Source organism: Streptomyces sp. NPDC003327 (genome assembly GCF_053589515.1).
In genome coordinates this window covers 1-57,096 of record NZ_JBSFSA010000014.1, presented here as the reverse complement: position 1 = coordinate 57,096, position 57,096 = coordinate 1, and the positions used below count along the sequence as shown (strand labels likewise).

Below are 57,096 nucleotides of genomic sequence, written 5' to 3'. Positions count from 1 at the left end.
GTTGATCGAGGTGTAGCCGGTGACGACGAGGAGGGCGAGGAGGGAGAGCCCGAGCGCCGGCCAGAAGGAGCCCGCGTGCCCCAGCATCGTCATGATCGGCACCGTGAGGACGGTGGAGCCGACCGCGAAGGCGATGAGGAGGGGGCGGCGGCCGATCCGGTCGGAGAGCCGCCCGGCGAGCGGCTGCAGGCAGGCGAAGACGATGAGGGCGCAGAAGGAGACCAGGGTGGCGGTCTGCTTGGGGAGCCCGGCGGAGTTCGAGAGGTACTTGGTGAGGTAGGTGGTGTACGTGTAGTACGCCACGGTCCCGCCCATGGTGAGCGCGACGACGAGGAACGCCTCCCGCCGGTGCGCCCACAGGGCCCGGAGGGTGCCCTGCTCGCCGGGTTCGACGCCCGCGTCGGCGCTCTCCTCGTACACCTCCGTCTCCAGCATGGTGCGGCGCAGGTAGAAGACGACGGCCGCGCCGAGGGCCCCGATGACGAAGGGGACGCGCCAGCCCCAGCTGTGCAGGGCCTCGGCGGACATCGTCCGCTGGAGGACGATCAGCAGGCCGAGGCCGAGGATCTGGCCGGCGGTCATCGACACGTACTGGAAGCTGGAGGCGAAGCCACGGTGCTCGGGGGCCGAGGCCTCGGTGAGGTACGTGGCGCTGGCCGCGTACTCGCCGCCGACGGAGAGGCCCTGGAGCAGCCGGGCGACCAGGAGGACGGCGGCGCCGCCGTATCCGGCGACGGCGTAGGTGGGGGCGACGGCGATGAGCAGCGCCGAGGCGGACATGAGCGTGACGGTGAGGGTGAGGGCGGCCTTGCGGCCCCTGCGGTCGCCGACCCGGCCGAGGAGCCAGCCGCCGACGGGCCGCATGAAGAAGCCGACGGCGAAGATGCCGGCGGTGTTCATGAGCTTGGCGGTGTCATTGCCCTCGGGGAAGAAGGCGCCCGCGAAGTAGGTGGCGAAGCTCGCGTACACGAACCAGTCGAACCACTCGACCATGTTGCCTGCCGAGCCGACCCAGATCTTCTTCCACTGATCTCGTCCCATGGCCCCGAACCGTGCCGGAGCCGACCGGTCCGCAACAAGGGTGCCTCGCGCAACGATCGGGAGTACTTGCGTTCCTATCGTTCACGCGAGCAGGGTTTCGGCGACGAACTCCCTTACGTGCGCGAGGACTTGGGACCTTCCCGTGCCGGGGATCCCGACGGCGACGTGCACGCTGAAGCCGTCCAGGAGGGCGCGCATCCGGGTGGCGAACCGGTCGGGGTCGACCGCCCGGAACTCCCCCCGCGAGACGCCCTCGGCGAGGATCGCGACGAGGTCCCGGTGCCAGGCGCCCTCGATGGCGGCCTGCCGGGCGCGGGCGTCCTCGTCCGCGTTCTGCGAGCGGTTCCAGACCTCCAGCCAGAGCGTCCAGTGCGGGTCCCGCGGCCCGTCGGGCACGTACACGTCGACGTACCCGTCGAGCCGCTCGCGGGCGGTCCCGGGACGGGAGAGCAGCGCGCTCCGCTCGGCCCCGAGCCGGCCCTCGCTCCACTCCAGGGTCTGCAGCAGCAGCTCGTCCTTGGTGCGGAAGTAGTACAGCAGGTGCCCGCTGCTCATCCCGACCTGCCGCCCCAGCCCGGCCATGGTGAGCCCTTCGAGCCCCCGCTCGGCGACGGTGTCCATGGCCGCGGCGAAGACCTCCTCGCGCGGCGGCGCGGCCTGGTTGCGACGGCGGGGGTGGGGGCTCGGGCTGCTGCTCTGACTCACTCGTACGTTCTACACCGATCGCGTCCGGCGGGAGAGCGGGGGCGGCCGGTCAGACCGCCGGCTGCTGTTGGGTGATGCAGTGGATGCCGCCGCCGCCCGCGAAGATCGTGCGGGCGTCCACGAGGACCACCTCGCGTTCCGGGAAGAGGCGGCGGAAGATCTCCGCGGCGAGCTCGTCGTGCGGGTCGTCGAAGGCGCAGAGCACCACGCCGTCGTTGCACAGGTAGTGGTTGATGTACGAGTAGTCGACCCAGTCGCCCTCCTCGTCCTTGAGGACCGTGGGGGCCGGGACCTCGACGACCTCCAGGGGGCGGCCCTGGGCGTCGGTCTGGGCGCGGAGGAGGTTGACGTACATCCGGGAGCGCTCGTAGTCCGGGTGGCGCGGGTCCTGCTGGCTGTGCACGAGGACCGTGCCGGGGCGGGCGAAGGCGGCGACGATGTCGACGTGGCCCTGGGTGCCGTACAGGCCGTAGTCGCCGGTGAGGCCGTGCGGGAGCCAGATCGCCTTGGTCGTGCCCAGCTTGGCGTGGATCTCCTGCTCGACCTGCTCGCGGGTCCACTCGGGGTTGCGGCCCGGGCCGAGCTGGACGGTGTCGGTGAGCAGGACGGTGCCCTCGCCGTCGACGTGGATCGCACCGCCCTCGTTCACCAGAGGGGAGGTGAGGACGGGGACGCCGGCCACGTCGGCGACGTGGCGGGCGACCTTGGAGTCGTGCTCCCAGCGGGCCCAGTCCTGGGCGCCCCAGCCGTTGAACACCCAGTCGACCGCGGCGAGTTCGGTGCCGTTCGTGACGAAGGTGGGGCCGATGTCCCGCATCCAGGCGTCGTCCAGTTCGCGCTCGACGAGGTCGACGCCGTCACCGAGCGCGGCGCGCGCGCCCTCCGCGTCGCCCGGCGCGACGACCATCGTGACCGGCTCGAAGCGGCGTACGGCGCGGGCGACGGAGGCCCAGGCGGTGCGCGCCTCGGCGAGCTCCTCCTCGTTGGTGAAGGTGGGGTTGGGGCTGGGCCAGGCCATCCAGGTCCGCTCGTGCGGGGTCCACTCGGCGGGCATGCGGTACGTCATGGGTACGGGTCCTAGGGGAGATCAGAGGAAGTAGAGGCGGTTGAGCGAGACGGACTCGGCCGCCTCCGAGCGGATCGGCGAGCCGTCCAGGGACACGAGGCCGGTGCGGCCGTCGACCTGGACGTCCCCGACGCGGCTGTTGAGCCGCAGGTCGGCGGGGCCGATGCCGCGGGTGCCGCGGACGGCGACGCGGCGGCGCCGGGTCGGCATCCGGTCGGCGCCGAGGTCGACGGCGGCCTGGGCGACGAAGGCGACGGAGATGTCGGCGGGGGTGGCGCCGTGGGCACCGAACTGGGGGCCGAGGACGAGCGGTTCGCACGTGTCCGTGGCGGCGTTCGGATCGCCCACGACCCCGTACGCGGGGAAGCCCGACTTGAGGACGAGCTGCGGCTTGGCACCGAAGAACTCGGGGCGCCACAGCACGATGTCGGCGAGCTTGCCGACCTCGATCGAGCCGATCTCGTGCGCGAGGCCGTGGGCGATCGCCGGGTTGATGGTGAGCTTGGCCATGTAGCGCAGGACGCGCGCGTTGTCGTCGTGCGCGCCGTCGCCCTCCAGGGGGCCCAGCTCGGCCTTCATCTTCCCGGCCATGGCGAAGGTCCGGCGTACGGTCTCGCCGGCCCTTCCCATCCCCTGCGCGTCCGACGACGTGATGCCGATCGCGCCGAGGTCGTGCAGGACGTCCTCGGCGCCCATCGTCCCGGCCCTGATCCGGTCGCGCGCCATGGCGGCGTCGCCCGGGAGGTCGGTCTTGAGGTCGTGGACGGAGACGATCATGCCGTAGTGCTCGGCGACCGCGTCGCGCCCGAAGGGGAGCGTCGGGTTGGTCGAGGAGCCGATGACGTTCGGCACGCCCGCCATCTTGAGGACGTTCGGCACGTGTCCGCCGCCGCAGCCCTCGATGTGGAAGGCGTGGATGGTCCGCCCCTCCAGGACGGCGAGGGTGTCCTCGACCGACAGGCACTCGTTGAGGCCGTCGCTGTGCAGGGCGACCTGTACGTCGTGCTCCTCGGCCACCCGCAGCGCCGTGTCGAGCGCCCGGGTGTGGGCGCCCATGTCCTCGTGGACCTTGAAGCCGGACGCGCCGCCCTCGGCGAGCGCCTCGACGAGCGGCGCGGGGTCCGAGGAGGAGCCGCGGCCGAGGAAGCCGATGTTGACCGGCCAGGCGTCGAAGGCGTTGAACGCGTGCCGCAGGGCCCACGGCGAGTTCACGCCGACGCCCCACACCGGGCCGAACTCCTGGCCGATGACGGTGGTGACGCCGCTCGCGAGCGAGGCCTCCATGATCCGCGGGGAGAGGAGGTGGACGTGGGTGTCGACGGCTCCGGCGGTGGCGATGAGGCCCTCGCCGGAGACGATCGAGGTGCCGGTGCCGACGACGACGTCGACCCCGTCGAGGGTGTCGGGGTTCCCGGCCCGCCCGATGGCGTGGATCCGGCCCTCGCGGATGCCGACGGAGACCTTGCGGATGCCCTGCACGGCGTCGATCACGAGGACGTTGCTGATGACGACGTCGCAGGTCTCGCGGACGGCGGCGGCCTTGAGGTGGAGGCCGTCGCGGGCGGTCTTGCCGAAGCCGGCCAGGAACTCGTCGCCGGGCTTCTGGGAGTCGGACTCCACCCGGACGACGAGGCCGGAGTCGCCCAGGACGACGCGGTCTCCGGCGCGGGGGCCGTGCACCGATGCGTACTCGTACGGGTCCATCACGCCTCAACTCCCAGGTATCCGCAGGCGGCCGCGCGCCGCAGGGCCTCTTCCTTCGCGCCGGGCGCGTCCAGCGGGCCGTCGACGAGGCCCGCGAAGCCGATGGCGACGCGCGCGCCGCCGATGGGAACGAGTCCCACCTCGGCCTCGCCGCCCGGGTCGAAGCGGAAGGAGGCGCCGGCCGGGATGGCCAGGCGCATGCCGTAGGCGGCGGCCCGGTCGAAGTCGAGGCGCGGGTTGGCCTCGAAGAAGTGGAAGTGCGAGGTGACGCTGACGGGGACGGTCGCCGTGTTCCGTACGGGCAGGGTCAGCGCCGGCTCGGTCGCGGGGTGTCCGGGGCCGGGCAGCAGCGCGCCCGGCGCCACGGCGCCCGGTCCGTCCCCCTCCGCCTCGGGGGAGGAGGCCCGGCCGATCGGATCGGAGACGACCGCGAGGCGGGAGCCGTCCTCGAAGACGGCCTCGACGTGGACCTCGGTGACGATGTCGGCGACGCCCGGCAGGACGTCGTCCGGGCCGAGGACCGAGCGGGCCGCCTGGATGGCCTCGGCGAGTCGCTTGCCGTCGCGGGCCGCCTCGCAGACGGTGTCCGCGACGAGGGCGGTCGCCTCGGGGACATTGAGCCGCAGCCCGCGGGCCCGGCGGGCACGGGCGAGCTCGGCGGCGCCGAAGAGCAGCAGCCGGTCGCGTTCCGTGGGGGTCAGTCGCACGTCCGAAACACCTCCTGTTTGAGCGACACTCTAAATGCTGAAGCCGCAGCTTCCAAGCATTGACGCGACCAACCGATGTGGGTCACATTGAGCGTCACTCTAAACGCGCCGCCCCCCGCTCGGCACTCCCGCTCCCCCGCCCCCGCTCCCCTCCCCAGGAGTCGCCCATGTCGTCGATGTCGATAGAACAGCGCGGAGTCGACACCATCCCCGAGGCCGAACGCACCAGCGGCCCCCGCGACCTCGTCGCGATCCTGCTCGGTTCCAACCTCTGCCTGGGCGTGATCGTCTTCGGCTGGCTCCCCGTCTCCTTCGGGCTGGGCCTCTGGGCCTCGCTGACCTCGGTCGTCACCGGCACCCTCGTCGGCGTCGCCGTCACCGCCCCGCTCGCGCTCGTCTCCCTGCGCACCGCCACCAACCTCTCCACCTCCTCCGGCGCCTTCTTCGGCGTCCGCGGCAGGCTCGTCGGCTCGGTCGTCGGGCTCCTGCTCTCGCTCGGCTACACGGCGCTGACGCTGTGGATCGGCGGCGACGTCGTCGTCGGCGCCCTCGCGCGCCTGGCCGGACTGCCCACCGGCGACGCCGCGCACGCGGTCGTCTACGCCCTGCTCGCCGCCGGCACGGTGGTCGCCGCCGTGTACGGCTACCGGCTGCTGCTGCGGCTCAGCAAGGTCCTCGCCGTCGGCATGACCCTGCTGCTCGCGCTCGGACTCGTCGCGTACGCCGGGGACTTCACCACCGCCCCGGTGCCGGACACCCCGTACCTGCTCGGCTCCTTCTGGCCGACCTGGGTGCTCTCCGCCGTCGCCGCCGGGCTCAGCGGGCCCGTCGCGTTCATCACCCTGCTCGGCGACTACACGCGCTACGTCTCCCCCGGGCGCCACAGCCCGAGGTCCGTCCTGCGGGCCACCTGCCTCGGCCTCGTCGTGGGCCTGCTGGTCCCCCAGCTCTTCGGTACGTTCACGGCGCTCGCCGCGCGCGGCGGCCTCGACTACGCGGGCCCCCTCGTCGACGCGTCGCCCGTCTGGTACCTCGTACCGCTGCTGCTCGCGGCCACGGCGGGCTCCGTCGGCAACGCGGGCCTGATGCTCTACTCGATGGGTCTGGACCTGGACGCGATCCTGCCCCGGGCCACCCGGGCGCGGGCCACCCTCGTGGTCGCGGCGGTGGCGACGGGCTTCGTCTTCCTCGGCCACTTCGCCTCGGACGCGCAGTCCGCGATGACGTCGTTCGTCCTGCTCCTGACGGCGATCGGCACCCCCTGGGCGGTGATCACCCTGATCGGTCACGCGCGGTGCGGCGGGACGTACGACCCGGAGGCGCTCCAGGTCTACAACCGCCGGGCGCGGGGCGGGATCTACTGGTACGCGGCGGGCTGGCACGCGCGCGCCACGGCCTCCTGGGCGATCGGTGCGGCGGTCGGCCTGGCCGCCGTCTCGACCCCGCTCTACGAGGGGCCGCTGCTCGCCCTGACCGGCGGGATCGACTGCTCCTTCGTCCTGTCGGGCGTGGTCGGCGGGGCGCTGTACGCGATCCTCACGCCGGCCGGCGCGCACGCCGAGGCGCCCGGGACGGAGACCGTCCCGGGCGCCCTGGCGGACTGACCGGCGGACCGGGCCCGCCGCGCCGGCGGCCCGGCACGGGCCCGGCCGCCGGCCAGCGGGTCACTTGCCCAGCTCGTGCATCCAGCCGTGGACGTCCTCGGCCTTGCCCGTCTGGATGGCGAGGAGCGCCTCGCGCAGCCGCATCGAGACCTCGCCCGGCTGCCCGCCCGAGTGCCGCCACTCGCCGCGCGCGGACTTCACGGTGCCGACCGGCGTGATCACGGCGGCGGTGCCGCAGGCGAAGACCTCGGTGAGGGTGCCGGCCTCGGTGTCGGCCTGCCACTGGTCGATGGAGACGCGGGCCTCCTCCACCTCGTAACCGAGGTCCTTGGCGAGGGTGAGGAGGGAGTCGCGCGTGATGCCCTCCAGGATCGAGCCGCTGAGGCTGGGGGTGACGATGCGGTTCCCGTACACGAAGTACAGGTTCATGCCGCCGAGCTCCTCGACCCACTTGTGCTCGACCGCGTCGAGGTAGCAGACCTGGTCGCAGCCCTGCTCCGCCGCCTCCGCCTGCGCGAGCAGCGAGGCGGCGTAGTTGCCGCCGGTCTTGGCGTCGCCCATGCCGCCGGGGACGGCGCGGACGCGGTCCTCCGAGGCCCAGATGGAGACGGGCTTCACGCCGCCGGGGAAGTACGGTCCGGCCGGGGAGGCGATGACGACGAAGAGGTACTCGTTCGCCGGGCGGACGCCGAGGCCGACCTCGGTCGCGATCATGAACGGGCGCAGGTAGAGCGAGGCCTCGCCGCCGTGCTCCGGGACCCACGCCTTGTCCTGCTGGACGAGCAGGTCGCAGGCCTCGATGAACGTCTCGACCGGAAGCTCGGGCATGGCGAGGCGGCGCGCGGAGGCCTGGAAGCGGCGGGCGTTGGCGTCGGGACGGAAGCTGGCGACCGAGCCGTCGGGGCGGCGGTAGGCCTTGAGGCCCTCGAAGATCTCCTGCGCGTAGTGCAGGACGTTGGTGGCCGGGTCGAGGGCGAGCGGGCCGTACGGGACGAGCTGGCCGTCGTGCCAGCCCCGGCCCTCGGTCCAGCGGACCGTCACCATGTGATCGGTGAAGTGGCGGCCGAATCCCGGGTTGGCCAGGACGGCCTCGCGCTCCGCGTCGGACAGCGGGCTGGAGGAGGGCTTGAGCTCGATCGTCGTCATGAGTGCGTGTCCTTCACCGTTTGTGTGGGTCGGACCGCGCTCACGCCGCTAGGGATCGGTTCTAGGACGTCCGAGCTTTCCCGCATGCCGCGGCCCCACGTTCGATTATCGCGCGTGGGGACCGGTGCACGAAACGGGTGAACGCGGTCCGGGGTTCGATGGTGGCACCCCGCGACCGCACAGGAAACAGCCGCCGGGTGCGTGTACGACCCGGCGGCTGCTGCGTGATGTCAGGAGGCGCGGGTCAGCTCGCTACTCGCGCGGCGAGCGCGTCGCCGATCTCGTCCGTCGTGCGGACGGAGTCGCCGCGCTCCGTGAGGTCGGCGGCGACCGCCTCCTCGACGCGGGCGGCCTGCGCCTCGTAGCCGAGGTGGCGCAGCAGGAGGGCGACGGAGAGGACGGTGGCCGTGGGGTCGGCCTTGCCCTGGCCCGCGATGTCCGGCGCGGAGCCGTGGACCGGCTCGAACATGGACGGGAACTCGCCGCTCGGGTTGATGTTGCCCGAGGCGGCGACGCCGATGCCGCCGGAGACGGCCGCGGCGAGGTCGGTGATGATGTCGCCGAAGAGGTTGTCGGTGACGATCACGTCGAACCGGGCCGGGTCGGTGACCAGGAAGATCGTCGCGGCGTCGACGTGCAGGTAGTCGGTGGTGACCTCGGGGTACTCCTGGGCGACCTTCTGGAAGGTGTTCGTCCAGAGGTGACCGGCGAAGGTCAGCACGTTGTTCTTGTGGACCAGCGTCAGCTTCTTGCGCGGGCGGGCCTGGGCGCGGGCGAAGGCGTCCCGGACCACGCGCTCCACACCGAAGGCGGTGTTGACGGAGACCTCGGTGGCGACCTCGTGCGGGGTGCCCTTGCGGATGGTGCCGCCGTTGCCCGTGTACGGGCCCTCGGTGCCCTCGCGGACCACGACGAAGTCGATCTCGGGCTGGCCGGCGAGCGGGGTCGCGACGCCGGGGAGCAGCTTCGAGGGACGCAGGTTCACGTGGTGGTCGAAGGCGAAGCGGAGCTTCAGCAGGAAGCCCCGCTCCAGGACGCCGGAGGGGACCGACGGGTCGCCGATCGCGCCGAGCAGGATGGCGTCGTGCTTCTTGAGGGAGTCGAGGTCGGCGTCGGTGAGGGTCTCACCGGTGGCGTGGTAGCGCGTGGCGCCGAAGTCGTACTCCTCGGTCTCCAGCTTCACGTCCTGCGGAAGCACGGCGGAGAGGACCTTGAGGCCCTGGGCCACGACCTCCTGGCCGATGCCGTCGCCGGGGATGACTGCGAGATTGATGCTGTGAGACATGTCGGCACCCTACTCTTCGTCCCATCGTCTGACACGTTACGTCCATCATGTGGACGAACGGCCAACCGGAACGGGTGAACCGGCGGTCGGCCCGAGGGCCGGCCGGAAAGCCCGGCGGCCCGCGGCTCAGTGACCGGTCGAGCCGCCGTTGTCGCGGCGGTCGAGGGCGCGCTGGAGGGCGGCGGCGGCGTTCTTGCGGGCCTCGTCGCTCGGGCGGTTGGCGGAGTGGCGGACGCGGCGGGCGGTCTGAGCGGCCATGAGGGATCGACTCCTTGAGATCAGTGGTGATCCGGGCGTGCGGAGATCAGTGGTGATCGAAGGCGCCGGAAGGGGCGGGGAGCGCCGCCGCAGGGGTTGCCTGCACGGGGCGTCGCGCTCTCGTCCGCCCTCGCTTGATGAAGCGAGACGTTCGGCTCCTACAAAGCTAGGCCAGCGACTCGCATCTGTCTCCACAATTACTCGGACTTCCTACTATCTGAGACGGAGAGAGCCCCGAGTCCCGTCACACCGGGCCCTCGCACCCGGCCGCCAGACCAGGCGTCACACCAGGTCGCCGTCCCGCCAGTCGAAGACCAGCGGGTCGGCGACGCCGGGCAGCGGCCGCCCGCCCGCGGGCCACAGGAAGAGGGACCCCTCCTCCTCGGGCAGGGGCACGGTCCCGCCGGGCCCGAGCGCCGCGAGCCGCCCCTCCCAGAGCCGCCAGCCGCGCGCCCGGTAGAGCGCGGCGCCCTCGTCGGACGCGGAGAGGGCGCCGAAGCGGTGGGTGCGGTCGATCACGCGCTCCAGCTCGGCCATGACGGCCCCGCCGAGCCCCCGGCGCCGTACGTCGGCGCGGACGGCGACTCCTTCGACGTACCCGACCCGGTGCGAGCGTCCGGCGTGGAGCACCCGGCGCTGCACGACGGCCCCGTGGGCGGCGATCCCCCGCGCGTCCTCGATCCAGGCGTGCACCCCGCCGAGGCCGTGGTCCCAGTCCTCGTCCGAGAAGTCCCCGTCGAAGGCGGCGTCGAGCAGCGCGCGGAGGGCACGGAGCCGGTCGTCGCCGAGGGCGTGGGTGGGCGCGGTCCTCACGGTCATGACCCCAGACTGCCACGACCACCTAACCGCTCACCCACCATTGACAGGTGAGAGCCGCCCTGGTCGCATCAACCTCTAACCATTATCCCACATTTAAGGGGTTAGACCATGTCCGTGCTGCCCACCCGCCACCGCACCGTCACCGTCCGCGGCCACGAGCTGTTCTACCGCGAGGCGGGGCCGGCCGACGCGCCCGTGCTGCTCCTGCTCCACGGCTTCCCCACCAGCTCGCACATGTTCCGCGACCTGATCCCGCTCCTCGCCCACCGCTACCGGCTGATCGCCCCCGACCACCTCGGCTTCGGCCTCAGCGCGGCGCCCCCGGCGACGGACTTCCCCTACACCTTCGCGGAGCTCGCCGACCTGACATCCGCGTTCACGGAGGCCCTCGGCCTCGACCGGTTCGCGCTCTACGTTCAGGACTACGGCTCCCCCATCGGCCTGCGGCTCGCCCTCGCCCACCCGGAACGGATCACCGCGATCGTCACCCAGAACGGCAACGCCTACGAGGAGGGCCTCGGCGCCGACGCCTGGGCCCCGGTCCTCGCCCTGATCGAGGAGCGCACACCGGAGACCGAGGCCCCGGTCCGCGCCATCCGCTCGCTCGACGGCATCCGGTGGCAGTACGAGACGGGTGTCCCCGACCGGTACCGCGAGCTGCTCAGCCCGGACGCCTGGCACCACGACGCGGCCCTGATGGCCCGCGACGGCCAGGACGGGATCCAGCTCGACCTGATCGCCGACTACGGCTCCAACTTCGCGCTCTACCCGGCCTTCCAGCGGTACTTCCGTACCTCCCGGGTCCCGCTCCTCGCCGTCTGGGGCGAGGGCGACGAGGTCTTCGTCCCGGCCGGCGCGGAGGCCTTCCGCCGCGACCTCCCGGACGCCGAGGTCCACCTCCTTCCAACCGGCCACTTCGCCCTGGAGACGCACGCCCCCCGGATCGCCGCGCTGATCGACGACTTCCTCGCCCGGCGCGTCGGAGTATGAGAACCGCCCCCGTCCTGGTTTGGGGGTCCAGGAGGGGGGCGGTGATCAGGGGCCGCTCGCGCGGCGGGGGGGGGTCAGCCCATGTGCGGGTAGCCGTACTCGGTCGGCGGGACCAGCGTCTCCTTGATGGCGCGGGTCAGCGTCCAGCGCATCAGGTTCTGCGGCGCGCCGGCCTTGTCGTTCGTGCCCGAGGCGCGACCGCCGCCGAAGGGCTGCTGGCCGACGACGGCGCCGGTCGACTTGTCGTTGATGTAGAAGTTGCCCGCGGCGAAGCGGAGCTTCTCCATCGTGTGCGCGGCGGCGGCGCGGTCGTTCGAGATGACCGCGCCGGTGAGGGCGTAGTCCGAGACCGACTCCATCTGGGTCAGCATCTCGTCGTACTTCTCGTCCTCGTACACGTACACCGCGAGGATCGGGCCGAAGTACTCGGCCTTGAAGACCTCGTTCTCCGGGTCGGTGCACTCGATGACGGTCGGGCGGACGAACCAGCCCTCCGAGTCGTCGTAGGTGCCGCCTGCGACGATCGTGCAGCTCGGGTCGGCGGCCGCACGGTCGATCGCCGCCTTGTTCTTGGCGAACGAGCGGTCGTCGATGACGGCGCCGATGAAGTTCGAGAGGTCGGTGACGTCACCCATGCGGATGCCGTCGACCTCGGCCGCGAACTCCTCCTTGAAGCCGTCGTTCCAGATGGAGGCCGGGATGTACGCCCGCGAGGACGCGGAGCACTTCTGGCCCTGGAACTCGAAGGAGCCGCGGGTCAGCGCGGTCTTCAGGACGGCGCGGTCGGCGCTCGGGTGGGCGACGACGAAGTCCTTGCCACCGGTCTCGCCGACGATCCGCGGGTAGGAGCGGTACGTCTCGATGTTGGTGCCGACCGTCTTCCACAGGTGCTGGAAGGTCTTGGTGGAGCCGGTGAAGTGGATGCCGGCGAGGTCGCGGTGGTTCAGGGCCACCTCGGAGACGGCGATGCCGTCGCCGGTCACCAGGTTGATGACGCCCTTCGGCAGGCCGGCCTCCTCCAGGAGCTCCATGAGGAGCACGGCGGAGTGGGTCTGCGTGGGGGACGGCTTCCAGACCACCACGTTGCCCATGAGGGCGGGGGCGGTGGGAAGGTTGCCCGCGATGGCCGTGAAGTTGAACGGCGTGATCGCGTAGACGAAGCCCTCCAGCGGGCGGTGGTCCAGGCGGTTCCAGACGCCCGGGGAGTTCGCCGGCGGCTGCTCGGCCAGGATCTGGCGGGCGTACGCCACGTTGAAGCGCCAGAAGTCGACGAGCTCGCACGGGGTGTCGATCTCGGCCTGCTGGGCGGTCTTCGACTGGCCGAGCATGGTGGAGGCGGCCAGCGTCTCGCGCCAGGGGCCGGCGAGCAGCTCGGCGGCGCGCAGGATGATCGCGGCGCGGTCGTCGAAGGACATCGCGCGCCACGCCGGGGCGGCGGCCAGGGCGGCGTCGATGGCGTCCTGGGCGTCCTGCTGGGTGGCACCGCGGAAGGTGCCGATGACGGACTTGTGGTTGTGCGGCTGGACGACCTTGAACTCGTCGCCGCCGCCCATGCGCTTCACGCCGCCGATGGTCATCGGCAGCTCGCGCGGGTTGTCGGCCAGCTCCTTGAGCTTGGCCTCCAGGCGCGCGCGCTCGGGCGAGCCGGGGGCGTAGCCGTGCACCGGCTCGTTGACGGGAGTGGGGACCTGGGTCACAGCGTCCATGAGTCTCGTAACTCCTTCGGAGGGGTGGGGGCTCAGCCGTTGGTGAGGATGGAGCGGACGAAGAAGAGCAGGTTGGCCGGCTTCTCCGCGAGGCGGCGCATGAAGTAGCCGTACCAGTCGGTGCCGTACGCGGTGTAGACGCGCATCCGGTGCCCCTCGGCGGCGAGGCGGTTCTGCTCCTCGCCGCGGATGCCGTACAGCATCTGGAACTCGTACTCGTCCAGCTTGCGCCCGGCGCGGCGCGCCAGCTCCTGGCCGATGGAGATCAGGCGCGGGTCGTGCGAGCCGATCATGGGGTAGCCCTTGCCGTCCATGAGGATCTTCATGATCCGGACGTAGGCCTTGTCGATCTCGGCCTTGTCCTGGAGGGCGACGGAGGCGGGCTCCTTGTAGGCGCCCTTCACGATCCGGACGCGGGAGCCGTTCGCGGCGAGGCGGCGGGCGTCGTCCTCGGTGCGGAAGAGGTACGCCTGGATGACGCAGCCGGTCTGCGGGAAGTCCTTCCGGAGCTCCTCGTGGATGGCGAACATCGAGTCGAGGGTGGTGTGGTCCTCGGCGTCCAGGGTGACGGTGGTGCCGATCTCGGCGGCGGCGACGACGACCGGGCGCACGTTGGAGAGGGCCAGCTCGTGGCCGTCCTCCAGGGACTGGCCGAACATCGACAGCTTGACGGACATCTCGGCGCGCTCGCCGAGGCCGAGCTCCTTGAGACGGCCGATCAGCTCCAGGTAGGCGTCCCGGGCGGCGTAGGACTGCTCGACGGTGGTGATGTCCTCACCGACGACGTCGAGGGTGACCTCCAGGCCGCGCTCGCTGAGCTCCCGGACGATCGGGACGACGTCGTCGACCGTCTCCCCGGCGATGAAGCGGGCGACGACCTGCTTGGTCCCGGGGGCTGCCGAAACGAGACGGCGCATCTTGTCGCTGCGCGACGCGGCCAGGATCACGGGACCCAGCACGGGGCACCTCCAGAGGGGCAAGGGTAGAACGGGGCCATAACCGGATCAAGGGAACGAACCGGGAACAGCACGGAGAACCACCGTGAAACCTATGGATCGGTCCGATCGTCCGCCATCTACAGCTGTCACGCATCCGTGGCCCCGCCCTCAGACATCTGTCTGAAGGAGCGGCCGCCGGGTGCGAGAATGAGGCCGTGAAGGGCGATTACCAGGACCTGGTGGACGAGATCTCGGGGCTGCTCGGCGCCCCCGCGACCCTGGAGAACCGCGACTTCGGCCTGATCGCCTTCGGTGCCCACGACAGCGACGACGACAGCGCCATGGACCCGGTCAGGACCCGCTCGATCCTGACCAGGAAGTCCACGCCCGCGGTCCGCGCCTGGTTCGAGGGCTTCGGCATCACCCGGGCGACCGGCCCGGTCCGCATCCCGGCCGCCCCGGACGCGGGCGTGTTCCGGGACCGCATCTGCCTTCCCGTACGCCACCGGGGCGTCGTCCTCGGGTACGTCTGGCTGCTCGACGCCGAGCCGGGTCCCTCGCACACGCGACTGACCGCCGCCATGGAGGTCGCCGCCCGGATCGGGGACCTGCTCGCCGACGAGGAGCGCGCCGGGGCCGACCTCTCCCGCGAACTGCGGGCCGCCCTGACGGCGGAGCGCGGCTGGCAGTACGACATGGCCCTCGCCGCCCTGCGGACCGCGCTCGGCCCGGACGCGGAGGGGCTCCACGCCCTGGTGTGCCTGGCCCCGTGGGGCGAGGAGGACAGCCCCTCGCCGCGTACGGTCCCCGGCGCGGCCGCCCTGTGCACCCTGCCCTGGCGCCCCCCGGCCGGCCCGCGCCCCTCGCTCGCGCCCGCGGCCGCCGGGGGGTCCGACACCGGCCCGGTGCCCGCCGCGCAGCGCGCGCTCGCCGTGCTCGTACGGCTCCGCTCGGCCGACAACCTCTCCCCCGCGACCACCGCGGCGACCCGGCTGCGCGGCTCGGCCGGTGCGGCGGGTCCGGCGGGTCCGGCAGGTGCGGGTCCGGCAGGTCCCACTGCTCACGCCGGCCCCGCCGGTCCCCCGGCGGTCGCCGGGATCGCCGCGCCCCGGCGCGGGCTCGCCGACCTGGACGTCTCCTGGCGGGAGGCCACCTCGGGGGCGCGCGCCGCGCACGCCCAGCCCGCGCTCGGCCCGCTCGCCGAATGGGCCGCCCTCGGGCCGTACCGCCTGCTCACCACCCTGCCCCCGGCCGAACCCGACCCCGCCGTCCGCCCGCTGCTCACCCCCGCCCACGCGGAACTGGCCCGCACGGCCGAGGTGTTCCTCGACCACGCGGGCCAGGCGGGCCGCACGGCGGCGGCGCTCGGCATCCACCGGCAGACGCTCTACTACCGCCTCTCCCGCGTCGAGCAGCTCACCGGCCTCGACCTGGACGCGGGCGAGGACCGGCTGCTCCTCCACATGGCGCTCAAGGCGGCCCGGCTGTGAGCGTCCCGGCCGGAAGCCCCGTCAGTCGCGGTGCTCCATCAGGACCTTGAGCCCCTCGGTGAGGTCGTCGGCGGTCGGTGCGGTGTCCGGGTCGACCATCCACTGGATCATCACCCCGGCCACCAGCGCCTGACAGAGCAGCCCGGCCACCCGCGCCTTCTCCGGGTCGGCCTCCGGGTCGATGCCGAGGAAGCCCTCGGCCATGCCGAGCCGGCCCTCGCGCTGCGGCTCCTTGATGGCGTCGCGCAGTTTCTCGTCGTCGTCGAGCCGGGTGACGATCTCGGTCTGGAGCCTCCAGACGGGCCGGCTGGCCCCGGCCTGCGCGATCACCTGCTCCCAGACGGCGTGGAACCGGGCGTACGGATCGGCCGGCAGCTCCCGCTTCTCCTCGCCCGTACCGGCCGGACCGACCCGCTCGCCCCACTCCTCGGTGAGAGCGAGGAAGGCCTGCTGGAGCAGGGCGTCCTTGGAGCCGTAGTGATAGCCGATGGAGGCGAGGTTGGTGCCCGACGCGGCGACGATGTCACGGGCCGTGGTCCGCCCGTACCCCTTCTCCAGGAGACAGCGCTTGGCGCCGTCGAGCAGGTCTTCCTTGTGTCCCATGACAGCACTGTACCCGGCCGCTAGACAATCGTGTAAGACGATCGTATAGCGGCCGGGTACGGGAACGGCGTGCGTCAGATCAGGTTGACGGAACGGGCCGAGGTGGCGCCGATCTCCTGCGCGATCTCCGCGAGCACGGGGGCCGGCAGCGTGTCGTCGACGGTGAGCACGACGAGCGCCTCACCGCCCTCCTCCGCGCGCGAGACCTGCATGCCCGCGATGTTCAGACCCGCCTCGCCGAGGATCCGGCCGACCGTGCCGACGACACCCGGACGGTCCTCGTAGCGGAGCACGACCATGTGGTCGGCGAGCGCCAGGTCCACGTCGTAGTCGCCGACCGCGACGATCTTCTGGAGGTGCTTGGGCCCGGCGAGCGTGCCGGAGACCGCGACCTCCTCGCCGCTGCCGAGGGTGCCGCGCACGGTCACCATGTTGCGGTGGTCGGGCGACTCGGAGCTCGTCGTCAGCCGGACCTCGACACCGCGCTCCTGCGCGAACAGCGGGGCGTTGACGTACGACACGGTCTCGTCGACCACGTCCTCGAACACGCCCTTGAGCGCGGAGAGTTCGAGCACCTTCACGTCGTGCTGGGTGATCTCGCCGTACACCTCGACGTCGAGGCGCGCCGCGACCTCGCCCGCCAGCGCGGTGAAGATCCGGCCGAGCTTCTCGGCGAGCGGCAGACCCGGCTTCACGTCCTCGGCGATGACACCGCCCTGGACGTTGACCGCGTCCGGGACCAGCTCGCCGGCGAGCGCGAGGCGCACCGACTTGGCGACGGCGATGCCGGCCTTCTCCTGGGCCTCGTCCGTGGACGCGCCGAGGTGCGGGGTGCAGACGACCTGGTCGAGCTCGAAGAGCGGAGAGTCCGTGCAGGGCTCCTTCGCGTACACGTCGAGGCCCGCGCCGGCGACCCGGCCCTCCTTGAGCGCCGAGTACAGCGCCTCCTCGTCCACGATCCCGCCGCGCGCGGCGTTGACGATCCGGACGGTCGGCTTGACCTTGTGCAGCGCCTCGTCGCCGATGAGACCGAGGGTCTCCGGGGTCTTCGGCAGGTGGACGGTGATGAAGTCGGCGACCTCGAGCAGCTCGTCGAGGGTCAGCAGCTTCACGCCCATCTGGGCGGCGCGGGCCGGCTGCACGTAGGGGTCGTACGCGACGATCTTCATGCCGAAGGCGGACATGCGCTGGGCGACCAGCACGCCGATGCGGCCGAGGCCGACGACGCCGAGGGTCTTCTCGCTCAGCTCGACGCCCGTGTACTTGGAGCGCTTCCACTCGCCGTTCTTCAGCGCGGTGTTGGCCTGCGGGATGTTGCGCGCGGTGGCGACGAGCAGACCGCACGCGAGCTCGGCGGCGGTGACGATGTTCGAGGTCGGCGCGTTGACGACCATCACGCCGGCCTTGGTGGCGGCGGAGACGTCGACGTTGTCCAGACCGACGCCCGCGCGGGCGACGACGCGCAGCTTGTTCGCGGCGGCGATGGCCTCGGCGTCGACCTTGGTCGCGGAGCGGACCAGGATCGCGTCCACGTCGGCGATGGCGGGAATCAGCTCGGCGCGGTCGGCGCCGTTGCAGTGCCGGATCTCGAAGTCCGGGCCCAGGGCGTCGACGGTGGCGGGCGAAAGCTCTTCAGCGATGAGTACGACAGGTTTCGAGCTCACGTGAGTCCTCACAGGTCCAGTGCGGACGGCCGTCCCGACGGCCGCAGGCGGTGGAGGGGCTTGCCGCGTGAAAGCGCACGACGCTGTGGGCCTGACGCGTATGTTGTTGAGCAGTGTAGTGGTGCGTCGGCGCCGTTCGTACGCCTCGATGGAAGGATCACCCGTCCGTGGTTGGACGGGGTGTCCAACGCTGCGGGGAGGGGCCGGACACCCTGTCCGGCCCCTCCCCCGAAGGCTTACGCCTCCTCGTCGTTCACCCAGCTCATGAGCTTGCGCAGCTCCTTGCCGGTGGTCTCCAGGAGGTGCTTCTCGTCCTGGGTCTTGTACTCGTTGTACTTCTTCAGACCGCCGTGGTACTCGTCCATCCAGTTCTTGGCGAAGGTGCCGTCCTGGATGTCGGTGAGGACCTTCTTCATCTCGGCCTTGGTGGCGTCGGTGATGATGCGCGGGCCGGTGATGTAGTCGCCCCACTCGGCCGTCTCGGAGACGGACCAGCGCATCTTCTCCAGGCCGCCCTCGTACATGAGGTCGACGATGAGCTTCAGCTCGTGCAGGCACTCGAAGTAGGCGATCTCCGGCTGGTAGCCGGCCTCGACCAGGGTCTCGAAGCCCGCCTTGACGAGCGCGGACGCGCCACCGCAGAGGACGGCCTGCTCGCCGAAGAGGTCGGTCTCCGTCTCCTCGGTGAACGTCGTCTTGATGACGCCGGCGCGGGTGCCGCCGATGGCCTTGGCGTAGGAGAGCGCCAGGGCGAAGGCGTTGCCGGTCGCGTCCTGCTCGACGGCGGCGATCGCGGGGACGCCGCGGCCCTCCTCGTACTGGCGGCGGACCAGGTGGCCCGGGCCCTTCGGGGCGACCAGGGCGACGTCGACGCCGGCCGGGGGCTTGATGAAGCCGAAGCGGACGTTGAAGCCGTGGGCGAAGAACAGCGCGTCGCCGTCCTTCAGGTTCGGGGCGATGGACGCCTCGTAGACCTGGGCCTGGATCGGGTCCGGGATCAGGATCATGATGACGTCGGCCTCGGCGGCGGCCTCGGCCGGGGTGACCACGCGCAGGCCCTGCTCCTCGGCCTTGGCCTTGGACTTGGAGCCCTCGTGCAGACCGACGCGGACGTCGACACCCGAGTCACGGAGCGACAGCGCGTGGGCGTGGCCCTGGCTGCCGTAACCGATCACCGCGACCTTGCGGCCCTGGATGATGGACAGGTCGGCGTCGTCGTCGTAGAACAGCTCGGCCACTGGGATTCTCCTTGTTGGCGGTGTTGCTGGTTGTGCGTCCCCACCGTACGGCGGGAGAGGCGAGAGGGGTCTAGCGGTCTCGTCAGGCGGAACGGCCGGGCGCCGGCGTCGGGCGCCGCGGCCGGGCGCCCGGGTCAGGCGCTGCGGTCGAGGGCCCGCAGGGACCGGTCCGTGATGGACCGGGCGCCACGCCCTATGGCGATCGTGCCGGACTGCACGAGTTCCTTGATGCCGAACTGCTCCAGCATCTTCAGCATGGCGTCGAGCTTGTCACTCGAACCGGTGGCCTCGATGGTGACGGCCTCGGGGGAGACGTCGACGGTCTTGGCGCGGAACAGCTGGACGATCTCGACGATCTGGGAGCGGGTCTCGTTGTCGGCGCGGACCTTCACCAGGACGAGCTCGCGCTGGATCGCGGCGCTGGGCTCGAGTTCGACGATCTTCAGGACGTTGACCAGCTTGTTGAGCTGCTTGGTCACCTGCTCCAGCGGCAGGTCCTCGACATTGACCACGATGGTGATGCGGGAGATGTCGGGGTGCTCGGTGACACCGACCGCGAGCGAGTCGATGTTGAAGCCGCGGCGGGAGAACAGGGCCGCGATCCGGGCGAGGATGCCGGGCGTGTTCTCGACGAGGACGGAGAGCGTGTGCTTGGTGGACATGTCTGGGTCTCTTCCTGTGGTCGCTCTGCGCTTCAGTCGTCTTCGCCGTCGCCGAAGTCGGGGCGGACGCCCCGCGCGGCCATGACCTCGTCGTTGGAGGTGCCGGCGGCGACCATCGGCCAGACCTGGGCGTCCTCGTGGACGATGAAGTCGACGACGACCGGACGGTCGTTGATGGCGTTGGCCTCGGCGATGACCTTGTCGAGGTCGGCCGGGTCCTCGCAGCGCAGGGCGACACAGCCCATGGCCTCGGAGAGCTTCACGAAGTCGGGGACGCGGGTGCCCTTGGCGTCCGGGTTGACGTCGTCCGGGCCGGAGTGCAGGACGGTGTTGGAGTACCGCTGGTTGTAGAAGAGCGTCTGCCACTGGCGGACCATGCCGAGGGCGCCGTTGTTGATGATGGCGACCTTGATCGGGATGTTGTTCAGGGCGCAGGTGGTGAGCTCCTGATTGGTCATCTGGAAGCAGCCGTCGCCGTCGATCGCCCAGACCGGGCGGTCCGGCATTCCGGCCTTGGCGCCCATCGCGGCCGGGACCGCGTAGCCCATCGTTCCGGCGCCGCCGGAGTTCAGCCAGGTGGCGGGCTGCTCGTAGTCGATGAAGTGGGCGGCCCACATCTGGTGCTGGCCGACGCCCGCGGCGAAGATCGTGCCCTCGGGGGCGAGCTGGCCGATGCGCTGGATGACCTGCTGCGGCGACAGGCTGCCGTCCTCCGGCAGGTCGTAGCCGAGCGGGTAGGTCTCGCGCCAGCGGTTGAGGTCGGCCCACCAGGTGGAGTAGTCGCCCCTGTTGCCCTCGCTGTACTCGGCCTGGACGGCCTGGACCAGGTCGGCGATGACCTCGCGGGCGTCGCCGACGATCGGGACGTCGGCGGCGCGGTTCTTGCCGATCTCGGCCGGGTCGATGTCCGCGTGGACGATCTTGGCGTACGGGGCGAAGCTGTCGAGCTTGCCGGTGACGCGGTCGTCGAAGCGGGCGCCGAGGGCGACGATCAGGTCGGCCTTCTGGAGCGCGGTGACGGCGGTGACGGCACCGTGCATGCCGGGCATGCCGACGTGCAGCGGGTGGCTGTCGGGGAAGGCGCCCAGCGCCATGAGCGTGGTGGTGACCGGGGCGCCGGTCAGCTCGGCGAGGACCTTCAGCTCGGCGGTGGCACCGGACTTGATCACGCCGCCGCCGACGTACAGGACGGGCCGCTTGGCGGCGGTGATCAGCTTCGCGGCCTCGCGGATCTGCTTGGCGTGCGGCTTGGTCACCGGGCGGTAGCCGGGCAGGTCGGTCTGCGGCGGCCAGCTGAAGGTGGTCTTCGCCTGGAGGGCGTCCTTGGCGATGTCGACCAGGACCGGGCCGGGGCGGCCGGTGGAGGCGATGTGGAAGGCCTCGGCGATGGTCCGGGGGATGTCCTCGGCCTTGGTCACCAGGAAGTTGTGCTTGGTGATCGGCATCGTGATGCCGCAGATGTCCGCCTCCTGGAAGGCGTCCGTGCCGATCGCCTTGGAGGCGACCTGACCGGTGATCGCGACCAGGGGGACGGAGTCCATGTGGGCGTCGGCGATCGGGGTGACCAGGTTGGTCGCGCCGGGGCCGGAGGTCGCCATGCAGACGCCGACCTTGCCGGTCGCCTGGGCGTAGCCGGTGGCCGCGTGACCGGCGCCCTGCTCGTGGCGGACCAGGATGTGGCGCACCCGCCGCGAGTCCATCATCGGGTCGTAGGCGGGGAGGATCGCGCCGCCGGGGATGCCGAAGACGGTGTCGGCGCCCACTTCCTCGAGAGAACGGATGAGGGACTGCGCACCCGTGACGTGCTCGACGGTGGTGGCGGACGGTCCGCCGCTGCGGGGCCGCGGCTGCGGATGGTGCCCGGTGGCCTGCTCGGTCATCAGCATCTCTTCTCGAAGCAGAGGGTTTTCGCGAGGGTTTGGTACGACTCGGGGGCGAGTCGGTGCAACAAAAAACCCCTCGTGCCGGGAGGCAAGCGAGGGGAGCGCGTCGGGTGCGTTTCAGGCGGGCCTTCTCTGGGGGCCTGCCTCAGCCGACGCGCTTTCCAAGTACGAGAATTCGGGTGCGCATGACTCCGACCCTCCCCCTCGCACCTCACCACTGTCAAGTGGGTGGGACGGGCGTCTCACTATTTGAGCGGATCGGAGGACGGTTTTCCGACAGGTACGGGGACCGCGCCGGGCAGCGGGTACTCGTCGCGCACCAGCGCGCGGCGCAGCCGGTACTCGTCGAGCGGGCCCGCGAAGGCCATGCCCTGGGCGTGGGTGCAGCCCATGGCGCGCAGGGCGAGGACCTGCTCCGGCACGTCGACGCCCTCGGCGACGGTCCGGAGTCCGAGGTCGCGGGCGATCCGGAGCACTCCGCCGGTGATCTTGCGGAGCCGGGCCGACTCGACCACGCCCTCGACGAGCTCCCTGTCCAGCTTCAGTATGTCGACGGGAAGGCGGCGCAGCGCGTTGATCGCGACGTGTCCGGTGCCGAATCCGTCGAGCGCGATCCGCACGCCGAGGCGGCGCAGGGTGACGAGCCGCTGTTCGAGTGCGTCGAGGGGCGTCCCAGTCTCGGTGTCGCCCAGCTCGATGATCAGCGAGCCGGACGGCAGTCCGTGCCGGGTGAGCAGGGACTCCACGGATCCGAGGGGCAGGGAGCGGTCGAGGAGCCGGCTCGCCGGGAGCCGGATGGCCACGGGGGTGCGGTGGCCGATTCCCGCCCGCTCGGCGGCCTGCTCCACGGCCTGCTCCAGGAGCCAGCGGCCGAGCTCGGCGGTGCGCGCGCCGTCGTCGGTGACGCGGAGGTACTCGGCGGGGGTGAAGAGGATGCCCTGGGTCGAGCGCCAGCGGGCCTGGGCGCTGACGGCGGAGATCCGACCGGTGGCGAGGTCGACGACGGGCTGGTGGAGCAGGGCGAACTCGCCCTCGTGCAGGGCGGTGCGCAGCCGGGCGGCGACCTCGGTGCGGCGGACGACCTCGGCCTGCATCTGGGGCCTGTAGAGCTCGACGCGGTCCTTGCCGCCGGCCTTGGCGCGGTACATGGCGAGGTCGGCGTTGCGCAGGAGGTCCCCCGCGCCGATGCCGGGCTCCGCGAAGGCGACGCCGATGGAGGCGGCGACCCGCACCTCGTTCCCGCCGTCGACCCGGTACGGCTGGGAGAGCGTGAGGCGCAGCCGGTCGGCGATCTCCTGGACCTGCCCCTCGCGGGCCTCCTGGTCGCGGGTGCCGTCGCCGAGGATGAGGGCGGCGAACTCGTCGCCGCCGAGCCGCGCGGCGGTGTCCCCGGCGCGTACGGACTCCTGGAGGCGGCGGGCGGCCTGGACGAGGAGGTCGTCGCCCGCCTGGTGGCCGAGGCGGTCGTTGACCCCCTTGAAGCCGTCGAGGTCGATGAAGAGCACGGCGGTGCCGGGGTCGGAGGCCCGTCGGCCGCCGAGGGCCTGGCGGACCCGCCGGGTGAAGAGGGCCCGGTTGGGCAGGTCGGTGAGCGGGTCGTGCTCGGCGTTGTGCTGCAACTGGGCCTGGAGCCGGACGCGTTCGGTGACGTCGCGGCTGTTGAAGATGAGGCCGCCCTGGTGCCGGTTGACCGTGGACTCGACGTGGAGCCAGTCGCCGCGGCCTGAGCGGAAGCGGCACTCGATCCGGGTGGTGGGCTCCTCGGCCGGGGAGGCGGCCAGGAAGCGGCGCACCTCGTGGACGACGGCCCCCAGGTCCTCGGGGTGGATGAGGGAGGCGAGCTCGGAGCCGATGAGCTCCTCGGCGTCCCGTCCGTACACCCCGGAGGCGGCCGGGCTGACGTAGCGGAGCACACCGGTCGGCGCGGCGATCATGATGACGTCGCTGGAGCCCTGCACGAGCGACCTGAAGTGGTTCTCCTTGTGGGCCAGTTCGTGGGTGAGGGCGATGTTGTCGAGGAGCATGATGCCCTGGCGGACGACGAGCGCGAGCACGACGGTGCAGCCGGTGAGGACGACGACGCGGTCGACCCGGCGTCCCTCGACGACGTTGTAGAGGATGCCGAGCGTGCAGACGGCGGCGGCGAGGTACGGCGTGAGGGCGGCGAGCGAACCGGCGACGGGGCGGCTGTGGAGCCGCTGGCCGCGCGCGGCGGCGGCCCCGCCCTCCGGCGGTCTCCGCACGCCCCAGGGGGCGTACGCGAGGAGCAGCGAGCCGGCGAACCAGCCGGCGTCGAGGAGCTGCCCCGAGGCGTAGTTCTCGCGGAGCAGGGGCGAGGTGAAGAGCGCGTCGCACAGCACGGTGAGGGCGAGCGCGGCGATGGCGGTGTTGGTCGCCGAGCGGTTCGTATGGGAGCGCCGGAAGTGCAGCGCCAGGACCATGCTGACGAGCGCGATGTCGAGGAGCGGGTACGCCAGCGACAGCGCGGCCTGGGCGACGGACTCGCCCTGGAAGTGGGCCGTGTGGGCGAGGGCGAGGCTCCAGGAGAGCGTCAGGAGGGATCCGCCGATGAGCCAGGCGTCGAGCCCCAGGCAGACCCAGCCGGCCCGGGTGACGGGCTTCTTGGCGAGGACGAGGAGTCCGACGATGGCGGGCGGGGCGAAGAGCAGGAAGAAGAGGTCCGCCACGGAGGAGTCGGGAACCTCCTGGCGGAGCACGACCTCGTACCACCCCCAGACGGCGTTTCCCGCGGCGGCCATGAACGAGGAGAACGCGAAGAGCAGCCAGGCGGGGCGGGTGCCGCCGCGGTGGGTCCTGGCGTACAGGAAGCAGGAGACCGCGGCGGCGAGCGCGGCGATGCTCAGCCCGAAGTCGCCCATGAACACCGCGAGTCGGGGCGTCCCCCAGCCGAGTGCCGCGCCCGCCGTGTAGCCGGCGCAGACGAGGCCGAGGGCGACCTGGGCACGGACGGAGCCGGTTCCGGAGCGGCCTCCGCCGCCCTCCGGGCTCGCCGGCTCACGGCGGCGGGGGACGACGGGGCCGGGACGTCCGGGTGCGGGATGCCCGCCGTCGGGACGGCCGGGGACCGGATGCGCGCGGCCGGGGCGGCCGGGGTCACCGTGGCCGTGGTCCCCTCCGGCGGGGCCGTGGCCGATGAGCGCCCCCGGCGCGCTCACCGGGTCCTCCGCGGCCGGGCGCTCGCGCCCCGCGGGGTGGCGCGGCCGGGCCGGTGGCGCCTGGCCGCCACCGTGGGCGTGCCCGTCGAGGTGGTGGAGCGCCGCGCGGCCGCCGGGGGCGGACACGGCGGGGCGGCCGGCGTCCGCCGGTGCGCGGCGGGCGGCAGCTGCGGAGGCCGGCTCGGCGGTCGGTTCGGCGGCCGCGGCGGTCCGGCCGTCGCCGGGGCCCGGCGCCCCGGCCACGCACTCGGCCGGGTGCGGCACAGGCTGGTCAGGCACCGCGTGCACAAGCCCGGCGGCGAGACGCGCAAGGGTCGTCGGCAGCGGCGTCGCCGCGCCGGTCCGTCGGTCCTTCGGCCGTACGTCACCCGTCGCCCCCCTCGGAATCTGATGTCCCGTCACTTCGCTCCCCGGCGTCAGTCCGTACTCGACGCAGACCCCCTTTCCGGGACGATACACCAGGATCGTCACTCAGGGACAGGGGCGGAGTACTCTCCGTGACTGGCTGGGGGCTTGTGAGCGGCGCGCGGCGGGGGCGCGTTCACCGCGCCGCCGTCAGGTGGTGAGGAGGACGTTCGCCAGCTCCTCCCCCGCCGCGAAGCGCCGCAGCTGTCCCGCGACCAGCCGCCTGGCCCTCGGCATGAACGCCGAAGTGGAACCTCCCACATGGGGACTGATCAGGACACCGGGAGCGTGCCACAACGGATGCCCGGCCGGCAGCGGTTCCGGATCGGTGACGTCGAGCGCCGCCGTGATCCGACCGGTCTCCACCTCCTTGAGCAGCGCGGAGGTGTCGACGACCGGGCCGCGGGCGACGTTCACCAGGAGCGCGCCGTCCTTCATCCGTCCCAGGAAGGCGGCGTCGGCGAGGTGCCTGGTCGCGGGCGTGAGCGGAGTCGACAGGACGACCACGTCGGCCTCGGGCAGCAGCGCGGGAAGGTCGGCGAGGGCGTGGACCGGTCCGCGCCCTGTGGTGCGCGCGGAGCGTGCGACGCGCTCCACCCGCGCGCATTCGAAGGGTGCGAGCCGGTCTTCGATGGCGGCGCCGATCGATCCGTACCCGACGATCAGGACGGACTTGTCGGCGAGTGCGGGGTAGAAGCCGGCCCGCCACTCCTCGGCGTCCTGGCCGCGGACGAAGCCGGGGATGCCGCGCAGGGAGGCGAGGATCAGCGCGAGGGTGAGTTCGGCGGTGCTGGCCTCGTGGACGCCCTTGGCGTTGCAGACGGAGACGCCGGGGCGGAGCGAGCCGAGGCCGGGAGTGACGTGGTCGATCCCGGCGGAGAGGGTCTGCACGGCCCGCAGCGAGGTCATGGAGGCCAGCGGGCGGACGGCGATCTCCGAGCCCTTCATGTACGGGACGACGTAGAAGACGCAGTCCGCGGGATCGGCGGGGAAATCCGGTCCGCCGTCCCAGAAGCGGTAGTTGAGCCCCGAGGCGGCCGGCTCCGGCAGGCCGTCGATCTCGGCCGCCGGAATCGGAAGCCACACGTCAGCGGTGGTGGATGCGAAGGTCATGACCGGGAGGCTATGCGAAGAATCCGGCGCGCCATTGGTTACTTTGGGGGACGGCACAGGGAGGGGTACCGGCAGGTGGAGCGCAGGACTATCGGGGCGACGGCGCTCGACGTGGGTGCGATCGGCCTGGGGTGCATGCCGATGAGCTGGGGCTACAGCCGTTCGCAGCAGCGCGGCGACCGTTCGCTGCGGACCGTGCACGCGGCGCTCGACGCCGGGGTGAGCCTGCTGGACACCGCCGACATGTACGGACCGTTCACCAACGAGCTACTGCTGGGGCGGGTGTTGAAGGAGCGGCGGGCGGACGTCTTCGTGTCGACGAAGTGCGGGCTGCTCGTCGGCGACCAGCACGTGGTCGCCAACGGCAGGCCGGGGTACGTGCGTCGGGCCTGCGACGCCTCGCTGCGGCGGCTGCAGACCGATGTGATCGACCTCTACCAGCTGCACCGGGCCGACCCCGAGGTGCCGGTCGAGGAGACCTGGGGGGCGATGGCCGAGCTGGTGGCGGCGGGGAAGGTGCGGGCGCTGGGGCTCTGCGCCGTGGGCGCCCGGCCGGCCCGGCGGGGCGGGACGCGGGACGTGTACGAGGGAACGATCCGGCAGCTGGAGCGGATCCAGCAGGTCTTCCCGGTGGCGGCGGTGGAGGCCGAACTGTCGGTCTGGTCGCCGGAGGCCCTGGGGCGGCTGCTGCCGTGGTGCGAGGCGCGGGGCGTCGGGTTCCTGGCCGCGATGCCGCTGGCGAGCGGGTATCTGACGGGGACGCTGACGCCTGGCGGCGGTTTCGAGCCGGACGACCCGCGGGCCAGGCACCCGCGCTTCACGGCCGAGATGATGGCCGCGAACCAGCCGCTGGTGGCGGGGCTCCGACGGGTCGCGGCGCGGCACGGGGCGGCGGTGACCCCGGCGCAGGTGGCGCTGGCCTGGGTGCTGGGCCGGGGGCGGCACGTGGTGCCGGTGCCGGGTGCGAAGCGGGAGCGGTGGGCGGTGGAGAACGCGGGGGCGGCGGCGCTGCGGCTGACGGAGCGGGACCTGGCGGAGATCGAGGCGCTTCCGGCGCCCCGGGGGTCGTGGGACTGAGGGGCGGAGCCCGCGGCGCGGCGCGGGCGGGAACCTGATCGGGTCGAGCGGTGTATCAAGGGTGAAGGGATGCCGCTCGACGTCGAAGGGGACCGTGCCATGAGCCGTCCTGCTGTGGTGAAGGTGAAGGCCCTGTGGGGCGCCGCCGTGTTCGTGCTGGTGGCGGGCTGCTCGTCGGGCGGGGGCGGGGAGAGCTCCGGTACGGCTCCTCCGGCCTCCTCCGTCGCCGCGCCGCCGTCCTCGTCCTCGTCGGCGCCGGGCCCCTCCGCGGCGGCGTCGTCGCCCGCCGCGGGGCGGTTGTCGGTGGCCGGGACGCTGACGGAGGGGCTGAGGTCGCCGTGGGGGCTCGCGGCGCTGCCGGGCGGTGATCTGCTGGTCTCCTCGCGCGACGAGCGGACGGTGACCCGGGTGGACGTCCGGACGGGCGCGAAGACCCCGCTGGGCGAGGTGCCGGGGGTGGTCCCGGGCGGTGAGGGCGGCCTGATGGGGCTCGCGGTGCGCGGGCCCTGGGTGTACGCGTACCTGACGGCGGAGTCGGACAACCGGATCGTGCGCATGCGGTACGGCGGCGGGGCGGGCGACCGGCTCGGGGCGCCGGAGGAGGTGCTGACCGGCATCCCGAAGGGCGTCGTGCACAACGGCGGGCGGATCGCGTTCGGGCCGGACGGGATGCTGTACGCGGGGACGGGAGAGACGGGCGAGACGGGGCTCGCGCAGGACCGGGATTCGCTGGGCGGCAAGATCCTGCGGATGACGCCGGAGGGCCGGCCGGCCCCGGGCAATCCCTTCGCCGGTTCGGTGGTCTACTCCTCCGGTCACCGCAATGTGCAGGGCCTCGCCTGGGACGACGGGGGCCGGCTGTGGGCGGCGGAGTTCGGCCAGAACACCTGGGACGAGCTGAATCTGATCCGTCCCGGCGGGAACTACGGCTGGCCGGCCGCCGAGGGGCGGGCCGGGCGTTCGGGGTTCGTGGACCCGGTGGCGCAGTGGCCGACCTCCGAGGCCTCCCCCAGCGGGATCGCGTTCGCGCGGGGCGCGATCTGGATGGCGGGGCTGCGCGGCGAGCGGCTGTGGCGGGTGCCGCTCTCCGGCGCGGAGCGGTCGGGGGAACCGGAGGCCTTCCTGTCCGGGGAGTACGGCCGGCTGAGGACGGTGCTGGCGGGCGGCGACGGCAGACTCTGGCTGGTGACCAGCGAGACCGACACCCGGGGCACCCCGGAGTCCGGGGACGACCGGATCCTCCGGCTGGAGACGGGGTGAGGGCGGTCGGACCGGGGGCGGGAGGCGCGGGGGACGGCGACCCCGGGGTCAGCCGACCGGGTCGAGGAGGTGGAGCCGGTGGGCCAGGGCCGCGGCCTCTCCCCGGCCCGCGACGCCGAGCTTGGCCAGGATGTGGGAGACGTGGACGCTGGCGGTCTTCGGTGAGATGAACAGCTCCTCGGCGATCTGACGGTTGGTGCGTCCCCTGGCGACCAGCCGGAGGACGTCCTGCTCGCGCGGGGTGAGGCCGAAGGTGTCCTCGCCGGGGTCCGCCGGGGTCTCGGGCCGCTCCTCCGGGGCCAGGGAGAGGCGGGCGCGGGCGGCGAGGAGTTCGACGTCCTCGCGGAGCGGCCGGGCGCCGAGGGCGACCGCGGTGGCGTGGGCCTCGCGCAGGAGGGCCGCGGCCTCCTCGCGGCGGCCGCCCTCGACGAGGAGGGCGTCGGCGAGGCGGTGCCGGGCGCGGGCCAGCTGGTGGGGGCGGTCGAGGGTCGTCCAGGCCGCGACGACGTCGGCCCAGCGGGCGGCGGTCTGGCGGCCCTCGGCGCGGGCGAGTTCCTCGGAGACCTGGGCCGCGTGGGCGGCCCAGACGGGGTCCGGGGCGGCGAGGCCGCGGACGCAGCGTCGGATCGCGGCGAGCGCCTCGGCGCGGCCCTCCTCGGCGGCCGGCAGTCCGCGGCTGTCGGCCTCGGCGGCGACGGCGACGAGGAGCAGCGGCCAGCCGTAGCGGTGGGTGCCGGGCGGGAAACCGGCGTCGGGCGCGGCGGCGATGTCGGCGCGGATGTCGGTGAGGCGGCCTTCGGCGGCGGCGACGACCGCGGCGATCCCGGCCGTGGGGAGCGTGTACTGCGGGAGCGGGTCGCGGGTGCCGTAGACGGTGCGGGCCTCGGCGAGGTGGGCGGCCGCGGCGGCGGTCTCGCCGCGGGAGGCGGCGATGTGGGCGAGCCGGAGGTGGGCGGAGCCGCGGGGCTTGGTGCTGGTCGCGGAGGAGAGGAGCAGTTCGGCCTCGGCGCGGGACTCGTCCCAGCGGCCGAGGGAGAAGAGGGATTCGGCCTTGTTGCCGCGGATCCAGGCGGTGCTGTCGGCGAGGCCGCGGGTGCGGGCCAGTTCGATGCCCTCGGTGGCGAGGTCGACGGCCTCGCGGGAGCGGCCGAGGGACTCCAGGGCGGAGGAGATGTTGATGTGGGCGCGGGCGGCCTCGTGGAACTGGCCGAGGGAGGTGGTCCGTTCGCGGACGGCGTGCATCTCGGCGAGACCGGCCTCGCGGTCGCCTGCGGCGACCATGATGGTGCCGAGGGTGAGGCGGGCGTTGAGTTCGGTGGCCTCGGCCTTGACCAGGCGGGCGTACTCCACGGCGCGTTCGGCGGCGGCGAGGGAGTCGGGGCCGGGCTTGCGGAGCATGCCCCAGCCCGCGGCGCCGGCGAGGACGACGGCGTGGACGGCGGAGGGCGGCAGGCCCTTGACGAGTTCCTGGGCGCGGGCGATCTCGGCCCATCCGTCGCCGCGGCCGAGGTTGGACTGGAGACGGGCCCGCTCGGTCCAGAACCAGGCGGCGCGCAGCGGGTCGGGCTGCTCGTCCTCGCCGTCGAGGAGGCGGTGGGCGGTCTTGACGATCTTGAGGGCGCGTTCGCGTTCGCCGCAGAGCCGGGCGGCGACGGCGGCCTCGGCGAGCAGGTCCAGATAGCGGAGGGGGGTGGTCTCGGGGTCGCAGCCGCACGGCGGGTAGGACTCGGCGTGGTCCAGGGGCCGGAGGGCGTCTCGGACCGCGGCGGGGGCGTCGTCCCACAGCTCCATGGCCCGTTCGAGCAGGCGGAGCTGCTCGGCGTAGGCGTGGCGCTTGCGGGTCTCGACGGAGGCCCGGAGGACGGCGGGGAGGGCCTTGGCCGGGTCGTGGGCGTGGTACCAGTACGTGGCGAGGCGGGTGGCGCGCTCCTCGGGGCGTACGAGCGCCGGGTTGGCCTCCAGGGCCTCGGCATAGCGGCGGTTGAGGCGGGAGCGTTCGCCGGGGAGCAGGTCGTCGCTGACGGCCTCGCGGACGAGGGAGTGGCGGAAGCGGTAGCCGTCGCCGTCGGGGACGGCGAGGAGGAGGTTGGCGCCGACGGCGGCGCGCAGGGCCTCGATGAGTTCGTCCTCGCCGAGGCGGGCGACGGCGGCGAGGAGGCCGTGTTCGACGGTGGAGCCGCCTTCGGCGACGATCCGGGCGACCCGCTGGGCGTCCTCGGGGAGCGTCTCGACCCGGACGAGCAGCAGGTCGCGCAGGGAGTCGCTGAGCTGTCCCGCGGCGCAGCCGGCGGCGTGGGAGACGACGAGTTCCTCGACGAAGAAGGCGTTGCCGTCGGAGCGTTCGAAGACCTCGTCGACGAGGCCGGGGTCGGGTTCGGCGGCGAGGATTCCGGTGAGCTGGCGGTGCACCTCGGCACGGGTGAAGCGGGCCAGTTCGATGCGGCGGACGGTGCGGAGGCGGTCGAGTTCGGCGAGGAGGGGGCGGAGCGGGTGGCGGCGGTGGATGTCGTCGGCGCGGTAGCTGGCGACCACCACGATCCGGCCGCGGCGCAGGGTGCGCAGGAGGTAGGTGAGGAGGTGGCGGGTGGAGGCGTCGGCCCAGTGGAGGTCTTCCAGGACGAGCACGACGGTGCGGTCGGCGGCCAGCCGTTCGAGGAGGCGGACGGTCAGCTCGAAGAGGCGGGCGGTGGCGTCCTCGTCGGACGGCTCGTGGCTGCCGGGGTCGCCGAGTTCGGGGAGGAGCCGGGCGAGTTCGCCCTCGTGGCCGTCGGCTGCGGCGGTCAGTTCGTCGGGGAGACGGCGGCGCAGCGCGCGCAGGGCGGCGGAGAAGGGCGCGAACGGCAGTCCGTCGGCGCCGAGTTCGACGCAGCCGCCGACCGCGATGACGGCGTCCCGTGCGCAGGCGGCGTCGAGGAACTCCTCGATGAGGCGGGTCTTGCCCACGCCCGCCTCGCCGGAGACGAGCAGGGCCTGGGGCTCTCCCGCGGTCGCGCGGGAGAGCGCCTCGGCGAGGGCGGTGAGTTCGCCGGCGCGGCCGACGAACACGGGGCTGACTGACCTGGTCTCCACGGCGCCGAGCATCGCACAGGCGCCCGTGTCGTCACCCATACGGGGTCACGCGGCCCGTGCGAAGCGGGTGCGCTGGTCGCCGTCGCTCACCCGTCCTTCCGTGCCCTGGTCGCCGTGTCGGCGGCCGAGGAGTCCGGTGCGCCCGCCGGTGGCGGTCGCCTCGCGGGAGAGGCGGTGGGCGGCGGCCTCGCGGACGAGCTCGGCGTGGTGCATGCGGTGGAGTTCGTACTCGAACATCGGGTGCTCCCTGGTGTGTCAGGTGTCGGTGTCGCTCTCTGCGATGCCTCTACCTTCGTGTCCCAGGGGAGGGGGCCACATCGGGCGTGTGCCGCATGTTCGGGCCCCGGGGGTCCTTAGGCGGGTCCCGGGGGTCCTTAGGAGGGGCCGGGACCCGTCCCTACGTACCGGGGCGGCCTCCGCGTGCCGGGGGGTCCGCGCGTGCCTAGGCTCGCCGCTCGGCGGCGGCCCGCCATTCGTCGGCGAGGACGGCCCACAGCTCGGTGTCGGCGCGGGAGCCGCGGTGGAGGTAGTTCTCCCGCAGCACGCCCTCCCTGGTCATGCCGAGGCGGCGCGCGACGGCCAGGCTCGCCGTGTTCGCGGCGGAGGCGCGCCACTCGACGCGGTGGAGGCCGCGCTCCAGGATCGCCCAGTCGATGATCACCCGGCAGGCCCGGGTGACGAGGCCCTTGCCCGCGGCGGAGGGCTCCAGCCAGCAGCCGGCCTCGGCCAGTCCGCCCGGGACGTCCATGACGCGGAAGAGGACGCCGCCGACGAGGGTGCCGTCGGCCCAGATGCCGTAGATGCGGCCGGTGTCGTTCATGGCCTTCTCCGCGTACGCGCGGAGGAAGGAGCGGGCCGATGCGAGGTCGGTCACGGCGTCGGCGAGCAGGATGTGCTCGCCGATGAAGTCACGGCCCCGGTCCATGTGGGCGAGGAACTCCTCGGCCTGCCAGGGCTCCAGGGGCCGGAGCTCGGCACCGTCGTCACCCAGCGATATCGCGAACATCGTCGTTCTCCTCCGCGGTCGGAGCGGTCGCTCGTTGTGCGGGGATGATCTTCGCACGGGCGTCCGCGGTCTCCCGGCACTCGGGGGGTTCGATGCTGATGCGGGGCAGGACGCGGTCGAGGCGCCGGGGCAGCCACCAGTTCGCCCCGCCGAGCAGGTGCATGAGGGCGGGGACGAGGAGGGTGCGCAGGACGAAGGCGTCGAGGGCGACGGCGGCGGCGAGCGCGATGCCGAACATCGCGATGACCCGGTCGCCGGAGAGCACGAAGGCGAGGAAGACCGAGATCATGATGACGGCGGCGGAGTTGATCACGCGGCTGGTCTCGGCGAGGCCGACGCGGACGGCCCGCCGGTTGTCGCCGGTCTCCAGCCACTCCTCGTACATCCGGCTGACCAGGAAGACCTGGTAGTCCATGGAGAGCCCGAAGAGGACGGAGACCATGATCACGGGCAGGAACGGCTCGATCGGGCCGGCGCTGCCGAGGCCGAGGAGTTCGCTGCCCCAGCCCCACTGGAAGATCGCGACGACGATGCCGAAGGCGGCGGCGACGGCGGCGATGTTCATGACGGCGGCCTTCAGCGGGATGCCGAGGGAGCGGAAGGCGAGCAGGAGCAGCAGGCAGCCGAGGGCGACGACGACGCCGACGAAGAGCGGCAGCTTGCCGACGATGATCTCGGCGAAGTCGTCGTAGGAGGCGGTGACGCCGCCGACGTGCACCTGGAGGGAGGTGCCGTTCCCGGCCTCGGGGAGCACGTCGTGCCGGAGCCGGTCGACGAGGTCGCTGGTCGCCCGCGACTGGGGCGAGGAGTCGGGGACGACGGTGAGGACGGCGGTGTCGCCGGAGCTGTTGTACGTCACCGGGGAGACGGCCGCGACGCCCCGGGTGGCGGCGAGCGTCTCGGGCAGCCCGTCGAGGGCGACCCGGTCGTCGGCGCCGTCGAGTCCCGCGACGAGGGTCAGCGGCCCGTTGACGCCGGGTCCGAAGCCGTCGGCGAGCAGGTCGTAGGCCTGGCGCGTGGTCGCGGTGGCCGGGTTGTTGCCCTGGTCGGAGGTGCCGAGGTGGAGCGAGAGGGTGGGCAGCGCCAGGACGGTCATCACGACGGCGGCGACGGCCCCGAGCAGCTTGGGGTGACGCTCGACGAAGGCGGACCAGCGGGCGGCGAAACCGGTGGGGAGTTCGGGCTGCGGCCCGTGCTCCACGAGGGTCCTGCGCTCGCGCCGGGACAGCGCCCGCATGCCGATGAGGGAGAGCAGCGCGGGCAGCAGGGTCACCGAGGCGGCGACGGTGAGGACGACGGTCAGACAGGCCGCGAGGGCGACGCCGTTGAGGAAGCCGAGCCGCAGGATGAGCATGCCGAGCAGGGCGATGCAGACGGTGGCCCCGGCGAAGACGACGGCGCGGCCGGTGGTGGCGACGGCGGTCTCGGCGGCCTCGGCGACGGGCAGGCCCCGTTTCAGGCCCTTGCGGTGCCGGGTGACGATGAAGAGGGCGTAGTCGATGCCGACCCCGAGGCCGATGAGCATGCCCAGCATGGGGGCGAAGTCGGCGACGGTCATCACGTGCCCGAGGAGCACGATCCCGGAGTAGGCGATGCCGACGCCGACGAGGGCGGTGGCGATGGGCAGCGCGGAGGCGGCGAGCGAGCCGAAGGCGAGGAAGAGGACGACGGCCGCCACGACGACGCCGACGACCTCGGCGATGTGGCCGCCGGGGGCCTCGGTGAGGGCGATGGCGCTGCCGCCGAGTTCCACCCGCAGGCCGTCGGCCTCGGCCGCCTTGGCGGTGGTGACGAGCGCCTCGGCCTGGGCCGGGGGAATGTCGTCGGCCTGCTGGTGGAAGGTGACGGTGGCGTAGGCGGTGCGCCCGTCCTCACTGATCTGCCCGTGGCCCGCGGCCTGCCCGTACGGAGAGGTGACGGAGGCGATGCCGGGGAGTTCGGCGACCCGGTCGAGCATGCCGGTCACGCGCTGCTCGACGGCGTCGGCGCGCACGCTGCCGCCCTCGCTGTGCCAGACGATGGTGTCGCTGTCGCCGCCGAGGCCCTGGAAGCCCCGTTCGAGCAGGGCGGTGGCCCGGCCCGACTCGGTGCCGGGGACCTCGTAGTCGTTGGAGTACGCGCCGCCGGCCAGGGCGGCCGCGGTGCCGGCCCCGACGAGGGCGAGGACCCAGAGGAGGACGGCGACGAGACGGTGCCGGACGCACCATCGGGCGATGGCTGCCAAAGGACGTGCTCCCTGGAGGGTTCGTGGATCTTCACCGGGAACGGCCCGTAAAGAACGCATGACCTGTATGGGGCAACTGTCGCAGCCCGGGGAGATCATTTGCCCCTTTCGTGTCGATCCTCACAGCCGGCCGGTGAGACCCGCCGGCCGGCCGGAGACCCCGAGATCAGCCGGAGACCCCCCGGATCAGCCGGAGACCGAGGGGCGCCCGTTCTCGATGTGGCCCATGAGCCGTCGGCGGAAGCCGTCGGGCCCGGTCACCTCGATGTCGTACCAGCCGTGCGCGTCGGCGGCGGAGTGCACGACCGTACGGGACTTCCCGGGCTTCACCGTGACGGTCCTGGTCCAGTCGCCGAGGTCCGCCTCGTCCACGTAACCGAGCGGCCGGACGGTGACGGCGACGGGGGCGTCCCCCGTGTTCCGTACGGTGAGGTGCAGGTCACGGTCGTGGTGGTCGATCCGGCTGGAGAGCTCGGCGCCGCCCGTGGCGGGGCCCTCGAACTCGCGGCGGAAGCCGTTGGGACCGGTGATGGTGAAGCGGTAGCGCTCGCCCGTGACGGGGACGGTCCACTCCCCCGTCCCCCTGACGTCCCGGTGCTGCGGGACGGCGAACTCGCCCGCGTACGGATAGAGGGCGACGTGCGCGCTCGCCCTGCCCCGGTTGCTCAGGGCGACCGTGACGGAGCCCGCGCCGACGGTGGCGGAGGCGTCCGGCTGGTACGGCAGGGGGCGGGCGGGCCGTACGCCGGGCTCCTGGACGGGCATCGACTGGACGGCCGGGGGCTGCGGCCGCCAGCGGCCGGTGAAGGGCGGGATCGGACCCGGCTGCTCGACGGGCGGCTGCCGACGGGGCCGCCTGAAGTCGAACGCGGAGGTGAGGTCACCGGTGACGGCACGGCGCCAGGGGGTGATGTTGGGCTCCTCGATGCCGGTCAGCCGCTCCAGGAACCGGATCACGGAGGTGTGGTCGAAGGTCTCGGAGCAGACGTAGCCGCCGATCGACCACGGGGAGACCACGAGCAGCGGGACCCGGATGCCGAGGCCGGTGGGCAGGCCCTTCCAGCGCTCGTCGGTGTTCTCGGCCGGCGGCACCGGCGGCGGCACGTGGTCGAAGAAGCCGTCGTTCTCGTCGTAGTTGATCAGGACGACGGTGTGGCGCCAGACGTCCGGGTGGGAGCCGAGGGCGTCGAGCACCTTGTAGACGAGGGTGGCGGAGGCGATCGGCGAGGAGGAGCCGGGGTGCTCGGAGTCGATCGCGGAGGGCACGAGGTAGGAGACCTCGGGCAGAGTGCCGGCGGCGACGTCGGCGCGGAAGGCGTCCGCGAGCGTGCCGGACTCCACGCGGCGCAGGCCGCGCTCGAAGAGGGAGCGCTCCGTGGGGTCGAGCGTCGCGACGCCCTCCTCCAGGAGGCCGAGGAGCCGGGTCCGCTCGGCGGTGTCGTCGGTGTCGCGCACGGCGGCGTAGAACGACTCCATGAAGGTGTGCCCGCCGGTCCGCGCGAGCGCCTTGCGGGCGATCTTCTTGAAGCGGGTGAAGAACTCGATGTTGTTGTCGGTGAAGTTCTCCCACTCGGTGTACGTCTTCCAGCTCCGCCCGGCCGCTTCGAGCCGCTCGGCGTAGGTCGGCCAGCCGTAGCCGGGATGGGTGCCCTCGGCGTAGGCGGCGTTGGTGACGGCGCGGCTGCCGTCGGCCTCGTAGCCGGTCCAGCCGGACCACAGGTGGTTGCGGTTGGGGCTCGTCGAGGTGTGGACGGACGAGTGGTAGGCGTCGCAGATGGTGAAGGTGTCGGCGAGCTCGTAGTGGAGCGGGATGTCCCGGCGGTCGTAGTACGCCATGGTGGCGGCGGTCTTGGCCGAGACCCAGCCGTCCATCCAGCCGCCGCGCCAGGCCTTGGCGCCGCCGCTCCAGGAGTGGTCGAGGTCGCCGATGTACTGGAGGTCCTTCTGCTGCGTCCGGGCGGCGTCGCGGATCGGGAAGGGCAGCACGGTCCGCCCGGCCCCGGCGGGCTGCTCGAACACCGGCCGGCCGGACGGCAGCTCGACGGCGTTGCGGTCACCGAAGCCGCGGACGCCCCGGAGGGTGCCGAAGTAGTGGTCGAAGGACCGGTTCTCCTGCATCAGGATCACCACGTGCCGGACGGCCGCCATGCCCCCGGCCGGCGGCTCCGCGGCCATCGCGGCCTGCAGGGACGGCGGGAGCAGCGAACCCGCCGCGGCGGCGCCGAGCGCGCCTCCGCCCAGGGCGAGCAGCCTTCTGCGGGACATCTCCGGGGACAAGAGCGACCTCCAGTCGACGGCCAATGGTTCGCCTTCGAGCCATTGGGTGGTACGCCGGGGACGGTAGTGAGACGGGATGACGCCGAGAAGACCCGGTGGCGGCGTGCCAGTGAACGTCCAAGGGGACGGGACGGGAGTCCAAGCGCTTTTCGGCCACCGAAGGCCACCGACGGCCACCGACGGCCCGCCTGCGGGGTGGGCGGCCCGGTAGGCGCCGGTGCGCGCCGGAGCCGGGAACGACGAGGGGCGGCCCGCCCCGGAACTCCGGTGCGGGCCGCCCTCCTTCGCGTACGCGCGCGGGATCAGCCCTCGCTGACGCCCAGCTTCTCCAGGATCAGGTCCTTGACCTTCGCCGCGTCCGCCTGGCCACGGGTGGCCTTCATGACCGCACCGACCAGGGCGCCGACCGCGGCGACCTTGCCGCCGCGGATCTTGTCGGCGATGGCGGCGTTGCCCGCGATGGCCTCCTCGACGGCCGCGCCGAGCGCGCCGTCGTCGGAGACGACCTTCAGACCGCGCTTCTCGACGACCTCGTCCGGAGTGCCCTCGCCGGCGAGGACGCCCTCGATGACCTGGCGGGCCAGCTTGTCGTTGAGGTCACCGGCCGCGACCAGGGCGGAGACCCGGGCCACGTCCGCCGGCGTGATCGGCAGCTCCTCCAGGGAGACGCCCTTCTCGTTGGCGTTGCGGGCCAGCTCGCCCATCCACCACTTGCGGGCCGAGGCGGCGTCCGCGCCCGCCTCGGTGGTGGCGACGATGGCGTCGACCGCGCCCGCGTTGAGGATGGCCTGCATCTCCACCTCGGAGACGCCCCACTCCTCGCGCAGCCGGTTGCGGCGCACGCGCGGCAGCTCGGGCAGGCCCTTGCGCAGCTCCTCGACCCACGCGCGGGACGGGGCGACGGGGACGAGGTCCGGCTCCGGGAAGTACCGGTAGTCCTCGGCGTTGTCCTTGATGCGGCCGGAGGTGGTGGTGCCGTCGTCCTCGTGGAAGTGACGGGTCTCCTGCACGATCGTCCCGCCGGAGGCGAGAACGGCCGCGTGGCGCTGGATCTCGAAGCGCGCCGCCCGCTCCACGGAGCGGAGCGAGTTGACGTTCTTCGTCTCCGAGCGGGTGCCGAAGGTCGTGGTGCCGTTCGGGCGCAGCGACAGGTTCACGTCGCAGCGCATCTGGCCCTTGTCCATCCGCGCCTCGGAGACGCCCAGCGCGCGGATCAGCTCGCGCAGTTCGGCCACGTACGCCTTGGCGACCTCGGGGGCCCGCTCGCCGGCGCCCTCGATCGGCTTGGTGACGATCTCGATGAGCGGGATGCCGGCGCGGTTGTAGTCGAGCAGCGAGTGCGAGGCGCCGTGGATGCGGCCGGTCGCGCCACCGATGTGGGTGGACTTGCCGGTGTCCTCCTCCATGTGGGCGCGCTCGATCTCGACGCGGAAGACCTCGCCGTCCTCCAGCTGGACGTCCAGGTAGCCGTTGAAGGCGATCGGCTCGTCGTACTGGGAGGTCTGGAAGTTCTTCGGCATGTCCGGATAGAAGTAGTTCTTCCGGGCGAAGCGGCACCACTCGGCGATCTCGCAGTTCAGCGCGAGGCCGATCTTGATGGCGGACTCGACGCCGATCGCGTTGACGACCGGCAGCGAGCCGGGCAGGCCGAGGCAGGTCGGGCACGTCTGCGAGTTGGCGTCGGCGCCCAGCTCGGTCGAGCAGCCGCAGAACATCTTCGTCTTGGTGCCGAGCTCGACATGGACCTCCAGGCCCATGACGGGGTCGTACGCGGCGAGCGCCGCCTCGTACGACAGCAGTTCAGTGACAGTCACGGTGAGACTTTCCCTCTCAGCCCAGCAGGACGTCGTCGTCGCCCAGGCGCTTCAGCTCCCGGTAGAGGATCGCCAGGCCGGTAACGATGGCGGCGGCGGACACGGCGGCGTCGACCAGCCGCAGCACGTCGCCGTCGTTGCGCGCCAGCTTCGCCTGCTTGGCGACGCTGACGGCTCCGAACGCGGTGGTGGCCAGCGACACGTAGACGCCGGTCTTCGACTTCTTGAAGTTCTTGGCCTTCTTTGCCATGGCACTCACAGCGACGGAGCCTCCTCGAGCAGCGGGTGACCCCACTTTTCCACGAAGGCGGCCTCGACGGCGGCTCCGACCTTGTAGAGCCGGTCGTCCTTCATGGCGGGGGCGATGATCTGCAGGCCGACCGGGAGTCCGTCCTCGGGCGCGAGGCCGCAGGGCAGCGACATGGCCGCGTTGCCCGCGAGGTTGGTCGGGATGGTGCACAGGTCCGCGAGGTACATGGCCATCGGGTCGTCGGCGCGCTCGCCGATCGGGAAGGCGGTGGTGGGCGTCGTCGGGGAGACGATGACGTCCACCTCCTCGAAGGCCTTCTCGAACTCGCGGGTGATGAGCGTGCGGACCTTCTGGGCCGAGCCGTAGTACGCGTCGTAGTAGCCGGAGCTCAGCGCGTACGTACCGAGGATGATGCGGCGCTTGACCTCGTCGCCGAAGCCGGCCTCGCGGGTGAGGGCGGTGACGTCCTCGGCCGAACGCGTGCCGTCGTCGCCGACGCGCAGGCCGTAGCGCATGGCGTCGAAGCGCGCGAGGTTCGAGGAGCACTCGGACGGCGCGATGAGGTAGTACGCCGAGAGGGCCAGGTCGAAGGTCGGGCAGTCCAGCTCGACGATCTCGGCGCCCAGCTCCTTCAGGAGCTCGACGGACTCGTCGAAGCGCTGCACGACACCGGCCTGGTAGCCCTCGCCGCGGAACTGCTTGACGACGCCGACGCGCATGCCGGCGACCGAGCCGTTCCGGGCGGCCTCGACGACCGGCGGGACCGGGGCGTCGATGGAGGTCGAGTCGAGCGGGTCGTGGCCGGCGATCGCCTCGTGCAGGAGGGCCGCGTCCAGGACCGTGCGGGCGCAGGGGCCGCCCTGGTCGAGCGAGGAGGAGAACGCCACCATGCCGTAGCGCGAGACGCCGCCGTAGGTCGGCTTGACGCCGACGGTGCCGGTGACGGCGGCGGGCTGGCGGATCGAGCCGCCGGTGTCCGTGCCGATGGCGAGGGGCGCCTCGTACGCGGCGAGGGCGGCCGAGGAGCCGCCACCGGAGCCGCCGGGGATCCGGGTCAGGTCCCAGGGGTTGCCGGTCGGGCCGTAGGCGCTGTTCTCGGTGGAGGAGCCCATCGCGAACTCGTCCATGTTGGTCTTGCCGAGGATGACGACGTCGGCGGCCTTGAGGTTCTTCACCAGGGTCGCGTCGTACGGCGGGATCCAGCCCTCCAGGATCTTCGAGCCCACGGTCGTCGGGATGCCGACGGTGGTGAAGATGTCCTTGAGCGCGAGCGGCACACCGGCGAGCGGGCCGAGCTTCTCGCCCCGGGCTCGCTTCTCGTCCACGGCGCGGGCCTGCGCGAGGGCGCCCTCGCGGTCGACGTGCAGGAAGGCGTGGACCTTCTCGTCGACGGCGTCGATGCGGGCGAGGTGGGCCTCGGTGACCTGGACCGCGGTCAGCTCGCCGGAGGCGATCTTCTCGGCGATCGCGGCGGCCGTGAGCTTGATGATGCTGATGTCCGTCATGACTTCTTAGTCCTCCCCCAGGATCTGCGGCACCTTGAAACGCTGCTGCTCCTGGGCCGGGGCGCCGGAGAGCGCCTGCTCGGGGGTGAGCGACGGACGGACCTCGTCCGCGCGCATGACATTGGTCAGCGGCAGCGGGTGGGAGGTCGGCGGTACGTCTTGGTCGGCGACCTCGGAGACGCGGGCGACCGCGCCGATGATGTCGTCGAGCTGGCCGGCGAAGTGATCGAGTTCTTCGCCCTTCAGCTCCAGACGCGCCAGCCGAGCGAGGTGGGCGACCTCCTCGCGCGTGATGCCAGGCATGCGGATCCTCACGGGGTGAGCTTGATGGTGTTGGCCCAATCCTATGGGGCCCGCACCGCTGCCCGTGAAACGGTTTGCCCGGAGGGCGGCCCGGCCGTCACTGCACGACCTGGCCGGAGGGCCGGGCCGGCTCGACGGCCGCCGTCGTGTCGGAGGGGCGGTGCCAGCCGTGCTCGCCGCGGGCGAGGAGCCAGGCGGTGGCCTCCGCGGGGGGCATGGCGGCGGCGACGAGCCAGCCCTGGACGGCGTCGCAGCCCAGGTCGCGCAGCCGCTCCCAGGTCTCGTCGTCCTCCACGCCCTCGGCGACGACGAGGAGGCCGAGGGAGTGGGCGAGGTCGACGGTGCAGCGCACGATCTCGGCGTCCTCGGTGTCCACGGCGAGCCGGGCGACGAAGGAGCGGTCGATCTTCAGTTCGCTCACCGGCAGCCTGCGCAGGTGGACGAGCGAGGAGTAGCCGGTGCCGAAGTCGTCGAGGGACATCTTGACGCCGTGGCCGGTGAGGCCGTTCAGGGTGTCGGCGGCGCGCTGCGGGTCCTCGAGGAGGACGTGTTCCGTTATCTCCAGCTGGAGGGCTCCGGCGGGGACGCCGTGCCGGGCGAGCCGGGCGGCGACGGCGCCGGCGAAGCCGGGGGTGTGGACGTCGCGGGGCGAGACGTTGACGGCGACCGGGACGTTCAGGCCCTGGGCGCGCCAGCGGGCGACCTGGGCGAGGGCGGTCTCCAGGACGTACTCGGTGAGGTGCGGCATCAGGCCGGAGGACTCGGCGATGGCGATGAACTCGTCCGGAGGAACCTTCCCTCGCTCGGGGTGGACCCAGCGGACGAGGGCTTCGAGACCGGCCACGTGGCCGTCGAAGCCGACCTTCGGCTGGTAGTGGAGTTCGACCTCGCCCGCGTCGAGGGCGCGGCGGAGGTCGCCGAGGAGGCCGAGCCGGTCGGGGGTGTTGGAGTCGCGCTTGGACTCGTAGACCTCGACGCCGGTGCGGTCGCGCTTGGCCTGGTACATGGCGACGTCGGCGCGGCGGAGCAGGCCCTCGGCGTCGCGGGCGTGGTCGGGGAAGACGGCGACGCCCGCGCTGGCCTCCAGGACGAGGGTGAGTCCGTCGAGGTCGAGCGGGGAGGACAGCTCGGCGACGAGGTGGCGGGCGACGCGCTGCGCGCTGGTGGTGGAGTCGGCGGTGGGCAGCAGGACGGCGAACTCGTCGCCGCCGAGGCGGGCGGCCTCGGCACCGCGGGGCAGGGCGAGGCGGAGCCGGTCGGCGATCTGGAGGAGGAGCCGGTCGCCCGCGAGGTGGCCGAGGGTGTCGTTGACCGAGCGGAAGCGGTCGAGGTCGATGAGGACGAGCGCGGCGCGGACGCCTTCGCCCTCGGCGTCCTCCAGGGCGGTCCACGCGCGCTCCAGGAGCCACTGGCGGTTGGGGAGCCCGGTGAGCGGGTCGCGGAGCTGCTCCTCGGCGCGGGCGCGGGCGATCCAGAGGGTGGAGTCGAGGGCGATGAGGGGGACGGCGAAGAGCGGCAGGAGGATCGGCCGGGAGACGGCGACGACGCAGATGAGGGGGGCGATGCCGAGGAGGGCGACGGCGACGAGGCCCTGGCGGAGGAGGGCGGTGCGGGCGACGGTGGGCAGTCCGCGGCCGGGCGGCGCGAGCGTGTACCACAGGAGCAGCCGGGTCACCACGAGGTAGGTGCCGGCGGCGACGACGACCTCCGGGAGGTCGGCGATCCCCCAGTCGAGGGGCTGCCAGGGTGCCTCGACGCTCGGTACGTCTCCGAAGACGGCGAGGACGAGGGCGGCGGCCCCGACGCCGAGGATGTCGGCGGCGCCGTGCAGCAGGCCCTGGCGCCAGCGGTGGCGGCGGGCGGCGCCGACGAGGACGACGACGGTGAGCGAGACGAGTCCGGCGGGCACCCAGCCGTACAGGAGCAGCACGGCGAGGGTGAGGGCGGCGCCGGAGCCGGTGCCGCCCCACCAGCGGTCGCGGCCGAGGGCGACGAGGTGGCCGACGATGAGGCCGGTGAGGACGGCGAGGGACCAGCCGGCGGTGCCGTCGGGGAAGAGTCCGTGTCCGGTGCTCAGGGCCCGCTGGAGGCCGGTGAGGAGCACGGCCGCGGCGGTGCCCAGCACGGCTGCGGGCAGCCCGGCGGTGAAGCCGGTGGTGACCGCACGGCCGCGGGGCCGTGCGACCGGGGCTGCGCTCTCGGTCGGTTCCATTCCCGTCCCTCTCACAGGCGGCGGTGCCGTCGGTGTGCGATGGGCCGCCGCGGGCGGCCGTCCGTCGTCCGGCCGTCCGTCATGCGGTCGCCGACGGCGGCCGTTGCTCATGTCACTGGGCCGGTGTCCTGGCGCCACGGCCGCGCAGAGCCCTCGCGCGGCCGTGCAGGACCAGACGCACGGTCACCACACTAGGCCGCCGAGGGCTCCGGCGGGCAGCGCTCTCCCTGTCTTGCCCGAATGCGACCTGGCCACCCTTAAGGATCTGGTATGCGCCGAACGGGTGAGCTTCCGCCGTCGGCGGAGGGGCGTCACCCGGCGACCGGGACGGCGGCCTCCCGAGCGGCTTCGGGCCCCTGTTCGAGCAGGATGCGGAACCCGTCCTCGTCGAGAACCGGAACCTTCAGCTGCATCGCCTTGTCGTACTTCGACCCGGGGTTCTCACCGACCACCACGAAGGCGGTCTTCTTCGAAACGGAACCCGTTACCTTGGCTCCGAGGCTCTGGAGGGATTCTTTTGCGCCATCCCGGGTGAAGTCCTGGAGCGTGCCGGTGACCACGACCGTCAGGCCCTCCAGGGGGCGCGGTCCCTCGTCCTCCCCGGCGCCCTCGTCCTCCAGGGTGACTCCGGCCGCCCGCCACTTGCGCACGATCTCGCGGTGCCACTCCTCGGAGAACCACTGCTTCACGGCGGCCGCGATGATCCCGCCGACGCCGTCGACGGCCGCGAGCTCCTCCTCGGTCGCCTGCTCGATCCGGTCCAGGGAGCGGAACTCGCGGGCCAGCGCCTCGGCCGCGACCGGGCCGACGTGCCGGATGGATAGGCCGTTGATGAAGCGGGCGAGCGGACGGGTCTTGGCGGCCTCGATGTTCGCCAGCATCGCGAGGGCGTTCTTCTTCGGCTCGCCCTTCTGGTTGGCGAAGACGGTGACGATCTTCTCGTCGCCGGTCTTCGGGTCCCGCTTGGGAAGTCCGCTGTCCGGGTCGAGCACGTACGCCTTGATCGGGAGCAGCTGCTCGATGGTGAGGTCGAAGAGGTCGCCCTCGTCGAGGAGCGGCGGCTCGGCCGGCTCCAGGGGGCGGGTCAGCGCGGCGGCGGCCACCGCTCCGAAGTTCTCGATGTCCAGGCACTGGCGCCCGGCGAGGAAGAAGAGGCGTTCGCGCAGCTGGGCCGGGCAGGTGCGGGCGTTCGGGCAGCGGAGGTCGATGTCGCCCTCTTTCATCGGCTTCAGCGGGGTGCCGCACTCGGGGCACTCCGCCGGCATGACGAACTCGCGCTCGCTGCCGTCACGCAGGTCGGCGACCGGGCCGAGGATCTCGGGGATGACGTCGCCGGCCTTGCGCAGCACGACGGTGTCGCCGATGAGGACGCCCTTGGTCTTCACCACCTCCTGGTTGTGGAGGGTGGCGAACTCGACCTCGGAACCGGCCACGGTGACCGGCTCGACCTGGGCGTACGGGGTGACGCGCCCGGTGCGGCCGACGCCCACCTTGATGTCGACGAGCTTGGTGTTGACCTCCTCCGGCGCGTACTTCCAGGCGATCGCCCAGCGCGGGGCGCGGGCGGTGGAGCCGAGCCGCCCCTGGAGCGGGATCTCGTCGAGCTTGACGACGACGCCGTCGATCTCGTGCTCCACGGAGTGCCGGTGCTCGCCGAAGTACGTGATGAACTCCCGCACCTCGTCGAGCGAGCCGACCACCTTGTTGTGCCGGGCGGTGGGCAGGCCCCACTCGTGGAGCAGGGCGTACGTCTCCGAGAGGCGGGAGATCTCGAAGCCCTCGCGGGCGCCGATGCCGTGCACGACCATGTGGAGCGGGCGGGAGGCGGTGACCTTGGGGTCCTTCTGGCGGAGCGAGCCCGCCGCCGCGTTCCGCGGGTTGGCGAAGGGCTTGTCGCCGGCCTCGACGAGGCGGGCGTTGAGCGCCTCGAAGCCCTCCATCGGGAAGTAGACCTCGCCGCGGACCTCGACCAGGGCGGGGATGCGCTCGCCCCTGAGGCGCTCGGGGATGTCGGCGATCGTGCGGACGTTGGGCGTGATGTCCTCGCCCGTGCGGCCGTCGCCGCGGGTCGCCGCCCGGGTCAGCCGCCCGTGCTCGTAGGTGAGGTTGACGGCGAGGCCGTCGACCTTCAGCTCGCACAGGTAGTGGAAGTCGGGGGTGCCGACGTCCCGCGCGACGCGCTCGGCCCAGGTGGCGAGCTCCGCGTCGTCGAAGACGTTGTCGAGCGAGAGCATGCGCTCCCGGTGCTCGACCGCGGTGAACTCGGTCTCGTACTGGCCGGCGACCTTCTGGGTCGGCGAGTCCGGCGTGCGCAGCTCCGGGTACTCCTCCTCCAGCGCCTCCAGGGCGCGCAGGAGCCGGTCGAACTCGCCGTCGCTGATGACCGGCTGGTCCTTCACGTAGTACCGGAAGCGGTGCTCCTCGACCTGCTCGGCCAGGTCGGCGTGCTTCTCCCGTGCCTCGGCGGGCGGGGCCCCCTGTTCGACTGCCACCTTCGTCCGTCCTCCCGTACCTCGAAACCCGGTCACTCTGGGTTGTCCGCGAGCGATCTCGCCGCCCGGACGCAGTGGGCGAGCGCCGCGCGGGCGTAGGCGGGCGAAGCGCCCGCGAGCCCGCACGTCGGGGTGACGACCACGGACTCGGCGAGAGTCCCCGGATTCAGCCCCAGCCTGCGCCACAGCGTCCTGACACCCATGACGCTACCGCCCGGGTCCGACAACGGGCCGTCGGTGGAGGGCACCACACCGGCGAAGAGGACGGTGCCGGCCTCCACGGCCTCGCCGATCGGCTCCTCGTCACGTTCGGTGAGCAGTCCGAAGTCGAACGAGACGGCCGCGGCGCCGGCCCGCCGGAGGAGCGCGAAGGGCACGTCGGGGGCGCAGGAGTGGACGGCCACCGGGCCGTCGTGGACCTCGACCACCGTGCGCAGGGCGCTCTCCACGACCTGCCGGTCGACGGCCCGGTGCGTGCGGTAGCCGCTGGCGGTGCGGATCTGCCCGCGCAGCACGGCGGTGAGCGAGGGCTCGTCGAGCTGGAGCACGACGCGGGCGCCGGGGACCCGCTTGCGGACCTCGGCGAGGTGCGCGCGGAGGCCCTCGGCGAGGGAGGCGGTCAGGTCGCGGCAGGCGCCGGGGTCGCCGAGCGCCGCCTCGCCGCCGCGCAGTTCGAGGGCGGCGGCGAGCGTCCACGGGCCGACGGCCTGGACCTTGAGCGGCCCCTCGTACCCCTGGGTGAACTCCTCCAGGGCGTCGAGGTCCTCGCCGAGCCAGGAGCGGGCACGGCGGGTGTCGCGGCCGGGCCGGTCGCTGATCCGCCAGCCGCTCGGCTCCACGTGCGCGTAGAGGTCGACGAGCAGGCCGAGGGTGCGGCCGGTCATGTCGGCGCCGGGGCCGCGGGCGGGGAGTTCGGCGAGGTACGGGAAGTCCTCGAAGGAGCCGGTGACCGTCTTGGCGGCCTCGCGGGCGTCGCCGCCGGGCAGGGACCCGACGCCGGTGGCCGGGCCCCACAGTCGTGTGTCGCTCATCTCCAGCGCTCCTTACCGGCCCGGACGGACGGTCAGGTCGTTGATCTCCGCGTCGCGCGGGAGGTCGAGGGCGGTGAGGATCGCCGTCGCGACCGACTCGGGGTCGATCCACCGCGAGGGGTCGTACTCCTTGCCCTCCTGCTGGTGCACCTTGGCCTGCATGGGGCTCGCGGTGCGGCCCGGGTAGACGGAGGTCACGCGCACGCCGTTGGCGTGCTCCTCGTGGCGCAGCGCGTCCGCGAGGGCCTTGAGGCCGTGCTTGGAGGCGGCGTAGGCGGCCCACTCGGCGTGCGCGTTGAGCCCGGCGCCGGAGTTCACGAAGACGACGTGGCCCTGGGTGACGCGCAGCTGGGGCAGGAAGTGCCGGGTGAGCTCGGCGGGGGCGACGAGGTTCACGTCGAGCTGCTGGTGCCAGGTCTTCGGGGTGAGTTCGCCGACCGGCCCGAGGTCGACGACGCCGGCGATGTGCAGGAGGCTGTCGACCCGCTCGGGCAGGGTCTGGTGCGAGAAGGCCCAGGAGAGCCGGTCCGGGTCGGCGAGGTCGCCGACGAGGGTGCGGGCGCCGGGAAACCGGGCGGCGAGTTCCCTGGCGCGGCCCGCGTCGCGCGCGTGCAGGACGAGCTCGTCCCCGCGCGCGTGGAGGCGGCGCGCGACGGCCGCGCCGATGCCGGAACCCGCTCCGGTGATCACATGTGTAGCCATGGTCCCCATGCTCGCATCAGCGGGCGGCGATCTCCGCCTCCAGGTGGGCGAGGGCCGACTCGCCGTTCTCGGCGAAGAAGACGAGGTCGGTGAGGGGCAGCGGCAGGAAGCCCTCGTCCTCCATGCGGCGGAACTGATCCCGGAGGCCGTCGTAGAAGCCCTCGGTGTTGAGCAGGACCACCGGCTTGCGGTGCTTGCCGTGCTTCTTCAGCTCCAGGATCTCGGTGGCCTCGTCGAGGGTGCCGGTGCCGCCGACCATGACGACGATCGCGTCGGACTTGGCGAGGAGGAGCGCCTTGCGCTGGGCGAGGTCCTTCGCGACGACCATCTCGTCCGCGCCGGGGCGGGCCTTGTGGGCGAGGAAGTCGACGGAGACGCCGACGAGCCGTCCGCCCGCCTCCTCGACGCCGTCCGCGACGACCTTCATGAGGCCGGTGTCGGAGCCGCCCCACACGAGGGTGTGGCCGGCCTTGCCGAGGCGGCGGGCGAACTCGCGCGCGGGGGCGGTGTAGCGCTCGTCGAGGTCGGCGGCGGAGAGGAAGACGCAGATGTTCATGGCCCCACCGTAGCCCTGGCCAGCGGTTTCCACGTTCCTTCGGGAAAGTGCGCCGGGCGGCGATGAGTTGGGGCGGCGGCCGCGGTCTGCACTGGCATGGACGAGGTGAACACCATGCCGAGCGGGTCCCGGGGCCGGGTCGTGTCGGCGGACGGTACGGAGATCGCGTACGAGCGGTACGGGGACGGGCCCCCGGTCGTGCTCGTGAGCGGACCGCTGCGCACGGCCGTGGACGAGCGGCCGCTGGCGGCGCTGCTCGCCCGCGGGGGCTTCTCGGTCGTGGCGTACGACCGGCGGGGGCGCGGTGCGAGCGGCGACACCGGCCCGTACGCGGTGGAGCGGGAGGTCGAGGACCTGGCGGCGGTGGTCGCGGAGGCCGGGGCCGGCGCGGCGCTGCACGGGGCGGACACGGGCGGCGCGCTGGCGCTCGCCGCGGTGGCGGCCGGGGTGGCGACGGGCCCGGTGGCGGTCTTCGAGCCGCCGTACGCGGCGGACGCGGGCGTACGGCTCCGGGCGGCGGCGGAGCTCGTCGGGCGGGGGCGGCGGGACGCGGCGCTCGACCTGCTCCTCGCGGCGACGGGGGGCGTGCCGGGGCGCGCGCGGTCCGCGCTGGCGGAGCTGGCGCACACGCTGGCGTACGACGGCGCGATGCTCGACGCGGTGCTCTACGCGGGCACGGTGCCGGCGGAGGTCCACGCGCGCGTGCTGGTGGTCGACGGAGGCGCGAGCCCGGCGCCGACGCGCCGGGCGGCGCTGGCCCTGACGTCGGCGCTGCCCCGGGCCCGGCACCGGACGCTGACGGGCCAGACCCACCAGGTGGCGCCGCACGTCCTGGCTCCGGTCCTGGTGGAGTTCCTGGCGGAGGAGCGCGCGGCGAGCGAGGCGGCCTGAGCGGGGGCCGCCCCGGCCGCCCGGCGGGCTCCCGGGGGGGGCGTCCGGCCATGGGCCCCATGCCGGACCCCCGGGGGGCGTCCGGCCCCGGGCGTCAGGCCGTCGTCGTCGCGGTGGTGCGGCGGGTCGTCGTCGCGATCGTCGCCGAGCCCACCACGCGCGGGCCGTCGTAGAGCACGATCGCCTGGCCCGGGGCGACGCCGCGGACCGGCTCGTCGAAGGTGACGCGGAGCTCGCCGTCCTCCAGGGCGGCGCTCACCGGGGTCTCGCCGCCGTGGGCGCGGAGCTGGGCGGTGTAGCGGCCGGGGCCCTCGGGGGCCGTGCCGCACCAGCGGGGCTTGATCGCGGTCAGCGCGGTGACGTCGAGGGACTCGGCGGGGCCGACCGTGACGGTGTTGTTCACGGGCGAGATGTCGAGGACGTAGCGGGGCTTGCCGTCCGGGGCGGGGTGCCCGATGCGCAGGCCCTTGCGCTGGCCGATGGTGAAGCCGTACGCCCCCTCGTGGGTGCCCACCTTCGTACCCGACTCGTCGACGATGTCGCCCTCGGCGCGGCCGAGGCGGGTGGCGAGGAAGCCCTGCGTGTCGCCGTCGGCGATGAAGCAGATGTCGTGGCTGTCGGGCTTCTTGGCGACGGCGAGCCCGCGCCGTTCGGCCTCGGCGCGGATCTCCTCCTTGGTGGTGAGGGTGTCGCCGAGCGGGAACATGGCGTGCGCCAGCTGCTTCTCGTCGAGGACCCCGAGGACGTACGACTGGTCCTTGGCCATGTCGGAGGCCCGGTGCAGCTCGCGGGAGCCGTCCTCGGTGAGGACGACGGTGGCGTAGTGGCCGGTGCAGACCGCGTCGAAGCCGAGGGCGAGGGCCTTGTCGAGCAGCGCCGCGAACTTGATCTTCTCGTTGCAGCGCAGGCACGGGTTGGGCGTGCGGCCGGCCTCGTACTCGGCGACGAAGTCGTCGACGACGTCCTCGCGGAACCGCTCGGCGAGGTCCCACACGTAGAACGGGATGCCGATCACGTCCGCGGCCCGGCGCGCGTCGCGCGAGTCCTCGATCGTGCAGCAGCCGCGCGCGCCGGTACGGAAGGACTGCGGGTTCGCGGAGAGCGCCAGGTGCACCCCGGTCACGTCGTGCCCGGCTTCGGCGGCCCGGGCGGCGGCGACGGCGGAGTCCACCCCGCCGGACATGGCGGCGAGGACACGGAGAGTCTTAGTCATAGCCCTACCAGGGTACGGGGCGCCGGGAACCGCGGCGGCGGTGGTGAACGTTCTGGTGGGCATGGGGAGCAAGTCGAACAAGGGGGTGGGGCGGCGCGCCGTGCTGATCGGCGGCGCGGCCGCCGTGGCGGGCACGGCCGTGTACGCCAGGGACGAGCTGGGGCGCCTGTGGTGGCGGCTGCCGGGGATGGAGCGGGACCGGGTCGAGGGGGAGCTCGACCACAAGGCGGCCGTGTGGGCGGCGGCCTCGCGGGCGAACTGGCGGCGGGCGGACCGGCCGGACGACTTCACGATCGACCGGGTGGTGATCCACGTCGTGCAGGGCAGCTACGCCACGGCGCTGAAGGTCTTCAGGGACCCCTCGCACGGCGCGGCCACGCACTACGTGGTGCGCGCGGACGGGCACGTGGCGCAGATGATCCGCGAGCTCGACGTGGCGTTCCACGCCGGCGACCGCGACATGAACGAGCGCAGCGTCGGCATCGAGCACGAGGGCTTCGTCGACCGGCCGCAGGACTTCACTGCGGCCATGTACGCGGGGTCGGCGCGGCTCACCGCCGGGATCTGCGCCCGGTACGGGATACCCGTCGACCGGGAGCACATCATCGGGCACGTCGAGGTCGAGGGGACCGACCACACCGATCCCGGCCCGCACTGGGACTGGGACCGCTACCTGCGCCTCGTGCGGGCGGAGCGGGCGAAGCTCAGCTGAGGCCGGCCGTGCGGGCCCGCTCGACGGCCGGTCCGATGGCCTCGGCCACCGCGGCCACGTCCGCCCGGGTGGAGGTGTGCCCCAGGGAGAAGCGCAGGGTGCCGCGGGCCAGGTCCGGGTCGGTGCCGGTGGCGAGGAGGACGTGGCTGGGCTGGGCGATGCCCGCGGTGCAGGCGGAGCCGGTGGAGCAGGCGATGCCGGCGGCGTCGAGCAGCAGGAGCAGGGAGTCGCCCTCGCAGCCGGGGAAGGTGAAGTGCGCGTTGGCGGGGAGCCGGTCGACGGGGTCGCCGCCGAGGAGGGCGTCGGGGACGACGCTGCGGACCGCGGCGACGAGTTCGTCGCGCAGGGCGCCGATCTCTCGGGCGAAGTGCTCCTGGCCCTCGGCGGCGAGGCGGGCGGCGACGGCGAAGGCGGCGACCGCGGGCACGTCGAGGGTGCCGGAGCGGACGTGCCGCTCCTGTCCGCCGCCGTGCAGGACGGGGACGGGGCTGTGGGCACGGCCGAGGAGCAGCGCGCCGATGCCGTACGGGCCGCCGATCTTGTGGCCGGAGACGGTCATCGCGGCGAGGCCCGAGGCGGCGAAGTCGACGGGGACCTGACCGACGGCCTGGACCGCGTCGGCGTGCAGCGGCACGTCGAACTCGGCCGCCACGGCGGCGAGTTCGCGGACCGGCAGGACGGTGCCGATCTCGTTGTTCGCCCACATCACGGTGGCGAGGGCGACGGAGCCGGGGTCGCGGGCGATGGCCTCGCGCAGGGCGTCGGGGTGGACCCGGCCGTAGTGGTCGACCGGCAGGTACTCGACGTCGGCGCCCTCGTGGGTGGCGAGCCAGTCGACGGCGTCCAGGACCGCGTGGTGCTCCACGGGGCTGGCGAGCACGCGGACGCGGCGCGGGTCGGCGGCGCGGCGGGACCAGAAGAGGCCCTTGACGGCGAGGTTGTCGGCCTCGGTGCCGCCGGAGGTGAACACGACCTCGCTGGGCCGTGCGCCGAGTGCGGCGGCGAGGGCCTCGCGGCCCTCCTCGACGGTCCGCCGGGCGCGGCGGCCGGCGGCGTGCAGGGAGGAGGCGTTGCCCGTGACGGCGAGGTGGGCGGTCATCGCCTCGATCGCCTCGGGAAGCATGGGCGTGGTCGCGGCGTGGTCCAGGTAAGCCATGGTGGGTCGATTCTACGAGCCCGCCCGCGACCACCCGGCGCCCGGCCCACCGACGCGGCCCGGCGCGGCCCACACACGCGGCCCCGCGCGGCCCCTCGACCGGGGCCCGCCGGAGACGTCGCACCCCGCGCGGCCGGCTGTGCGGGCCGGCCGCGCGGAAGCTTCGCCCGTCAGCCGCGGGGCGCGCGGGCGAGCTGGCGGGACTGGGCGACCAGGCGGCCGGCCGTGTCCCAGACCTCGGCGTCCTCCTCCAGGAAGCCACCGGCGAGGTTGCGCGTGGTGATGGAGACCCGCAGCGGGCCGGGGGCCGGGCGGCAGCGGACGTGGGTGGTGAGCTCCACGGTCGGGGTCCAGCCCTTGAGGCCCAGCTCGAAGGAGGTCGGCGGCAGGGCGTCGACGGTGAGCAGCAGGGAGAGCGCGTCGGGCTCGCGGCCGTCGGCGAGTCCGAACCAGGCGCGCATCTCGCCCTTGCCCGAGGGGGCGCCGATCGCCCAGCCGACGCAGGCCGGGTCGAGGCGGATGTCGAGGCGCTCGGTGATCGCGGAGGAGCCGGGGATCTGCGGGGTCGGGCCGTCGGAGGCGCCGAAGCAGTTCTCGACGGGGGCCATCGCCGGGGGCGTCGCGGTGGTGCGGACGTCGTCGGGGAGCGCGTCGAGGTCGCCGTACGAGGCGAGGACGCGGATGCGCTCGACCTCGGTGCCGTCCTCCTCGTACTGGAAGAGGGAGGCCTGGCCGGTGGAGAGGGTGCGGCCGGTGCGGACGGTCTCGGTGCGGATCACCGCGGGGCCGGGCACGGACGGCGTGAGGTAGTGCGCCGAGATCGTGAACGGGTCGGGGTGCGGGAGGTGGTCGCCCAGGGCGCGGCCGAGCAGGGCGAGGAGGTAGCCGCCGTTGACGGCGTGGATGATCGTCCAGCCGGCGGAGAGGTCGGCGTCGTAGACGCCGGGCTCGCGGAGGGTGACAGCGGTGTCGCGGTCGAACTCGCTCGCCGCCGCCGGGGCGACGGCGTCCGTCGCCGCGCTCGTCTCGGTGCTCGTGCTCATGACGTCGACGGTACCGCAGGAAACTACTGAGCGGTAGCTTTTTCGGGCTCCTCGCGGGTGGACGAGCGCCGGTTCCAGGCGCGGGGCGCCCGCCAGTGGTAGTGCATCGCGAGCAGCCGCAGGAGGAAGGCGGTGAGGACGGCGGCGCCGCTCGTGAGGGCGTTCAGCGCGTCGAAACGGATGCAGAGCACGACCATCGTCGCGCCGACGATCGCCGGCACCGCGTAGAGGTCGCGGTCCCAGCGCAGCAGCGAGGGGACCTCGTTGGCGAGGACGTCGCGCAGGACTCCGCCGCCGACGGCGGTGGCGAGGCCGAGGGCGGCGGAGGAGGTGAGCCCGAGGCCGTAGTCGTACGCCTTGGTCGTGCCGGTCACGCAGAAGAGGCCGAGCCCGGCGGCGTCGAAGACGTTCACCGCCCGCTGGGTGCGCTCCACCTGGGGGTGGAGGAAGAAGACGAGGACCGTCGCGATCAGGGGCATCAGGAAGTAGCCCAGATCCGTGAAGGCGGCGGGGGGTACGGCGCCGATGATCAGGTCCCGGAGGAGCCCGCCGCCCAGCGCGGTGACCTCGGCGAGGACGGCGATGCCGAAGACGTCGAAGTTCTTGCGGACGGCGAGGAGGGCGCCGGAGATGGCGAAGACGAAGATGCCGACGAGATCCAGGGCGTGCTGGACGTCGGGGCTGAACAGATCGTGGACCACCGGCCCCATTGTGCCGGAGCCCCCTGGGGCCAGGGGGCTCCGGCCGCGTCAGGCCTCGGGGCTCGGGTCCGGGGCCGGGCCCGGGGCCGGGTCCGGCGTCGGCTCCGCCGCGGACTCCGGCGCGGAGTCGGACGCGGGCTTCGCCGGGGGCTCCGGCGTCGCCTCCGGCTCGGCCGGCTTCTTCGTGATCGTGACGTCCACCGACTCGCGGGCCGCCGGGACCGTCAGGCCGTCCGCGTTCTCCGGGTGGTGGCAGGCCACCCGCTGGCCCGGCCGGAGCTCCAGGAGCGGCGGCTCCTGGGTCTTGCAGAGGTCCGTCGCCTTCCAGCAGCGGGTGTGGAAGCGGCAGCCCGACGGCGGGGCGATCGGCGAGGGGACGTCGCCCTTGAGCAGGATGCGCTCGCTCTTCGCGCCCCGGCGCCGCGGGTCCGGCACCGGCACCGCGGACATCAGGGCCCGGGTGTACGGGTGCATCGGCGCCTCGTACAGGGACTTCCGGTCCGCCAGCTCGACGATCTTGCCGAGGTACATCACGGCGATGCGGTCGGAGACGTGCCGGACGACGGAGAGGTCGTGCGCGATGAAGACGTACGTGAGGCCGAGCTCGTCCTGGAGGTCGTCCAGGAGGTTGACCACCTGCGCCTGGATGGAGACGTCCAGGGCGGAGACGGGCTCGTCCGCCACGACCAGCTTCGGCTTGAGCGCGAGCGCGCGGGCGATGCCGATGCGCTGGCGCTGGCCGCCGGAGAACTCGTGCGGGTAGCGGTTGTAGTGCTCGGGGTTGAGGCCCACCAGGCCGAGCAGCCGCTGGACCTCCTTCTTCACTCCGCCCTCGGGCTCGACGCCCTGGAGCTTGAAGGGGGCGGAGACGATCGAGCCGACCGTGTGGCGCGGGTTCAGCGAGCCGTACGGGTCCTGGAAGATCATCTGGACGTCCCGGCGCAGCGGACGCATCCCGGCCACGCCGAGGTGGGAGATGTCCGTCCCCTGGAACTCGACGGTGCCGCCCGTGGGCTCCAGGAGCCGGGTGATGAGCCGGCCCATGGTGGACTTGCCGCAGCCGGACTCGCCGACGACACCGAGGGTCTCACCGGGGTAGACCTCGAAGTCCAGCCCGTCCACGGCCTTGACGGCACCGGTCTGGCGCTGGAGCAGCCCCTTCCTGATGGGGAAGTGCTTCTGCAGGCCGGTGACCTTCAGCAGGGGCTCCGGCGTCGATTCCTTGGTCTCGCTCACAGTTTCGGCGCAATCTCTTCGGTCCAGATCCGGGTGCGCTCCTCCTGCGGCATGTGGCAGGCGGAGTAGTGGCGCTCCCCGGCCAGTGCCAGCTCGGGCCGCTGGGTGCGCGTGACGCCGCCCTTGGGGACGTCGGCGTACGGGCAACGGGGGTTGAAGGCGCAGCCGCTCGGGACGTTGATGAGGCTGGGCGGGTTGCCCTTCACCGGGATGAGCCGGTCGGTCTGCTCCCGGTCGATCCGCGGCATCGAGCCGAGCAGGCCCCAGGTGTAGGGGTGCTGGGGCTCGTAGAAGACGGATTCCGCCGGGCCGCGCTCGACGCAGCGCCCGCCGTACATCACGAGGATGTCGTCGGCGAGCTCGGCGACGACGCCGAGGTCGTGGGTGATGATGACGACCGCGGAGCCGAACTCCTTCTGGAGGTCCCGCATCAGGTCGAGGATCTGGGCCTGGACGGTGACGTCGAGGGCCGTGGTCGGCTCGTCCGCGATGAGGAGTTCGGGGTTGTTGACGAGCGCCATGGCGATCATCGCGCGCTGGCGCATGCCGCCGGAGAACTCGTGCGGGTAGTTGTCGAACCGCTTGGCGGGCTCGGGGATGCCGACCCGGTCGAGGAGTTCGACGGCCCGCTTCTTCGCCGTCTTCTTGTCGACGTCGTGGTGGACGCGGTACGCCTCCACGATCTGGTTGCCGACCGTGTAGTACGGGTGCATCGCGGACAGCGGGTCCTGGAAGATCATCGCCATCTCGCGGCCGCGCATCCGCCGGACCTCCTCCGGGTCCGCGGAGAGCAGCTCGCGCCCGTTCAGCCAGATCTCGCCGGAGATCCTGGCCTTCTGCCGGCCGTACTGGCCGACGGTGTGCAGGCCCATGATGCCGAGCGAGGTGACCGACTTGCCGGAGCCGGACTCGCCCACGATGCCGAGGGTCTTGCCCTTCTCCAGCTGGAAGCTGAGGCCGTCGACGGACTTGACCAGGCCGTCGTCGGTCGGGAAGTGGATCTTCAGGTCGCGTACGTCGAGGAAGGCGTCGGACGGCGCGGACCTCCCCGTGTCGACGGGCTCCCCCACGGCGGCGCCCGTCTTCGTCAGCTTGTCCGTCATGCGAGCCTCACTCGGGGGTCGATCACCGCGTACAGCAGGTCCACGACGAGGTTGGCGATGACCACACAGGACGCGGTGACGAGGGTGACGGCCAGGATCAGCGGCAGGTCACGCTCGCTCACGCCCTTGATGGCCATCCAGCCGAGGCCCTGGAGGTTGAACGTGGTCTCGGTCAGGATCGCGCCGCCGACGAGGGCGCCGAGGTCCATGCCGAAGATGGTCAGGATGGGGGTCATGGTGGAGCGCATCGCGTGCTTGCCCAGCACGACCTGCTCGGGCAGGCCCTTGGCGCGCGCGGTGCGGATGTAGTCCTCGCCGAGGACCTCCAGCATGGTGGCGCGGGTGAGGCGCGCGTACATCGCCGCGTACAGGAAGGCGAGGGTGACCCACGGCAGGAGCAGGCCGCCGAACCAGCCGCCGAAGGACTCGGTGATCGGCACGTAGGAGGCGTTGAGCCAGCCCAGCTGCGTGCGGAAGACGAACATCGCCAGCATGCCGGTGAAGAAGATGGGCAGCGAGACGCCGGCGAGCGCGGTCATCATCGCCGCGCGGTCGACGACCGTGCCCCGCTTGAGCGCGGAGAGCACGCCCGCGGTGATGCCGAGGACCAGCCACAGGGCGGCCGCGCCGATCACCATGGAGAGGGTGACGGGGAAGGCGTCGACCATCATCGTCCACACGTCCTGCTCGGTGCGGAACGAGTAGCCGAAGCACGGGGCGGCGCAGTGGATGGTGGAGCCGCCGCCCGTGTAGTCGCGGCCGACGAAGATGCCCGACACGAAGTGCCAGAACTGCACCAGGATCGGCTCGTCCAGGCCGAGCTTCTGCCGGATGGCCTCGATGGATGCCGGATCCGCCTGCTTGCCGACGAACATCGCGGCAGGGTCGCTGCCGGTCATCTTGGGGATGAGGAAGAAGATGCTGAGCGTCACGAGCGTGACGACGAGCAGCATCACGACGACGGCGAAGAGCCGTCGGACTATGTATGCAAGCATGCGGTCGGCCGGGCGAGCTCTTCGGCGTTGGGCTTCACCAGGTCGGGGCGGGCGGCGACGCCGCG

Annotated in this window: 45 protein-coding genes and 1 pseudogene (1 of these 46 only partly in view); 7 read left to right on the top strand and 39 right to left on the bottom strand. The window is 72.8% G+C overall.

The features are described from left to right. The 5 genes from ACWDVG_RS15030 to ureA all read right to left on the bottom strand — a co-directional run. Positions 1-1,041, bottom strand: the 5' portion of a protein-coding gene (locus ACWDVG_RS15030; protein ID WP_451699584.1) for an MFS transporter. Its footprint begins 294 nt before the window's first position; 1,041 of the gene's 1,335 nt are visible here — the first part of the coding sequence; its start codon is at positions 1,039-1,041; the stop codon falls past the left edge of the window. An 81-nt stretch (positions 1,042-1,122) separates the two neighbouring features. Beyond that, positions 1,123-1,662, bottom strand: coding sequence for a TetR/AcrR family transcriptional regulator (locus tag ACWDVG_RS15025; RefSeq protein ID WP_451699635.1), 540 nt, complete (start codon positions 1,660-1,662; stop codon positions 1,123-1,125). A 133-nt stretch (positions 1,663-1,795) separates the two neighbouring features. Next, entirely contained in the window at positions 1,796-2,812 is a 1,017-nt protein-coding gene (locus ACWDVG_RS15020) for an agmatine deiminase family protein (RefSeq protein ID WP_451699583.1), read from the bottom strand. A 21-nt stretch (positions 2,813-2,833) separates the two neighbouring features. Further along, positions 2,834-4,516, bottom strand: a complete 1,683-nt coding sequence (locus tag ACWDVG_RS15015; RefSeq protein WP_451699634.1) for an urease subunit alpha — start codon at positions 4,514-4,516, stop codon at positions 2,834-2,836. After that, positions 4,516-5,223, bottom strand: a complete 708-nt coding sequence (gene ureA / locus ACWDVG_RS15010; protein WP_451699582.1) for an urease subunit gamma — start codon at positions 5,221-5,223, stop codon at positions 4,516-4,518. Before ureA ends, ACWDVG_RS15015 begins: the two co-directional genes overlap by 1 nt. A gap of 176 nt (positions 5,224-5,399) precedes the next feature. Here ureA and ACWDVG_RS15005 point away from each other — a divergent pair, with 176 nt between their 5' ends. Next, positions 5,400-6,827: a cytosine permease gene (locus ACWDVG_RS15005; RefSeq protein ID WP_451699633.1), complete on the top strand. Its 1,428-nt coding sequence runs from the start codon at positions 5,400-5,402 to the stop codon at positions 6,825-6,827. A 60-nt stretch (positions 6,828-6,887) separates the two neighbouring features. Here ACWDVG_RS15005 and ACWDVG_RS15000 read toward each other — a convergent pair whose 3' ends face one another. From ACWDVG_RS15000 to ACWDVG_RS14985, 4 genes are all read right to left on the bottom strand, one after another. Beyond that, on the bottom strand, positions 6,888-7,973 hold the full coding sequence (locus ACWDVG_RS15000) for a branched-chain amino acid aminotransferase (RefSeq protein ID WP_451699581.1): 1,086 nt from the start codon (positions 7,971-7,973) through the stop codon (positions 6,888-6,890). Positions 7,974-8,217: 244 nt separating this feature from the next. After that, on the bottom strand, positions 8,218-9,258 hold the full coding sequence (locus ACWDVG_RS14995; protein ID WP_451699580.1) for a 3-isopropylmalate dehydrogenase: 1,041 nt from the start codon (positions 9,256-9,258) through the stop codon (positions 8,218-8,220). 126 nt (positions 9,259-9,384) lie between these two features. After that, positions 9,385-9,516, bottom strand: a complete 132-nt coding sequence (locus ACWDVG_RS14990) for a hypothetical protein (protein ID WP_451699578.1) — start codon at positions 9,514-9,516, stop codon at positions 9,385-9,387. Positions 9,517-9,798: 282 nt separating this feature from the next. Beyond that, the gene (locus tag ACWDVG_RS14985) at positions 9,799-10,335 is read right to left on the bottom strand and encodes a GNAT family N-acetyltransferase (protein WP_451699577.1); all 537 of its coding nucleotides are present in this window, start codon (positions 10,333-10,335) and stop codon (positions 9,799-9,801) included. Between the two features lie 108 nt (positions 10,336-10,443). Here ACWDVG_RS14985 and ACWDVG_RS14980 point away from each other — a divergent pair, with 108 nt between their 5' ends. Continuing rightward, entirely contained in the window at positions 10,444-11,325 is an 882-nt protein-coding gene (locus ACWDVG_RS14980; protein WP_451699576.1) for an alpha/beta fold hydrolase, read from the top strand. A 74-nt stretch (positions 11,326-11,399) separates the two neighbouring features. Here ACWDVG_RS14980 and pruA read toward each other — a convergent pair whose 3' ends face one another. Both pruA and ACWDVG_RS14970 read right to left on the bottom strand, forming a co-directional pair. Then, positions 11,400-13,031 (bottom strand): L-glutamate gamma-semialdehyde dehydrogenase, encoded by a 1,632-nt coding sequence (pruA, locus tag ACWDVG_RS14975; RefSeq protein WP_451699575.1) that lies wholly within the window; start codon positions 13,029-13,031, stop codon positions 11,400-11,402. 32 nt (positions 13,032-13,063) lie between these two features. Beyond that, the gene (locus tag ACWDVG_RS14970; protein ID WP_451699574.1) at positions 13,064-13,990 is read right to left on the bottom strand and encodes a proline dehydrogenase family protein; all 927 of its coding nucleotides are present in this window, start codon (positions 13,988-13,990) and stop codon (positions 13,064-13,066) included. 194 nt (positions 13,991-14,184) lie between these two features. On the opposite strand from ACWDVG_RS14970, the gene ACWDVG_RS14965 reads away from it, so the two are divergent. Beyond that, the gene (locus tag ACWDVG_RS14965) at positions 14,185-15,459 is read left to right on the top strand and encodes a PucR family transcriptional regulator (protein WP_451699573.1); all 1,275 of its coding nucleotides are present in this window, start codon (positions 14,185-14,187) and stop codon (positions 15,457-15,459) included. Positions 15,460-15,480: 21 nt separating this feature from the next. On the opposite strand, the gene ACWDVG_RS14960 is transcribed toward ACWDVG_RS14965, so the two are convergent. The 7 genes and pseudogenes from ACWDVG_RS14960 to ACWDVG_RS14930 all read right to left on the bottom strand — a co-directional run bounded on the left by ACWDVG_RS14960 (position 15,481) and on the right by ACWDVG_RS14930 (position 26,203). Beyond that, positions 15,481-16,062, bottom strand: a complete 582-nt coding sequence (locus tag ACWDVG_RS14960; protein WP_451699572.1) for a TetR/AcrR family transcriptional regulator — start codon at positions 16,060-16,062, stop codon at positions 15,481-15,483. A 74-nt stretch (positions 16,063-16,136) separates the two neighbouring features. After that, positions 16,137-17,726 (bottom strand): phosphoglycerate dehydrogenase, encoded by a 1,590-nt coding sequence (gene serA / locus ACWDVG_RS14955; protein ID WP_451699571.1) that lies wholly within the window; start codon positions 17,724-17,726, stop codon positions 16,137-16,139. Between the two features lie 236 nt (positions 17,727-17,962). Further along, positions 17,963-18,964 (bottom strand): ketol-acid reductoisomerase, encoded by a 1,002-nt coding sequence (gene ilvC, locus ACWDVG_RS14950; protein WP_365338012.1) that lies wholly within the window; start codon positions 18,962-18,964, stop codon positions 17,963-17,965. A 134-nt stretch (positions 18,965-19,098) separates the two neighbouring features. Then, positions 19,099-19,626, bottom strand: coding sequence for an acetolactate synthase small subunit (gene ilvN / locus ACWDVG_RS14945; RefSeq protein WP_309032631.1), 528 nt, complete (start codon positions 19,624-19,626; stop codon positions 19,099-19,101). A 32-nt stretch (positions 19,627-19,658) separates the two neighbouring features. Next, on the bottom strand, positions 19,659-21,506 hold the full coding sequence (locus ACWDVG_RS14940) for an acetolactate synthase large subunit (RefSeq protein ID WP_451699570.1): 1,848 nt from the start codon (positions 21,504-21,506) through the stop codon (positions 19,659-19,661). Positions 21,507-21,729: 223 nt separating this feature from the next. Beyond that, positions 21,730-24,811, bottom strand: a pseudogene (locus ACWDVG_RS14935) (EAL domain-containing protein). A gap of 429 nt (positions 24,812-25,240) precedes the next feature. Next, entirely contained in the window at positions 25,241-26,203 is a 963-nt protein-coding gene (locus tag ACWDVG_RS14930; RefSeq protein WP_451699569.1) for a 2-hydroxyacid dehydrogenase, read from the bottom strand. 75 nt (positions 26,204-26,278) lie between these two features. Between ACWDVG_RS14930 and ACWDVG_RS14925 the strand changes: the two genes are divergently transcribed. After that, entirely contained in the window at positions 26,279-27,280 is a 1,002-nt protein-coding gene (locus ACWDVG_RS14925) for an aldo/keto reductase (RefSeq protein WP_451699568.1), read from the top strand. Between the two features lie 99 nt (positions 27,281-27,379). Continuing rightward, on the top strand, positions 27,380-28,540 hold the full coding sequence (locus ACWDVG_RS14920; RefSeq protein ID WP_451699567.1) for a PQQ-dependent sugar dehydrogenase: 1,161 nt from the start codon (positions 27,380-27,382) through the stop codon (positions 28,538-28,540). Between the two features lie 48 nt (positions 28,541-28,588). Here ACWDVG_RS14920 and ACWDVG_RS14915 read toward each other — a convergent pair whose 3' ends face one another. From ACWDVG_RS14915 to ACWDVG_RS14850, 14 genes are all read right to left on the bottom strand, one after another. Beyond that, positions 28,589-31,648 (bottom strand): helix-turn-helix transcriptional regulator, encoded by a 3,060-nt coding sequence (locus ACWDVG_RS14915; RefSeq protein ID WP_451699566.1) that lies wholly within the window; start codon positions 31,646-31,648, stop codon positions 28,589-28,591. A 6-nt stretch (positions 31,649-31,654) separates the two neighbouring features. Next, positions 31,655-31,846 (bottom strand): hypothetical protein, encoded by a 192-nt coding sequence (locus ACWDVG_RS14910; RefSeq protein WP_451699565.1) that lies wholly within the window; start codon positions 31,844-31,846, stop codon positions 31,655-31,657. 205 nt (positions 31,847-32,051) lie between these two features. Next, on the bottom strand, positions 32,052-32,615 hold the full coding sequence (locus ACWDVG_RS14905) for a GNAT family N-acetyltransferase (protein WP_451699564.1): 564 nt from the start codon (positions 32,613-32,615) through the stop codon (positions 32,052-32,054). Then, the gene (locus ACWDVG_RS14900; RefSeq protein ID WP_451699563.1) at positions 32,593-34,839 is read right to left on the bottom strand and encodes an MMPL family transporter; all 2,247 of its coding nucleotides are present in this window, start codon (positions 34,837-34,839) and stop codon (positions 32,593-32,595) included. Before ACWDVG_RS14900 ends, ACWDVG_RS14905 begins: the two co-directional genes overlap by 23 nt. Positions 34,840-35,025: 186 nt before the next feature. Further along, the gene (locus ACWDVG_RS14895; RefSeq protein WP_451699562.1) at positions 35,026-37,104 is read right to left on the bottom strand and encodes a phosphocholine-specific phospholipase C; all 2,079 of its coding nucleotides are present in this window, start codon (positions 37,102-37,104) and stop codon (positions 35,026-35,028) included. A 314-nt stretch (positions 37,105-37,418) separates the two neighbouring features. Next, the gene (gatB, locus tag ACWDVG_RS14890; RefSeq protein WP_451699561.1) at positions 37,419-38,930 is read right to left on the bottom strand and encodes an Asp-tRNA(Asn)/Glu-tRNA(Gln) amidotransferase subunit GatB; all 1,512 of its coding nucleotides are present in this window, start codon (positions 38,928-38,930) and stop codon (positions 37,419-37,421) included. Positions 38,931-38,946: 16 nt separating this feature from the next. Next, positions 38,947-39,180, bottom strand: coding sequence for a hypothetical protein (locus ACWDVG_RS14885; RefSeq protein WP_451699632.1), 234 nt, complete (start codon positions 39,178-39,180; stop codon positions 38,947-38,949). Positions 39,181-39,185: 5 nt separating this feature from the next. Beyond that, entirely contained in the window at positions 39,186-40,685 is a 1,500-nt protein-coding gene (gene gatA, locus ACWDVG_RS14880) for an Asp-tRNA(Asn)/Glu-tRNA(Gln) amidotransferase subunit GatA (RefSeq protein ID WP_451699560.1), read from the bottom strand. A 6-nt stretch (positions 40,686-40,691) separates the two neighbouring features. Continuing rightward, positions 40,692-40,988 (bottom strand): Asp-tRNA(Asn)/Glu-tRNA(Gln) amidotransferase subunit GatC, encoded by a 297-nt coding sequence (gene gatC / locus ACWDVG_RS14875; protein WP_015036350.1) that lies wholly within the window; start codon positions 40,986-40,988, stop codon positions 40,692-40,694. Between the two features lie 97 nt (positions 40,989-41,085). After that, positions 41,086-43,200 carry a putative bifunctional diguanylate cyclase/phosphodiesterase gene (locus tag ACWDVG_RS14870; protein ID WP_451699559.1) on the bottom strand — a complete coding sequence of 705 codons (2,115 nt, stop codon included), beginning with the start codon at positions 43,198-43,200 and terminating at the stop codon, positions 41,086-41,088. Between the two features lie 311 nt (positions 43,201-43,511). Further along, positions 43,512-45,692: an NAD-dependent DNA ligase LigA gene (gene ligA / locus ACWDVG_RS14865; protein ID WP_451699558.1), complete on the bottom strand. Its 2,181-nt coding sequence runs from the start codon at positions 45,690-45,692 to the stop codon at positions 43,512-43,514. A 32-nt stretch (positions 45,693-45,724) separates the two neighbouring features. After that, a complete protein-coding gene (locus tag ACWDVG_RS14860) occupies positions 45,725-46,723 on the bottom strand; it encodes a methionine synthase (RefSeq protein WP_451699557.1) in 999 nt (332 codons plus the stop codon). A gap of 12 nt (positions 46,724-46,735) precedes the next feature. Next, a complete protein-coding gene (locus ACWDVG_RS14855; RefSeq protein WP_451699556.1) occupies positions 46,736-47,434 on the bottom strand; it encodes an SDR family oxidoreductase in 699 nt (232 codons plus the stop codon). A gap of 7 nt (positions 47,435-47,441) precedes the next feature. After that, complete coding sequence (locus ACWDVG_RS14850; protein WP_451699555.1) at positions 47,442-47,981, bottom strand: LOG family protein; 540 nt, start codon at positions 47,979-47,981, stop codon at positions 47,442-47,444. 114 nt (positions 47,982-48,095) lie between these two features. On the opposite strand from ACWDVG_RS14850, the gene ACWDVG_RS14845 reads away from it, so the two are divergent. Continuing rightward, positions 48,096-48,872 (top strand): alpha/beta fold hydrolase, encoded by a 777-nt coding sequence (locus ACWDVG_RS14845; protein WP_451699554.1) that lies wholly within the window; start codon positions 48,096-48,098, stop codon positions 48,870-48,872. 94 nt (positions 48,873-48,966) lie between these two features. On the opposite strand, the gene mnmA is transcribed toward ACWDVG_RS14845, so the two are convergent. Beyond that, a complete protein-coding gene (gene mnmA / locus ACWDVG_RS14840) occupies positions 48,967-50,085 on the bottom strand; it encodes a tRNA 2-thiouridine(34) synthase MnmA (protein WP_451699553.1) in 1,119 nt (372 codons plus the stop codon). 61 nt (positions 50,086-50,146) lie between these two features. On the opposite strand from mnmA, the gene ACWDVG_RS14835 reads away from it, so the two are divergent. Further along, positions 50,147-50,797, top strand: coding sequence for an N-acetylmuramoyl-L-alanine amidase (locus ACWDVG_RS14835; protein ID WP_451699552.1), 651 nt, complete (start codon positions 50,147-50,149; stop codon positions 50,795-50,797). On the opposite strand, the gene ACWDVG_RS14830 is transcribed toward ACWDVG_RS14835, so the two are convergent. The 6 genes from ACWDVG_RS14830 to ACWDVG_RS14805 all read right to left on the bottom strand — a co-directional run bounded on the left by ACWDVG_RS14830 (position 50,790) and on the right by ACWDVG_RS14805 (position 57,031). Further along, the gene (locus ACWDVG_RS14830; protein ID WP_451699551.1) at positions 50,790-51,953 is read right to left on the bottom strand and encodes a cysteine desulfurase family protein; all 1,164 of its coding nucleotides are present in this window, start codon (positions 51,951-51,953) and stop codon (positions 50,790-50,792) included. The two genes, ACWDVG_RS14835 and ACWDVG_RS14830, sit on opposite strands and share 8 nt — an antisense overlap. 170 nt (positions 51,954-52,123) lie before the next feature. Beyond that, positions 52,124-52,996 carry a thioesterase family protein gene (locus ACWDVG_RS14825; RefSeq protein WP_451699550.1) on the bottom strand — a complete coding sequence of 291 codons (873 nt, stop codon included), beginning with the start codon at positions 52,994-52,996 and terminating at the stop codon, positions 52,124-52,126. Positions 52,997-53,019: 23 nt separating this feature from the next. Next, the gene (locus ACWDVG_RS14820; RefSeq protein ID WP_451699549.1) at positions 53,020-53,706 is read right to left on the bottom strand and encodes a trimeric intracellular cation channel family protein; all 687 of its coding nucleotides are present in this window, start codon (positions 53,704-53,706) and stop codon (positions 53,020-53,022) included. A gap of 39 nt (positions 53,707-53,745) precedes the next feature. After that, entirely contained in the window at positions 53,746-54,933 is a 1,188-nt protein-coding gene (locus ACWDVG_RS14815) for an ABC transporter ATP-binding protein (protein ID WP_451699548.1), read from the bottom strand. Then, entirely contained in the window at positions 54,930-56,036 is a 1,107-nt protein-coding gene (locus tag ACWDVG_RS14810; RefSeq protein WP_451699547.1) for an ABC transporter ATP-binding protein, read from the bottom strand. The genes ACWDVG_RS14815 and ACWDVG_RS14810 overlap by 4 nt, the downstream gene beginning before the upstream one ends. Next, the gene (locus ACWDVG_RS14805; RefSeq protein ID WP_451699546.1) at positions 56,033-57,031 is read right to left on the bottom strand and encodes an ABC transporter permease; all 999 of its coding nucleotides are present in this window, start codon (positions 57,029-57,031) and stop codon (positions 56,033-56,035) included. The genes ACWDVG_RS14810 and ACWDVG_RS14805 overlap by 4 nt, the downstream gene beginning before the upstream one ends. Between the last annotated feature and the right edge of the window lie 65 nt (positions 57,032-57,096).

Excerpts from the sequence above, each read along its gene's own strand:
- ACWDVG_RS14990 (WP_451699578.1), bottom strand. The coding sequence starts at position 9,516 with ATGGCCGCTCAGACCGCCCGCCGCGTCCGCCACTCCGCCAACCGCCCG.
- gatC (WP_015036350.1), bottom strand. The coding sequence starts at position 40,988 with ATGCCTGGCATCACGCGCGAGGAGGTCGCCCACCTCGCTCGGCTGGCG.
- ACWDVG_RS14920 (WP_451699567.1), top strand. The coding sequence starts at position 27,380 with ATGAGCCGTCCTGCTGTGGTGAAGGTGAAGGCCCTGTGGGGCGCCGCC.
- ACWDVG_RS14940 (WP_451699570.1), bottom strand. The coding sequence starts at position 21,506 with ATGACCGAGCAGGCCACCGGGCACCATCCGCAGCCGCGGCCCCGCAGC.
- ACWDVG_RS14870 (WP_451699559.1), bottom strand. The coding sequence starts at position 43,200 with ATGGAACCGACCGAGAGCGCAGCCCCGGTCGCACGGCCCCGCGGCCGT.
- ACWDVG_RS15015 (WP_451699634.1), bottom strand. The coding sequence starts at position 4,516 with ATGGACCCGTACGAGTACGCATCGGTGCACGGCCCCCGCGCCGGAGAC.
- ilvN (WP_309032631.1), bottom strand. The coding sequence starts at position 19,626 with ATGTCCACCAAGCACACGCTCTCCGTCCTCGTCGAGAACACGCCCGGC.
- ACWDVG_RS14980 (WP_451699576.1), top strand. The coding sequence starts at position 10,444 with ATGTCCGTGCTGCCCACCCGCCACCGCACCGTCACCGTCCGCGGCCAC.
- ACWDVG_RS14860 (WP_451699557.1), bottom strand. The coding sequence starts at position 46,723 with ATGAGCGACACACGACTGTGGGGCCCGGCCACCGGCGTCGGGTCCCTG.
- ACWDVG_RS15005 (WP_451699633.1), top strand. The coding sequence starts at position 5,400 with ATGTCGATAGAACAGCGCGGAGTCGACACCATCCCCGAGGCCGAACGC.
- ACWDVG_RS14825 (WP_451699550.1), bottom strand. The coding sequence starts at position 52,996 with ATGAGCACGAGCACCGAGACGAGCGCGGCGACGGACGCCGTCGCCCCG.
- ACWDVG_RS14895 (WP_451699562.1), bottom strand. The coding sequence starts at position 37,104 with ATGTCCCGCAGAAGGCTGCTCGCCCTGGGCGGAGGCGCGCTCGGCGCC.
- ACWDVG_RS14830 (WP_451699551.1), bottom strand. The coding sequence starts at position 51,953 with ATGGCTTACCTGGACCACGCCGCGACCACGCCCATGCTTCCCGAGGCG.
- ACWDVG_RS14820 (WP_451699549.1), bottom strand. The coding sequence starts at position 53,706 with ATGGGGCCGGTGGTCCACGATCTGTTCAGCCCCGACGTCCAGCACGCC.
- ACWDVG_RS14850 (WP_451699555.1), bottom strand. The coding sequence starts at position 47,981 with ATGAACATCTGCGTCTTCCTCTCCGCCGCCGACCTCGACGAGCGCTAC.
- ACWDVG_RS14845 (WP_451699554.1), top strand. The coding sequence starts at position 48,096 with ATGCCGAGCGGGTCCCGGGGCCGGGTCGTGTCGGCGGACGGTACGGAG.
- ACWDVG_RS14855 (WP_451699556.1), bottom strand. The coding sequence starts at position 47,434 with ATGGGGACCATGGCTACACATGTGATCACCGGAGCGGGTTCCGGCATC.
- ACWDVG_RS14885 (WP_451699632.1), bottom strand. The coding sequence starts at position 39,180 with ATGGCAAAGAAGGCCAAGAACTTCAAGAAGTCGAAGACCGGCGTCTAC.
- ACWDVG_RS14995 (WP_451699580.1), bottom strand. The coding sequence starts at position 9,258 with ATGTCTCACAGCATCAATCTCGCAGTCATCCCCGGCGACGGCATCGGC.
- gatA (WP_451699560.1), bottom strand. The coding sequence starts at position 40,685 with ATGACGGACATCAGCATCATCAAGCTCACGGCCGCCGCGATCGCCGAG.
- ACWDVG_RS14930 (WP_451699569.1), bottom strand. The coding sequence starts at position 26,203 with ATGACCTTCGCATCCACCACCGCTGACGTGTGGCTTCCGATTCCGGCG.
- ACWDVG_RS14835 (WP_451699552.1), top strand. The coding sequence starts at position 50,147 with ATGGGGAGCAAGTCGAACAAGGGGGTGGGGCGGCGCGCCGTGCTGATC.
- ACWDVG_RS15020 (WP_451699583.1), bottom strand. The coding sequence starts at position 2,812 with ATGACGTACCGCATGCCCGCCGAGTGGACCCCGCACGAGCGGACCTGG.
- ACWDVG_RS14915 (WP_451699566.1), bottom strand. The coding sequence starts at position 31,648 with ATGGGTGACGACACGGGCGCCTGTGCGATGCTCGGCGCCGTGGAGACC.
- pruA (WP_451699575.1), bottom strand. The coding sequence starts at position 13,031 with ATGGACGCTGTGACCCAGGTCCCCACTCCCGTCAACGAGCCGGTGCAC.
- ACWDVG_RS14810 (WP_451699547.1), bottom strand. The coding sequence starts at position 56,036 with ATGACGGACAAGCTGACGAAGACGGGCGCCGCCGTGGGGGAGCCCGTC.
- mnmA (WP_451699553.1), bottom strand. The coding sequence starts at position 50,085 with ATGACTAAGACTCTCCGTGTCCTCGCCGCCATGTCCGGCGGGGTGGAC.
- ACWDVG_RS14960 (WP_451699572.1), bottom strand. The coding sequence starts at position 16,062 with ATGGGACACAAGGAAGACCTGCTCGACGGCGCCAAGCGCTGTCTCCTG.
- ACWDVG_RS14905 (WP_451699564.1), bottom strand. The coding sequence starts at position 32,615 with ATGTTCGCGATATCGCTGGGTGACGACGGTGCCGAGCTCCGGCCCCTG.
- ACWDVG_RS15000 (WP_451699581.1), bottom strand. The coding sequence starts at position 7,973 with ATGACGACGATCGAGCTCAAGCCCTCCTCCAGCCCGCTGTCCGACGCG.
- ACWDVG_RS14985 (WP_451699577.1), bottom strand. The coding sequence starts at position 10,335 with ATGACCGTGAGGACCGCGCCCACCCACGCCCTCGGCGACGACCGGCTC.
- ACWDVG_RS15025 (WP_451699635.1), bottom strand. The coding sequence starts at position 1,662 with ATGGACACCGTCGCCGAGCGGGGGCTCGAAGGGCTCACCATGGCCGGG.
- ACWDVG_RS14910 (WP_451699565.1), bottom strand. The coding sequence starts at position 31,846 with ATGTTCGAGTACGAACTCCACCGCATGCACCACGCCGAGCTCGTCCGC.
- ACWDVG_RS14805 (WP_451699546.1), bottom strand. The coding sequence starts at position 57,031 with ATGCTTGCATACATAGTCCGACGGCTCTTCGCCGTCGTCGTGATGCTG.